The organism is Bradyrhizobium sp. 139 (genome assembly GCF_023074175.1).
Classification (GTDB): domain Bacteria; phylum Pseudomonadota; class Alphaproteobacteria; order Rhizobiales; family Xanthobacteraceae; genus Bradyrhizobium.
In genome coordinates this window covers 1-50,065 of record NZ_JADPKS010000077.1, presented here as the reverse complement: position 1 = coordinate 50,065, position 50,065 = coordinate 1, and the positions used below count along the sequence as shown (strand labels likewise).

The 50,065-nt window shown below is 64.5% G+C and carries 46 protein-coding genes; 23 read left to right on the top strand and 23 right to left on the bottom strand.

Annotated elements, in window-relative coordinates; translation table 11 throughout:
• Window positions 1-245: 245 nt before the first annotated feature.
• Entirely contained in the window at window positions 246-1,130 is an 885-nt protein-coding gene (locus IVA80_RS18730; RefSeq protein ID WP_247433331.1) for a LysR family transcriptional regulator, read from the bottom strand.
• A gap of 112 nt (window positions 1,131-1,242) precedes the next feature.
• Here IVA80_RS18730 and IVA80_RS18725 point away from each other — a divergent pair, with 112 nt between their 5' ends.
• The 4 genes from IVA80_RS18725 to IVA80_RS18710 all read left to right on the top strand — a co-directional run bounded on the left by IVA80_RS18725 (window position 1,243) and on the right by IVA80_RS18710 (window position 5,440).
• Window positions 1,243-2,607, top strand: coding sequence for an FAD-dependent oxidoreductase (locus IVA80_RS18725; RefSeq protein ID WP_247433329.1), 1,365 nt, complete (start codon window positions 1,243-1,245; stop codon window positions 2,605-2,607).
• 49 nt (window positions 2,608-2,656) lie between these two features.
• Entirely contained in the window at window positions 2,657-3,661 is a 1,005-nt protein-coding gene (locus IVA80_RS18720; protein WP_247433326.1) for an ABC transporter substrate-binding protein, read from the top strand.
• Between the two features lie 188 nt (window positions 3,662-3,849).
• Entirely contained in the window at window positions 3,850-4,623 is a 774-nt protein-coding gene (locus tag IVA80_RS18715) for an ABC transporter ATP-binding protein (RefSeq protein WP_247433323.1), read from the top strand.
• Window positions 4,616-5,440: an ABC transporter permease gene (locus IVA80_RS18710; protein WP_247433321.1), complete on the top strand. Its 825-nt coding sequence runs from the start codon at window positions 4,616-4,618 to the stop codon at window positions 5,438-5,440. The genes IVA80_RS18715 and IVA80_RS18710 overlap by 8 nt, the downstream gene beginning before the upstream one ends.
• Before the next feature lie 145 nt (window positions 5,441-5,585).
• On the opposite strand, the gene gtdA is transcribed toward IVA80_RS18710, so the two are convergent.
• Complete coding sequence (gtdA, locus tag IVA80_RS18705) at window positions 5,586-6,626, bottom strand: gentisate 1,2-dioxygenase (protein WP_247433318.1); 1,041 nt, start codon at window positions 6,624-6,626, stop codon at window positions 5,586-5,588.
• 153 nt (window positions 6,627-6,779) lie between these two features.
• On the opposite strand from gtdA, the gene maiA reads away from it, so the two are divergent.
• Together maiA and IVA80_RS18695 are read left to right on the top strand one after the other, a co-directional pair.
• Entirely contained in the window at window positions 6,780-7,412 is a 633-nt protein-coding gene (gene maiA / locus IVA80_RS18700) for a maleylacetoacetate isomerase (RefSeq protein WP_247433315.1), read from the top strand.
• Window positions 7,402-7,914 carry a MarR family transcriptional regulator gene (locus IVA80_RS18695; RefSeq protein ID WP_247433310.1) on the top strand — a complete coding sequence of 171 codons (513 nt, stop codon included), beginning with the start codon at window positions 7,402-7,404 and terminating at the stop codon, window positions 7,912-7,914. The genes maiA and IVA80_RS18695 overlap by 11 nt, the downstream gene beginning before the upstream one ends.
• A gap of 30 nt (window positions 7,915-7,944) precedes the next feature.
• On the opposite strand, the gene IVA80_RS18690 is transcribed toward IVA80_RS18695, so the two are convergent.
• From IVA80_RS18690 to IVA80_RS18670, 5 genes are all read right to left on the bottom strand, one after another.
• A complete protein-coding gene (locus tag IVA80_RS18690; RefSeq protein WP_247433308.1) occupies window positions 7,945-9,558 on the bottom strand; it encodes a benzoate-CoA ligase family protein in 1,614 nt (537 codons plus the stop codon).
• Window positions 9,555-10,694, bottom strand: coding sequence for an FAD-dependent monooxygenase (locus tag IVA80_RS18685; protein ID WP_247433305.1), 1,140 nt, complete (start codon window positions 10,692-10,694; stop codon window positions 9,555-9,557). The genes IVA80_RS18690 and IVA80_RS18685 overlap by 4 nt, the downstream gene beginning before the upstream one ends.
• A 191-nt stretch (window positions 10,695-10,885) precedes the next feature.
• On the bottom strand, window positions 10,886-11,101 hold the full coding sequence (locus IVA80_RS18680) for a hypothetical protein (protein ID WP_247433302.1): 216 nt from the start codon (window positions 11,099-11,101) through the stop codon (window positions 10,886-10,888).
• Between the two features lie 132 nt (window positions 11,102-11,233).
• Window positions 11,234-12,040, bottom strand: coding sequence for a cysteine rich repeat-containing protein (locus tag IVA80_RS18675; protein ID WP_247433342.1), 807 nt, complete (start codon window positions 12,038-12,040; stop codon window positions 11,234-11,236).
• A gap of 162 nt (window positions 12,041-12,202) precedes the next feature.
• Entirely contained in the window at window positions 12,203-13,204 is a 1,002-nt protein-coding gene (locus tag IVA80_RS18670) for an NADP-dependent oxidoreductase (RefSeq protein WP_247433299.1), read from the bottom strand.
• Window positions 13,205-13,413: 209 nt separating this feature from the next.
• Here IVA80_RS18670 and IVA80_RS18665 point away from each other — a divergent pair, with 209 nt between their 5' ends.
• Together IVA80_RS18665 and IVA80_RS18660 are read left to right on the top strand one after the other, a co-directional pair.
• On the top strand, window positions 13,414-14,709 hold the full coding sequence (locus IVA80_RS18665) for a dicarboxylate/amino acid:cation symporter (protein ID WP_247433296.1): 1,296 nt from the start codon (window positions 13,414-13,416) through the stop codon (window positions 14,707-14,709).
• Between the two features lie 12 nt (window positions 14,710-14,721).
• Window positions 14,722-15,642: an amino acid ABC transporter substrate-binding protein gene (locus tag IVA80_RS18660; RefSeq protein ID WP_247433292.1), complete on the top strand. Its 921-nt coding sequence runs from the start codon at window positions 14,722-14,724 to the stop codon at window positions 15,640-15,642.
• A gap of 193 nt (window positions 15,643-15,835) precedes the next feature.
• Here IVA80_RS18660 and IVA80_RS18655 read toward each other — a convergent pair whose 3' ends face one another.
• A complete protein-coding gene (locus IVA80_RS18655; RefSeq protein ID WP_247433289.1) occupies window positions 15,836-16,636 on the bottom strand; it encodes a RimK-like protein in 801 nt (266 codons plus the stop codon).
• A gap of 376 nt (window positions 16,637-17,012) precedes the next feature.
• Here IVA80_RS18655 and IVA80_RS18650 point away from each other — a divergent pair, with 376 nt between their 5' ends.
• The 3 genes from IVA80_RS18650 (at window position 17,013) to IVA80_RS18640 (ending at window position 20,247) form a co-directional block, all read left to right on the top strand.
• Complete coding sequence (locus tag IVA80_RS18650) at window positions 17,013-17,786, top strand: ferredoxin--NADP reductase (RefSeq protein ID WP_247433286.1); 774 nt, start codon at window positions 17,013-17,015, stop codon at window positions 17,784-17,786.
• A gap of 493 nt (window positions 17,787-18,279) precedes the next feature.
• On the top strand, window positions 18,280-19,905 hold the full coding sequence (locus IVA80_RS18645; RefSeq protein WP_247433340.1) for an FMN-binding glutamate synthase family protein: 1,626 nt from the start codon (window positions 18,280-18,282) through the stop codon (window positions 19,903-19,905).
• A gap of 102 nt (window positions 19,906-20,007) precedes the next feature.
• Complete coding sequence (locus IVA80_RS18640; RefSeq protein ID WP_247433283.1) at window positions 20,008-20,247, top strand: PilZ domain-containing protein; 240 nt, start codon at window positions 20,008-20,010, stop codon at window positions 20,245-20,247.
• Window positions 20,248-20,454: 207 nt separating this feature from the next.
• Here the strand turns inward: IVA80_RS18640 and IVA80_RS18635 are convergent, their stop codons facing one another.
• The 4 genes from IVA80_RS18635 to IVA80_RS18620 all read right to left on the bottom strand — a co-directional run bounded on the left by IVA80_RS18635 (window position 20,455) and on the right by IVA80_RS18620 (window position 25,455).
• Window positions 20,455-21,750, bottom strand: a complete 1,296-nt coding sequence (locus tag IVA80_RS18635) for a hemolysin family protein (RefSeq protein WP_247433278.1) — start codon at window positions 21,748-21,750, stop codon at window positions 20,455-20,457.
• A gap of 122 nt (window positions 21,751-21,872) precedes the next feature.
• The gene (locus tag IVA80_RS18630) at window positions 21,873-23,810 is read right to left on the bottom strand and encodes a carbohydrate porin (RefSeq protein ID WP_247433275.1); all 1,938 of its coding nucleotides are present in this window, start codon (window positions 23,808-23,810) and stop codon (window positions 21,873-21,875) included.
• A gap of 429 nt (window positions 23,811-24,239) precedes the next feature.
• Entirely contained in the window at window positions 24,240-24,503 is a 264-nt protein-coding gene (locus IVA80_RS18625) for a hypothetical protein (RefSeq protein WP_247433270.1), read from the bottom strand.
• A gap of 139 nt (window positions 24,504-24,642) precedes the next feature.
• The gene (locus tag IVA80_RS18620; RefSeq protein ID WP_247433267.1) at window positions 24,643-25,455 is read right to left on the bottom strand and encodes a creatininase family protein; all 813 of its coding nucleotides are present in this window, start codon (window positions 25,453-25,455) and stop codon (window positions 24,643-24,645) included.
• A 123-nt stretch (window positions 25,456-25,578) separates the two neighbouring features.
• On the opposite strand from IVA80_RS18620, the gene IVA80_RS18615 reads away from it, so the two are divergent.
• The 5 genes from IVA80_RS18615 to IVA80_RS18595 all read left to right on the top strand — a co-directional run bounded on the left by IVA80_RS18615 (window position 25,579) and on the right by IVA80_RS18595 (window position 30,122).
• Window positions 25,579-26,601: an ABC transporter substrate-binding protein gene (locus IVA80_RS18615; RefSeq protein ID WP_247433264.1), complete on the top strand. Its 1,023-nt coding sequence runs from the start codon at window positions 25,579-25,581 to the stop codon at window positions 26,599-26,601.
• A gap of 209 nt (window positions 26,602-26,810) precedes the next feature.
• Window positions 26,811-27,626 carry an ABC transporter ATP-binding protein gene (locus tag IVA80_RS18610; RefSeq protein WP_247433261.1) on the top strand — a complete coding sequence of 272 codons (816 nt, stop codon included), beginning with the start codon at window positions 26,811-26,813 and terminating at the stop codon, window positions 27,624-27,626.
• Complete coding sequence (locus IVA80_RS18605; protein ID WP_247433259.1) at window positions 27,623-28,441, top strand: ABC transporter permease; 819 nt, start codon at window positions 27,623-27,625, stop codon at window positions 28,439-28,441. Before IVA80_RS18610 ends, IVA80_RS18605 begins: the two co-directional genes overlap by 4 nt.
• Window positions 28,441-29,430, top strand: coding sequence for a 2-hydroxyacid dehydrogenase (locus IVA80_RS18600; RefSeq protein WP_247433256.1), 990 nt, complete (start codon window positions 28,441-28,443; stop codon window positions 29,428-29,430). Before IVA80_RS18605 ends, IVA80_RS18600 begins: the two co-directional genes overlap by 1 nt.
• A complete protein-coding gene (locus IVA80_RS18595; protein WP_247433252.1) occupies window positions 29,430-30,122 on the top strand; it encodes an AprI/Inh family metalloprotease inhibitor in 693 nt (230 codons plus the stop codon). The genes IVA80_RS18600 and IVA80_RS18595 overlap by 1 nt, the downstream gene beginning before the upstream one ends.
• Window positions 30,123-30,265: 143 nt before the next feature.
• Here IVA80_RS18595 and IVA80_RS18590 read toward each other — a convergent pair whose 3' ends face one another.
• Window positions 30,266-31,654: a peptidoglycan-binding protein gene (locus tag IVA80_RS18590; protein ID WP_247433337.1), complete on the bottom strand. Its 1,389-nt coding sequence runs from the start codon at window positions 31,652-31,654 to the stop codon at window positions 30,266-30,268.
• Between the two features lie 263 nt (window positions 31,655-31,917).
• On the opposite strand from IVA80_RS18590, the gene IVA80_RS18585 reads away from it, so the two are divergent.
• Together IVA80_RS18585 and IVA80_RS18580 are read left to right on the top strand one after the other, a co-directional pair.
• Window positions 31,918-32,292 carry a hypothetical protein gene (locus IVA80_RS18585; RefSeq protein WP_247433249.1) on the top strand — a complete coding sequence of 125 codons (375 nt, stop codon included), beginning with the start codon at window positions 31,918-31,920 and terminating at the stop codon, window positions 32,290-32,292.
• 164 nt (window positions 32,293-32,456) lie between these two features.
• Window positions 32,457-32,777, top strand: a complete 321-nt coding sequence (locus IVA80_RS18580; protein WP_247433246.1) for a YMGG-like glycine zipper-containing protein — start codon at window positions 32,457-32,459, stop codon at window positions 32,775-32,777.
• Between the two features lie 19 nt (window positions 32,778-32,796).
• Here the strand turns inward: IVA80_RS18580 and IVA80_RS18575 are convergent, their stop codons facing one another.
• From IVA80_RS18575 to IVA80_RS18565, 3 genes are all read right to left on the bottom strand, one after another.
• Window positions 32,797-33,588 carry a DUF4239 domain-containing protein gene (locus IVA80_RS18575; RefSeq protein WP_247433242.1) on the bottom strand — a complete coding sequence of 264 codons (792 nt, stop codon included), beginning with the start codon at window positions 33,586-33,588 and terminating at the stop codon, window positions 32,797-32,799.
• Window positions 33,589-33,612: 24 nt separating this feature from the next.
• Entirely contained in the window at window positions 33,613-34,326 is a 714-nt protein-coding gene (gene radC, locus IVA80_RS18570; RefSeq protein ID WP_247433239.1) for a DNA repair protein RadC, read from the bottom strand.
• 88 nt (window positions 34,327-34,414) lie between these two features.
• Window positions 34,415-35,356: an EamA family transporter gene (locus tag IVA80_RS18565; RefSeq protein WP_247433236.1), complete on the bottom strand. Its 942-nt coding sequence runs from the start codon at window positions 35,354-35,356 to the stop codon at window positions 34,415-34,417.
• A 131-nt stretch (window positions 35,357-35,487) separates the two neighbouring features.
• On the opposite strand from IVA80_RS18565, the gene IVA80_RS18560 reads away from it, so the two are divergent.
• Window positions 35,488-36,084 (top strand): Ada metal-binding domain-containing protein, encoded by a 597-nt coding sequence (locus IVA80_RS18560; protein ID WP_247433234.1) that lies wholly within the window; start codon window positions 35,488-35,490, stop codon window positions 36,082-36,084.
• Between the two features lie 17 nt (window positions 36,085-36,101).
• Here IVA80_RS18560 and map read toward each other — a convergent pair whose 3' ends face one another.
• Both map and IVA80_RS18550 read right to left on the bottom strand, forming a co-directional pair.
• Complete coding sequence (gene map / locus IVA80_RS18555) at window positions 36,102-36,920, bottom strand: type I methionyl aminopeptidase (RefSeq protein ID WP_247433230.1); 819 nt, start codon at window positions 36,918-36,920, stop codon at window positions 36,102-36,104.
• Between the two features lie 113 nt (window positions 36,921-37,033).
• A complete protein-coding gene (locus tag IVA80_RS18550) occupies window positions 37,034-38,344 on the bottom strand; it encodes a mechanosensitive ion channel domain-containing protein (RefSeq protein WP_247433227.1) in 1,311 nt (436 codons plus the stop codon).
• 216 nt (window positions 38,345-38,560) lie between these two features.
• Between IVA80_RS18550 and IVA80_RS18545 the strand changes: the two genes are divergently transcribed.
• Window positions 38,561-40,354, top strand: a complete 1,794-nt coding sequence (locus IVA80_RS18545) for a potassium/proton antiporter (RefSeq protein WP_247433224.1) — start codon at window positions 38,561-38,563, stop codon at window positions 40,352-40,354.
• A gap of 189 nt (window positions 40,355-40,543) precedes the next feature.
• On the top strand, window positions 40,544-40,804 hold the full coding sequence (locus IVA80_RS18540) for a PepSY domain-containing protein (protein WP_247433221.1): 261 nt from the start codon (window positions 40,544-40,546) through the stop codon (window positions 40,802-40,804).
• Between the two features lie 81 nt (window positions 40,805-40,885).
• On the opposite strand, the gene modC is transcribed toward IVA80_RS18540, so the two are convergent.
• From modC to mepA, 4 genes are all read right to left on the bottom strand, one after another.
• On the bottom strand, window positions 40,886-41,548 hold the full coding sequence (modC, locus tag IVA80_RS18535; protein ID WP_247433218.1) for a molybdenum ABC transporter ATP-binding protein: 663 nt from the start codon (window positions 41,546-41,548) through the stop codon (window positions 40,886-40,888).
• A 2-nt stretch (window positions 41,549-41,550) separates the two neighbouring features.
• On the bottom strand, window positions 41,551-42,246 hold the full coding sequence (gene modB / locus IVA80_RS18530; RefSeq protein WP_247433214.1) for a molybdate ABC transporter permease subunit: 696 nt from the start codon (window positions 42,244-42,246) through the stop codon (window positions 41,551-41,553).
• 13 nt (window positions 42,247-42,259) lie between these two features.
• Window positions 42,260-43,039, bottom strand: a complete 780-nt coding sequence (modA, locus tag IVA80_RS18525; protein WP_247433209.1) for a molybdate ABC transporter substrate-binding protein — start codon at window positions 43,037-43,039, stop codon at window positions 42,260-42,262.
• Between the two features lie 393 nt (window positions 43,040-43,432).
• Complete coding sequence (gene mepA, locus IVA80_RS18520) at window positions 43,433-44,377, bottom strand: penicillin-insensitive murein endopeptidase (RefSeq protein ID WP_247433205.1); 945 nt, start codon at window positions 44,375-44,377, stop codon at window positions 43,433-43,435.
• A gap of 469 nt (window positions 44,378-44,846) precedes the next feature.
• Between mepA and IVA80_RS18515 the strand changes: the two genes are divergently transcribed.
• A complete protein-coding gene (locus tag IVA80_RS18515; RefSeq protein WP_247433202.1) occupies window positions 44,847-47,015 on the top strand; it encodes an EAL domain-containing protein in 2,169 nt (722 codons plus the stop codon).
• A gap of 153 nt (window positions 47,016-47,168) precedes the next feature.
• Here the strand turns inward: IVA80_RS18515 and IVA80_RS18510 are convergent, their stop codons facing one another.
• A complete protein-coding gene (locus IVA80_RS18510) occupies window positions 47,169-48,329 on the bottom strand; it encodes an acyl-CoA dehydrogenase family protein (RefSeq protein WP_247433199.1) in 1,161 nt (386 codons plus the stop codon).
• A 150-nt stretch (window positions 48,330-48,479) separates the two neighbouring features.
• Between IVA80_RS18510 and IVA80_RS18505 the strand changes: the two genes are divergently transcribed.
• A complete protein-coding gene (locus IVA80_RS18505) occupies window positions 48,480-49,889 on the top strand; it encodes a TAXI family TRAP transporter solute-binding subunit (protein ID WP_247433334.1) in 1,410 nt (469 codons plus the stop codon).
• Window positions 49,890-50,065 lie beyond the last annotated feature (176 nt).

The window sequence follows — 50,065 nt, the reverse complement described above, 5'->3', positions numbered from 1 at the left end:
GACGACCATCGCGTTGATCCCGTACAGAAGCAGGTTCCCGGCAAGCGGATGACGCAAAAAGGGATTGACTAACCAAGGCCCGTTACAGAAGCCCGGATGAGCGAAGCGACATCCGGGAATGCCGCGAGTGGCCCCGCATATCGCTTCGCTCATGCGGGCTACGGCCTCCGCGCGCTTGGCACAACTTCTCTCAGGTCCGCCCTGCGAGAGCAACTGCCATCTCAATGACAAGCGCGCGACAAGGCTTACAGCGACGGCGCGAGTGACGTTTTCAGCAGGGTGAGCAGCGCCTGCACCGCGGCGGCGTTGCGCCGCCGCTCGGGGATCGCGGCTTTCACCCACAATTCCGGAATCGGGAAATCCCGCAGCACCGCCTTGAGCGTGCCGTCGCGCAAGGCATCCGCGACGAGATAATGCGACATCAGCGCGATGCCGTTGCCGGCGATCGCGCTACGCGCCAGCACATGTCCTTCGTTGGAGGAGAGCAGCGGGCTGACCTGGATGCTGATGCGGCCGCGCGGCCCCTCAAAGATCCACTCCGGTCCCGTCGGCAGAAAGCTGAGGCAGCGATGCTCGACGAGATCGCGCGGATGCTTTGGCGTGCCGTGCTTCTTCAAATAGGCAGGCGACGCGCAGAGCAACCGCTTCAGCGCGCACAGCGGCTCGTCGACGACACCGCCGAAGGAATGCGGGAAGGCGCCGATAGCGATGTCAAAGCCTTCGGTCACCGGATCGACCGGGCGGTCGATCAGCACGATTTCGAGCTTGAGCCGCGGGTTCTGGGTCTGGAACGCGCTGAAGGCGTCGGCGAGCCGCGCCACTGTCAGCGAGGTCGGCGCCTTGATGCGGAGGTGATCGACGAGGTCGTGGCCCTTCTCGCCCATGCGCGAGAGCAGGTCGGTGGCGTCGGTGACGACGCCGCGGGCGCGATGCACGTAGCGCTGGCCGGCTTCCGTCAGCCGCAATTGTCGGGTCGAGCGGTGAAACAGCGGCGTGCCGATCCGCGCCTCCAGTTGCGTGACGCGCTTGGCGACGACGGAGGTCGAGACATCGAGTTTTCGCGCGGCGGCGGAGAAGCCGGCCGCATCGGCGGTGGCGAGAAACGCCTGAAGGTTCACCAGGATGTCCATCTTGACCTTTCTCGATTCGCGAAAGCTGGTCGCGTATTTTGATGGATTGTAGCCTGGCGCGCGTTAATTCATAGTCCGGTCCAAGCAAGAGAGTTTGGGAGCAGGACGCGCCATGCAAGCCATGACGATCGAAGAACCGGCACGCCAGGTGCCGCTCTACGGCGAATATGAAATCGTCGTGCTCGGCGGCGGCCCGGCCGGCATCGTGGCGGCGGCTTCGGCTGCACGCGCCGGGCGGCGGACGCTGCTGATCGAGCGTTATGGCTTTCTCGGCGGCATGGGCACCGCCGCCGGCGTCACCAATTTCTGCGGCCTCCATGGCAATGTCTACGGCCAGGCCCACCGTCTGGTGCAGGGCATGGCGTCCGAGCTGCTGGCGCGGATCGATCGATTGAACGGCCTCAATGCGCCGCATTTGATCCTCGGCAAGGTCTTCGCCCAGGCCTATGACACCGCCGCCTACAAGATCGCGGCCGACGAACTCCTCGCAAGCCACAAGGTGCACATCCTCTTCCACGCGCTCGGCGCCGGCGTGGTGATGGGCGACGACCGCCGCATCGACGCGCTGATGGTCGAGACCAAGGCCGGCCGGCAGGCGGTACGCGCCGAGATTTTTATCGATTGCTCCGGCGACGGCGATCTTGCGGTCTGGGCCGGGGCGCCGTTCGAATTCGGCGACGAGCACGGTCATCCGATGTATCCCTCGATGATGCTCCGTCTCAACGGCATCGATCCGGACAAAGCGGGCGAGGCCTGGCGGACCATCCCGCAATTGATGGAGAAGGCACTCGCCGCCGGCACCCACAAATTCCCGCGCAAGAGCGCGATCGTGCGGCCGCAGAAATCAGGCATCGAATGGCGGGTCAATTTCACGCAAGTGGCGCGCGAGGATGGCCATGCCATCAACGGCATCGAGCCTGACGATCTCACCCGCGGCGAGATCGAGGGCCGCAAGCAGGCGCTCGCCGCCTTCGAATTTCTCCGCACCGTGCCGGGTTTTGAAAAGTCCTACATCGTCGACCTGCCGCCGCAGCTCGGCATCCGCGAGACCCGCCGCATCAATGGCGGTTATCAGCTCAGCGGCGAGGACGTGCTCGGCTGCGCCTCGTTCGAGGACTCGATCGGCGTCAATGGCTGGCCGATCGAGGCCCATGTTCCCGGCGACGTCGTCTTCACCTTCCCGCCGATCCCGGAATCGCGCGGCTATAACGAGCTGCCCTACCGCATGCTGGTGCCCGAGGGCGTCGACAATCTCCTGGTTGCCGGCCGCTGCGCCTCGATGACCCATGAGGGCCAATCGGCGGCGCGGGTCTCCGGTGCCTGTTTCGTGATGGGCGAGGCGGCCGGTTCCGCCGCGGCGTTGGCGCTCTCCGGAAACCGAATCCCGCGTGACATCCCAGTTGAAAACTTGCAGGAAACATTGAAACAACAGGGCGCCTTCATCGGGCGGGACCAGCCCGTGCCCGACGGACTGTGACGGACTGCAAAACGACGGACTGCAAAACAGCGACGACGGAGGAAACGTGATGATCGGGATTGCGCGGCTCGCGCTAGCTAGCCTGGTGGCGATCACAGCGATGGGCACGGCGCACGCCGAGGACGCGCTGAAGGCCAGGGTCGGCGTGCTCAGGCTTTCGTCCTCCGCGCCGGTCTTCATCGCGCAGGACAAGGGCTATTTCCGCGAGGCCGGCCTCGACGTCGAGCTGAAATTCTTCGACGCGGCGCAGCCGATTGCGGTCGCCACGACCTCGGGCGACATTGATTTCGGCGTCACCGCCTTCACCGCCGGTCTCTACAATCTCGCCGGCAAGGGCGTGCTGAAAGTGATCGGCGGCATGAGCCGCGAAAAGGCCGGCTATCCCCTGATCGGCTATTTCGCCAGCAACAACGCCTATGCCGCCGGGCTGAAGACGCCGAAGGACCTCGTGGGCAAGCGCGTGGCGGTGACGCAGGTCGGATCGTCCTTTCACTATTCGCTGGGGCTGCTCGCCGACAAATACGGGTTCAAGCTCACTGAGGTGAAGATCATCCCGCTGCAATCGCTGTCGAACGCGGCGGCGGCGCTGAAGGGGGAGACCGTCGATGCGGCGCTGCTGCCGATCTCGACCGCACGAAAGCTGATGGACGAGGGCGGCGCGAAATTTTTGGGCTGGGTCGGCGACGAGACGCCCTGGCAGCTGGGCGCGGTGTTCGCCTCGCCGAAGACGCTGACCAACAAGGCGCTGGTGACGAAGCTGCTCGGCGTCCTGGCAAAGGCCGACCGTGAGTATCACGACGTCATCCTCGCCGCGATGAAGGACGGCGTCGCGCCGATCAACGACAAGACAAAGCCGCTGCTCGAGATCATCGCAAAATACACCAATTTGCCGGTCGAGCAGGTGGTCGGCAATTGCGCCTATGTCGATCCGGACGGCAAGCTCGACGTGAAGAACGTCGACAACCAGATCAAATGGCTGCAGGAGCAGGGTTTTGCCGACAAGGGCTTTGATGCGAGCGCGATCATCGCCAAGGATTATGTGAAGGCGGATTGATTGATGCGTGCGCCCCTCCATCTCCGTCATCCTGAGGTGCGAACCCGGCCGTGCGAGAGCACGGCGGGGCGAGCCTCGAAGGATGTACGGCCGAGCTGCATCCGGGCCGGGCATCCTTCGAGGCTCGACTTGCGGCAGGCCGCAAGTCGAGCACCTCAGGATGACGGATTGAGAGTGGGGCAGAATTCATGGACCTGATCGCCAACCACATCTCCCATCGATTCGGCGACCTCGCCGTGCTCGACGATGTCTCGTTCACGGTCAGTGCCGGCGAGGTGGTGGCGATCGTCGGGCCGTCCGGCTGTGGCAAGAGCACGCTGCTGTCGATCCTCGGCGGGCTGTTGCAGCCGACCTCCGGTGCGCCCGAGCTGCGCGGATCGCCGCCGGCGGACAGTCTCAATCCGCTGACCTTCGTGTTCCAGGATTTTGCGCTGCTGCCGTGGGCCAATGTGGAGGAGAACGTCGAATTCCCGCTGCTGCACACACAGCTCTCGGCCGCGCAGCGCCGTGCGCAGGTCGATGATGCCTTGCGCCGCACCGGCCTCACCGATTTCCGCACAACCTATCCAAAGCAGCTCTCCGGCGGCATGCGCCAGCGCGTCGGCATCTCGCGTGCGCTTGCGGTCAGGCCTGCGATCCTGCTGATGGACGAGCCGCTCTCCGCGCTGGACTCGCAGACCCGCGAGCTCCTGATGGAGGATTTCGTCCGCCTGCTTGCCGATGGCGGCATGGGTGCGGTCTACGTCACGCATAATCTCGAAGAAGCAGCGCGGCTCGCCGATCGCATCGTGGTGCTGTCGCGGCGTCCCGGGCGCATCCGCGAGGTCGTGAGCGTTCCGATGACGCGCACTGAGCGCGGCGAAATCGCGGCCCGTGAAAAGCTGCTCGCGCTTCAGAACCAGATATGGTCGCTGATCCGCAACGAGGCGATCGATGCCGAGCGCGAGGTGCAGCATGCTTGATCGTGCTCCGGCGGAAGTGCCTGCGAAGAATGAGCCGGCCCGGCGCGTTCGTTTTCGGGGCGCGGGCTTCGTGCCCGCCAGCAGCCGCTTCGGTGGCTGGATCGCGCTGGCCTTCGTCATCGCGATCTGGCAGGCGGCCGGCAGCGCCGGCCTGGTCAATCCGCTGTTCCTGCCGGCGCCGGCGGCGATCGCCCGCGCGATCTACCAGCTCGCCGTCTCCGGCGCGCTCTGGCAGCACCTCTCGGCCTCGCTGCTGCGCATCGGCGTCGGCTGGCTGCTGGGGACCACGGCCGGCGTGGTCGTGGGCTTTGGCATCGGCCTGTCGCGGCTGGCGCGCAGCGTCGGCATCACCTTTATCTCCGCGCTGTTTCCGATCCCGAAGATCGCGCTGCTGCCGCTGTTGATCCTTTGGCTCGGCATCGGCGAAGAGCCGAAGATCGCGACCATTGCGCTCGGGGTGTTCTTCTCGACCGCGATCTCGGTCTATAGCGGCGTCGATGCGGTGCCGCGCAACCTCATCCGCATGGCGCAGAGTTTCAACGTGCCGTTCGCCACCATCGTGCGCAAGGTGATCTGGCCGGGCGCGCTGCCCGCAATCCTCGCCGGCTTCCGCATCACGGCGTCGGTCGCGCTGCTGCTCGTCGTCAGCGCCGAGATGATCGGCGCGCAATACGGCATCGGGGCGTTCGTGCTCCAGGCCGGAAATCTGATGCAGACGGACCAGCTGCTCGCGGGCGTGGTGATCCTGTCGGTGTTTGGGCTGGCGGTTGGCAGGGTGATCAATTGGCTGGAGACGCGGCTGCTGCACTGGCGATAGCTGCAATCACACCCGCCGTCCCGGGCAAGCGTAAGGCCGTAGGGTGGGCAAAGCGAAAGCGTGCCCACCATCTTTTCGTCAGTCGCGAAGGCATGGTGGGCACGGCGCAAGGGCGCCTTTTGCCCACCCTACGAAGCCGGTGCCCTCACGCATTCCCGCGATCTTCGCGAAACAGATCCAGCTTCTGCTGCACCGGCCGATCGGAGAAGCTGAACAGCACCGCATCCATGTCGGCTTCGTGCGTGACCCACCGCCAGCTCGGCACCACGAACAAATCGCGCGGGCCCCATTCGAAGGTCGCATCGCCGATGCGGGTGCGGCCATGGCCCTCGATCGGACAGAACACGGTGGCATCCGTCGAACGGTAGCGCGCGCTCGTAAAACTCTTCGGCAGCAGCTGGATGAAAGTGCCGATGGTCGGCATGGCGAAATCGCCGGTCTCGGGATTGCTGAATTTCAGCTTCAGCCCGTGGCAGGCATCCCACTCCTCGCGCGTCTTGGCTTTCTCCAGCGCCTCGCGCGTATGGGCATAGGGATAGCTGAAGATGGGCGAGGTCTTCGAGCTTCGCTTTACGTCGACCGGCAGCAGATTGTGGCCGTAGCGCGCAAAACTGTCGCCGGACGGTTTGGTGATCTTCTGCTGGTCCTCGTTCGAGCCCTCCGCAAAGGAGCAGTCGAAGAACTGCACCAGCGGAATATCGAGGCCATCGAGCCAGAACATCGGCTCGCTCGTCTCGTTGGAATGATCGTGCCAGGTCATCGACGGCGTGATGATGAAATCGCCTTGCTCCATCGCGGTGCGCTCGCCGTCGACCGCGGTGTGGGCGCCTTTGCCCTCGAGCACGAAGCGCAGCGCCGACTGGCTGTGGCGATGTGCGGGCGCGACGTCGCCGGGCACCACCATCTGCACGCCGGCATAGAGCGAGGTCGTGATTCTTGACTGGCCGCGCAGGCCGGGATTTTCCAGCACCAGCACGCGCCGCTCGGCTTCCTTGGCCGTGATGAGCTTGCCGGCATCGGTCATGTAGTCGCGGATGATTTCGAACTTCCACAGATGCGGACGGCAGGCGCTCCTCGGCTCCGGCGTGATCAAATCGCCCATCACCGTCCACAGCGCGGTGAGATTTTCGCCGTCGATCTTCTTGTAGAACGCCTCGCGTTCCGGCGTCTTGGTCACGGCTTCCATGGTGCGGCTCCCGTTCGGTTTGTCGATTGACAGTATACTGACGATTTAGGTAGCGTCAATGTGACGGACGGACAGTAGCAATGGCAGTCATTCCGGGCTCGACGCTGGCGCGTCGCCCCGGAATGATGAATAAATTTGACAGGAAGGGTTTCGATGAAGCTGCACGGCTATTTCCGTTCCAGCGCGGCTTACCGCGTGCGGATCGCACTGAACCTGAAGGGCCTCGGCGCCGAGCATCTGCCGTATCATCTGCGCAAGGGCGAGCAATGCGCGCCGGCCTATCTCGCCATCAACCCGCAGGGGCTGGTTCCCGCACTGGAGAACGATGCGGGCGCAGTGCTGACCCAATCGGTCGCCATCATCGAGTGGCTGGACGAAATCCACCCGATCCCGCCGCTGCTGCCGAAGGACCCGCTGCAACGCGCCAAGGTCAGGGCGTTCGCGCTGGCGATCGCCTGCGACACCCATCCGGTTCAGAATTTGAAAGTGCTGGCACGGCTGCGCGAGCTTGGCCTTGCCGAAGAGAAGGTTCAGGACTGGGCGGCCTGGGTCAACCGCGAGGGGCTGTCAGCCTGCGAGACGCTGATCAAGAATGAGTCCGGGCCGTTCTGTTTTGGCGATCGGCCGATGCTCGCCGATCTCTGCCTGGTGCCGCAACTCGCCAATGCCCGCCGCTTCGGTGTCGATGTCTCGGCCTATCCGCGCCTGCTCAAGGCGGAAGCGGCCGCCAAGGCGCTGCCGGCGTTCGCGAACGCCGCGCCGGAGAAGCAGCCCGATGCCGAGTAGGCCTGCTCCTCCGATCACAATCGATGCGGTCTATGCCGCGCCGGGCTATCTGTTCCGGCGCATGCAGCAGATCGCGGTCTCGATCTTCATGGAGGAGTGCAAGGCGTTCGACCTGACGCCGGTGCAATATGCGGCGCTGATCGCGATCCACACCCATCCCGGCATCGACGCGACGCGGTTGTCGGCGGTGATCGCCTTCGACCGCTCCACGCTTGGCAGTGTGATCGAGCGGCTGCAGGCCAAGGATTTCGTCGAGCGCAAGCCGGCGCTGGAAGACAAGCGCATCAAGCTGCTCTATCTGACGAAATCAGGCGCCGCGATCCTGCGCGAGATCATCCCCGCCGTCGAGCGCGCCCAGGCGCGCATGCTGGAGCCGCTCAAGCCCGCCGACCGCAAGGCGCTGCTGACGCTCCTGGTACAGCTCGTCGATCTCAACAACGAGGCCTCACGGGTGCCGCTGAGGGCCGAGGATGCGCTGGAGCATCTGGGGAAGGCGGGGTGAAGGTAGTGTGAATGTGGCCGCGGCCTTGCCTCACATCCGCAACAATGCCTGCCGATCGATCTTCCCCGTGCCCGTCTTCGGCAGCTCGTCGATGAAGATCACCTCGCGCGGATATTTGTAAGGAAGCAGCTTGCCCTTGACGTAATCCTGGAGCCTGCGCGTCGCCTCGCTCTGGTCCACGGCCCGATTGTTCATCACCACCACCGCCTTCAGCGTCATGCGCCGGTCCGGGAGCTCTGCCGCGAACACTGCGCATTCGCGGATGTCGGGGTGGTCGGCGAGGCACAGCTCGACCTCGAGCGGGTAGACCCACTGGCCTGAGATCTTGATGAGATCGTCGGCACGGCCGCGGAAGAAGTGGAAGCCGTCGGCATCGCGGACGAAGCGGTCGCCGGTGTAGATCCAGCCGCCGTCGCGGATGGTCTCGGCGGATTTGTCCGGCCGGTTCCAGTACAGCGGCGTGTTGGAATCGCCGCGCACCCACAAGATGCCTTCCTCATCGTCGCCGACCTCGCGGCCGTCCTTGTCGCGCAGCGCGACCTCGTAGCCGGGCACGCGCAGTCCTGCGGCGCCGAGCTTCTTCTGCCCGGGGCGGTTGGAGAGATAGATGTGCAGCACCTCGGTCGAGCCGAGGCCTTCGACGATCTCGAGGCCGCTGAGCGTCTTCCAGCCGTTGAAGACTTCGGCCGAGAGCACCTCGGCCGCCGAGAGCGACATCCGCACCGACGAGAAATCCGTCTTGTCGGTCCCTTCGGCCTTGGTGAGCGAGGTATAGAGCGTCGGCAGGCCGAAGAAGACCGTCGGCTTGTATTGTCCGATCGCGGCGAAGATCGCCGCGGGCTTGGGCTGTCCCGGCAGCAGCAGCGTCGCCGCACCCGCGGAGAACGGGAAGGTGACGGAGTTGCCGAAACCGTAGGCGAAGAAGATTTTCGGCACCGAGAAGCAGATGTCGCCGGGCGTCAGCTGCAACACGTTCTGCGCAAAAGCGGCATCGCTGTAGGCCATGTCGTGCTGGAGATGCACGATGCCCTTGGGCCGGCCGGTCGAGCCGGAGGAGTACATCCAGAACGCCATCTCGTTGCGATGCGTGGCGGCTTCGGCCAGCTCAGCCGGGAACTGCGCGAGCCAGCTTGGCGCTGCGATCTCCGCAGGCGCGGCGTGGTCGTGCGCTTCGCCGTCGACGACGATCAGCGTGCGCAGGCAGGTCGCCTTGCAGGCCTCTGCATTGAAGCGCGTCGCGAATTCGGCATCCGCCACCGCAACGGCCGCGCCGGAATCGGCCAGATAGAATTGCAGCAGGTCCGGCGGCGTCAGTGTGTTGATCAGGAGCGGCACGAAGCCGGCGCGCACCGCGCCGAAGAATGCTGCCGGATAGGCCGGGGTATCGTCGAGGAACAGCAGCACGCGGTCGCCGCGCTTCAGGCCGAGCGATGCAAAGCCGTTGCCCCAGCGGCAAGCTTCCGCGCAAAGCTCGGCATAGCTGCGCATTCCCGCGGGCCCAATCAGCGCGGGCTTGTCGCCGCGGCCTTTGGCGAGTTGGTCGAACAGAATGCGGCTGGCATTGTAGGTTTGCGGAATGGCAAAGCCGATCTCGTGGGCGCCCGCGCTGTCGGCGGGCACCTGGTCGCGGATCTCGTTGCTCATGCCGCATCTCCGCCGTTCCTGGCGGCCTCCAAGCGCGCCATGAAAGCGGGCGACATCGCCCGCAGCCGGGAATCGTCGATGCGGCCGGAGCGGGTGATGTAGCTATAGGCAAAGTCCATCAGGCCGAGCTGCATGTGCTGGGCAAAGTGCTCGTACCAGAAGGCCGAGGTGCGCGCGGCATCGAGGAGCTTCTGCACCACCGGCTTGCGTGCGGCCTGGTAGCGGTGCAGCGCGGTCGAAAGATGCGCGTCCGATTCCAGCGCCTTGACCAGCGCAATGGCATCCTCGATCGCGAGCCGCGTCCCCGAGCCGATGGAGAAATGCGCCGAGTGCAGGGCGTCGCCGACCAGCACCATGTTCTTGAACGACCAGTGCTCGTTCCAGACCCAGGGAAAATTGCGCCAGACCGATTTGTTGGAGACCAGGCAATGGCCACCCAGCGTGTCGGCAAAGACCTCCTCGCAGACGCCCTTGGACTGCTCGGCATCCTTGTAGGCGAAGCCATAGGCCTGCCATGTCGCGTGGTCGCATTCGACCAGGAAGGTACTCATGGTCGGCGAGTAGCGATAGTGGTGGGCATTGAAGGCGCCGCGGTCGGTCTTCACGAAGGTCTGCGACAGCGTGTCGAAGCGCTTCGAGGTGCCGTACCAGGCGAATTTGTTGGAGGAATAGGATAGCGAGGTGCCGAAATCGCCCTCGAAAGCGCGGCGCACCAGCGAGTTCAATCCGTCGGCGGCGACGATCAGATCGTGACCGTTGAGCTGGTCGATGGCGTGGATCTGTGTGTCGAAGCGCGGCGTGACGCCGGCATCGAACGCACGCTGCTGGAGGAACTGCAAGAGCTCGAGCCGGCCGATCGAGGAGAAGCCGACGCCGTCGATGGCGACGCTGCCGCCATGAAGGTTGAGTGTGATGTTCTGCCAGCTCTCCATATGCGGCGCGATCGCGTCGACCGTTTCCGGGTCGTCGGCGCGCAAAAATTCCAGAGCCTGGTCGGAGAACACGACGCCAAAGCCCCAGGTCGCGTCGGCCGGGTTCTGTTCGAACAGGTCGACCTGATCCTCGGGGTGACGCTTCTTCCAGAGATAGGCAAAGTAGAGCCCACCGGGCCCCCCGCCAATCACGGCGATCCGCAACGTCTGCCTCCCTGATTGACAGTATACTTACTATCTAGGGGTAGACTAATGTGCTCCGACGTCCGGCGCCAGCGGAATTATTGGCATGGCATGGCGCGCCGAAGCTGGCTCCAAACACACGATTTGACGCGTGTCCGAAACCATCAGTTGCGAAGCATAGCCAAACCGCGGCGGCTTGGCCATCCGCACCGTCAGACGCAGCGCTTCACCCAGACCCCGTTGACCAGCACTTTGGTGCAGCGGACCGCCGGAACCGGCTTGCGGACCACGACGGCCGCGTTCGGTCCGGCGCAGCCCGCGCGATAGACGCCGCGGGCGCAGACCACCGCGTTGGCATCGGAGGCCTCGAAGGTCATGGTCGCCGCGAAAGCGAGCAGCGCAGAAGCGATAAGCAGCAATGAACGCATGTCTTCCTCCCGGTCTTGTCGTGATTGAAATCGGATGCTTGCAAAAGGCTTGTCGTTGCAGGCGCGCGAAAATTCATTTCGCGTACGCTGCCAGGCATTGTCGCGCGCTGTGGCGCGCAATCATGCGCCGCCTCACCGCGCCGCGAACGGGGCGAGCACGTCCTTGCACGCAGGCGACAGCGATGCGGCGTTGCTGCTGATGCATTGTACGATGCGGCCGCCGCCGGGCGCGACGCCGGCACAGAGAGTGCGGATGTCGGCGCCGCAGGCGGAGCGGACGATGAACAGCTCTTCGCGCGGCCGCAGTGGACGCAGCACGATCGCGGCTGGTGCGGCTGCCGGTGCCGCTGCCGCTGGAGCCGCGCCCGCAGGCGCTGCCGTTGCCGCTGCGCCGCCACCGGCCGCAGCGGTCACGGCCTTCTCGCAGGCCGGCGAAACCTGTGTCTTGTTCTTCTCCAGGCATTCGAGCGCGGGGGCGCCGCCCGGCGGCACGCTGGCGCACACCTTGGGATAATCGGCGCGGCACGCGCTCTTGACCGCTGCAGCCTGCGCGCTGCTCGGCTGCTTTGTGGCAGCAGCCTTCGGCGCCGGCGCGGCTGCCGGTTTTGCAGCGGGGGCGGATTCAACCTTTGGCGCGGCAGGCGCCGTTTCCGCCTTGGGCGCAGCTTCGGTCTTCGGCGCCGCCGCGGGCTCGACCGCGCGAACCGCGGTCTGGCATCCCGATGAGAGGCTCGAGATGTTCTTCTGAAGACATTGATACGCTTCCACGCCGCCGGGCGTCACGCTCGCGCAGTGCGCCATGAAGTCCGAGCGGCATGCGGACCGGATGGCGCCCTTCTGGGCCTCGGTCGGCGCTTGCGCGAATGCGCCTGTTGCAGTTGCGAAGAGCGCCGCCGCCAGCAACGCGCTACGCGATGCATGTTTCAACGTGTCGAACATTTGAGTGTTGAACATTGAATGAATTCCTGCCCAGTCGGTAACGCCGCCGACTTTCTAAAATTGATGCAAACAATCGTCGTGATACTGCGTGCCGCATCATTGGCCGCCTCGACCTCTACCGCAAGTCAATTATGCTGGTGCGATTGCGACGTAACTACGTCGTCAGAGCCTGACCATGCGCTTGCCGCGGTTCTCTCCCGCAAGCAATCCGATCAGCGCTTTCGGCGTGTTCTCCAGTCCGTCGATGATGTCCTCCTGCACCTTCAGTGTGCCGGATGTGACCCAAGCCTGGAGGTCTGCGAGCGCGCGCTGGCTCTCCTTCATGTAGTCCATCACGATGAAGCCCTGCATGACCAGCCGCTTCACCACGATCAGGCCGGGCACGCCGCGCGGGCCATGCGCCGCGGGCGTGCCGTCATATTGCGAGATCGCGCCGCAGCAGGCGATGCGGCCGTAATTGTTCATCTGCGGCAGGCAGGCTTCGAGAATGTCGCCGCCGACATTGTCGAAATAGACGTCGATGCCTTTGGGCGCGGCCGCGCGCAGTGCCTTGAACACCGCGCCGTCCTTGTAGTCGACGGCGGCATCGAAGCCGAGTTCGGAGGTCAGCCAGTTGCATTTGTCCGCGCCGCCGGCGATGCCGATCACGCGGCATCCCTTGATCTTCGCGATTTGCCCGACGATCGAACCGACGGAGCCCGCCGCCGCGGACACCACCACGGTCTCACCCTCCTTCGGCTTGCTGATTTCCAGCAGTCCGAAATAGGCGGTGAGGCCGGCGATGCCGAACACGCTCAGCAGATGCGTGAGCGGTTCGAGCTTCGGCATCCTGGTGAGATGCTTTGCCGGCACCGCGGCAAACTCCTGCCAGCCGGTGTCGCCGAACACGATGTCGCCGGGCGCAAGCCCCGGCGCCATCGAGCTGATGACTTCGGCGATGGCGCCGCCGGCCATCACGCTGTTGGCCTCGACCGCGGAGCGATAGGTCGCGCCATGCATCCAGGCACGGTTGGCCGCGTCGAGCGAGATGTAACGCACGTGCAGCAAGGCCTCGCCGTCCTTCGGCTCCGGCGTCGCACCCTCGATCATCTTGAAGTGCTCGGGACCGAGCTTGCCGCTGGGCTTTTCCACCAGCAGAATCTGGCGATTGATGTTGCCGCTCATGGCGTTTCCCTCTTCGCTTGTTTGACGATTATTGATGCAGCCGCCGCAACGAAAAGGTGCAACCCGCACTCGTTGTGCGCTGCATGAAGGCTAGATCGCGCGCGCTGATTTCGCAACGGGAACATCGGTATTGCGAATGCACGCAAAGCGTGTTGCGTCGTTGCACTATCTGCGACATCATGAAGCGGCCGGTGTTGTGGGGGTCTTCTATGTCGAACAGGTTTACGCAATACATTCTGGCGGCGATGGTGCTGGGCATCATCATGGGCGCGGCGATCTATAATTTTCTGCCCGATACCCGCGCCGACTGGGCCTCCTCCATCAACCTGATCGCCGTGATCTTCCTGCGCCTGATCAAGATGATCATCGCGCCGCTGGTGTTCGCGACCCTGGTCGGCGGCATCGCCCATATGGGCTCGGGCTCCAAGCTCGGCCGTATCTTCGCCAAGACCATGGGCTGGTTCGTCAGCGCCTCCTTCGTGTCGCTGATGCTCGGCCTCGTGATGGTCAATCTGCTTCAGCCCGGCGCCAACTTCCCCGGCACGCTGCCGGACAGGGCGCAGTCGACGGGCTTGCCGGTTTCCGCCTTCTCGATCGAGAAATTCCTGACCCATCTGATCCCGACCTCGATCGCGGATGCGATGGCGCAGAACGAGATCTTGCAGATCGTGATCTTTGCCGTGTTCTTCTCGGTGGCGATGGGCTCGATGCCCGAGCGCTCCAAGCCGATCCTGGCGCTGATCGACGACATCGGCCACATCATGCTCAAGGTCACGGGCTATGTGATGCTGTTCGCACCGTTCGCGGTGTGGGCCGCCATCACAGCGACGGTCGCCAAGAACGGCCTGCTGGTGCTCTGGAAGCTCATCGTCTTCATGGGCGGCTTCTATCTCTCGCTCGCGCTCCTGTGGGGCATCCTGGTGGTCGTCGGCTTCATCGTGATCGGGCCGCGCTACGCCCACCTGCTGAAGCTGATCCGCGAGCCGCTGATGATCGCGTTCTCCACCGCGAGCTCGGAAGCGGCCTATCCGAAGACGCTGGAGGGCCTCAACCGCTTCGGCGCCTCGTCGCGAATCTCCAGCTTCGTGCTGCCGCTCGGCTACTCCTTCAACCTCGACGGCACGATGATGTACTGCACCTTCGCCAGTGTCTTCATCGCGCAGAGCTATCACATCGACATGCCGCTCGGCACCCAGCTTGCGATGCTGGCGACGCTGATGATCACCTCGAAGGGCGTCGCCGGCGTGCCGCGCGCCTCCCTCGTCGTGATCGCCTCGACGTTGTCGCAATTCGGCATCCCCGAGGCGGGGCTGTTGATGATCATGGGCATCGACACCTTCCTCGATATGGGCCGCAGCGCCACCAACGTGATCGGCAACACGCTCGCGACCTCGGTCGTGGCGAAGTGGGAAGGAGAGCTCGGGCCCGAGCATGCGATGGGGGCGGGCGACGCCGTGCCGGGGGACATGATTCCCGGCGAAATACCCGCGATGGCCGGCCATTGATTGGAGTGCACCATGCGCCCTATCACGGCGATTTCGAGCGGTCTGTTGCTGGCAGCGCTTCTGCTGGCAACGGGTGCCTCCGCCCAGACCGGCGGCAGCGAAGGGCTTAGCCCGACGCTATCAGCCATCAAGAACGCGCACACCGTGCGGCTCGGCTATCGCGAGAGCTCGCCGCCGTTCTCGTTCCTCGACCAGGCGGGCCGCCCGGTCGGCTACAGCCTCGAGCTCTGCGAGGCCATCGTCGAGGAGATCGGCGTCGAGGTCGACGATCCCAACCTGAAGATCGGCTACGTCAAGGTCACCTCGGATGACCGCATCGACGCGGTGCTCCAGAACAAGATCGACCTGGAGTGCGGTTCGACCACCGCCAATGCCGAGCGCGGCAAGCGCGTCGCGTTCTCGCCGTTGATGTTCGTCGCCGGCACCAAGCTGATGGTGCCGAAGGCGTCCAGCGTCCAGTCGCTGGCCGATTTGAAGGGCAAGACCATCGTGGTGACGAAAGGCACCACCAACGAGCAGGCTATCCAGGCGGCCGACAAGAAGTCCTCGTTGGGGCTGAACATCGTCGTCGGTGCCGATCACGAGCAGTCATACCAGATGCTCGTCGACGGCAAGGCCGATGCGTTCGCGACCGACGACATCCTGCTGTCCAGCCTGATCGCGCGCCACAAGGCGCAGGACAAGTTCCGCGTCACCGGCGACTACCTGTCCTACGATCCCTACGGCATCATGTTCAGGAAGGGCGATCCGCAACTGTCGGCGGTGGTCGAGCGCACCTTCCGCAAGCTCGGCTCCAACCACGACCTCGTCCCGCTCTACAACAAATGGTTCATCGCGCGGCTGCCCACCGGCGAACGGCTGAACGTGCCGATCTCGCTGCAACTGGAGGAAGCCTTCAAGGCGATGGACGATTCGGCGAGCGCGAATAATTAGGAGAGCTTCGTCGAGAAGTCGAGGAGCGGGCTACCATTCCGTCATCCTGAGGTGCGCGTGGCGCGATGCAAATGCATCGCGCCGGGAGCCTCGAAGGATGAACGGCCGCGCCGGTGCAGCCGGGCCGTCGCCCTTCGAGGGCCGCTGAAGAAGCGGCCACCTCAGGGTGGCGATAGATCAAGGCTCGCTGCGGCTAATTCTTCCCAAACACCCGATCCAGCGCCGCATCATACGTCGCCTGCACCAATTGCGGATAGAGCTTCGCCAGCGCCTCCATCATCACGCCGGAATTGATCTCGAGCACATGCCATGAACCGTCGACGCACACCACGTCGACCGAGGTGAAGGTGATGCCGATGGCGCTCGCGGCATCGATCGCGAGCTTCACGCAAGCCGTTCGAACCTCGCCGTCCTCCAGCAACACCGGCTTTGCGCCGGCATCGAGATTGTGTCGCCAATCCGTGCCACGCTGCTTGCTGTAGACGACGAGGGGCACATCGTCGAGCAACACCACACGGACCTCGTCCTCGATCGCGACATAAGGCGAGATCACGAGCCCGGCGCTCATCGAAAAAACATCGCCAACCGCGTGGTCGAGTTCCGCCTCCGTCATCACCTTGAACACCGAGCGCCCCGATGTCCCCTCGTTCGGCTTCACCACGACGCCTTGCGGATGGTCGTGAAGCCGCTCAAGCATTGCATCTCGCCAGGTGGGGCCAACAACATTCCTGCCTAGCTTGGGGTTGAGGAAGAGATGATGGGGAATGCAGGGCACGCCCTCGAGCGCCAGCACCTCGGCAGTGGCCGATTTGTCGTTGGCGAGACGGTGCGCGACGGCGCTGTTGAGGCCGATGTCATAGCCGAACGCGAAGTGGCGCTTGCCGCGCCCGCGCATCGCGAGCAGCCAGCCGCCGGAGCGGACATCGAGCGCGATGCCATGGTTCGCGCAATAGCGCCTGATCGCCTGGACGAAGATCCGCTCGCCGCTTGCCATGTGCTTCAGTCGTTCCTGTCGCCAAAGGCCGCAAAAATGCGGGAAACGGCGCCAACTCGGGTGAAAATCAGAGCTATTCTTAATGAAATTCTCGCGAGCGCTACGGAAATTAAGTGCTGCGATCGAGCCTGAAAGGGAAAAGAAATTGCCCTCCGCGCATGCGAGGCAGCAGATTCATTAATGATGTGGCCATTTCCGCCGCAAATGCCGGTTTGACCGGCATCAATTGCATCCGGAACGAGGTTGATTATTGGTCGCAATGGCGTAGATCACACACGCGAAATCCTCCGCCATGACAAATGGTGTCCGCCCCGCTTTCAGGGGCCGGGCAACGCTTTTGTCCTAAAACCCGCAATTATTCGGAATATCGAAAATCATGAGCGCGTTTTACCGAGAGAAGGTTCTTTCCGTCCAGCATTGGACCGACACGCTGTTCAGCTTCCGCGCCACGCGCGATACCGGCTTCCGCTTCCAGAACGGCCAGTTCGCGATGATCGGCCTCGAGATCGAGGGCCGTCCGCTGCTGCGCGCCTACAGCATGGCGAGCGCCAACCACGAGGAAGAGCTCGAGTTCTTCTCGATTAAGGTTCAGGACGGCCCGCTCACCTCGCGCCTCCAGAAGATCAAGGAAGGCGACACCATCCTGGTCGGCCGCAAGGCGACCGGCACGCTGATCACCGACAATCTCATTCCCGGCAAGCGGCTGATGCTGCTCTCGACCGGCACCGGTCTCGCGCCCTTTGCCAGCCTGATCAAGGACCCCGAGGTCTACGACCAGTTCGAGTCGATCGTGCTGGTGCATGGCTGCCGCCAGGTCTCCGAGCTCGCCTATGGCGAGAAGCTCGTCGCCAGCCTGCGCGAGGACGAGCTTTTCGGGGAGTTGCTCGCGGACAAGCTCGTCTACTACCCGACCGTGACCCGCGAGCCGTTCAAAAACCGCGGCCGCATCACCGACCTCATCAGCTCCGAGCAGATCTTCAACGATATCGGACAGGGCCCGCTCGACATCGAAACCGACCGCGTCATGATGTGCGGCAGCCCGGCGATGCTCGAAGAGCTGAAAGTGATGTTCGAAGGCCGCGGCTTCGTCGAGGGCTCCGGCAATAAGCCCGGCCATTTCGTGATCGAGAAGGCGTTCGTCGAGCGCTGATCGCCGCTTGCCGCCACCAATTCCCCTGTCGTCCCGGACAAGCGGAGCGCCTGGCAACGCGCAGCGTTGTCCAGGGCGGACGCTGATCCGGGACCCATAACCACAGGGTTAAATCGTGACGAAGACTGGCAGGCAGCATCTCGCGCTGCGACGCCTGCCTGTGGTTGTGGATCCCGGGCCTGCGCTGACGCTTGCCCGGGACGACAGCCGAGATCGCGGCCGCTCGCCATTGCCCTCCACCGCTCTGCTGCGCTGCAATACCCCCCCATCGAGCTGATTGATTTGCCTCGGCGGAATTGACTAGCCTGAAACAAGCGCTGCGTCATATCCGTATGACAGGCGCGGGCGTATCGTACCGCCTCAAGCTGGCGAGAGGATGGGAATCGTGGCCGACGACAACAAGACGCAGGAATCCCTTAAACAACTATCGCCCAAACAACTATCGCCCAAACACCTCTCGCCCATACGCCTGGCGCTGGCGGAAGAGGGTGTCATGGAAACCCTGCTGCTGCCATTCTCGCCGCGTTTCATTGTGCTGACGATCTGCGCGGTGGTCACCGCGCTCCTGATCGGCATCGGCATCGCCGATCGCAAGATCTTCGACATCCTGCTGATCCCGATCCTGATCTTTGGCGCCCTGACGCTGCTCGGTGTCCGCGACCTCATGCAGAAGGGCCATGCGGTTCTGCGCAACTACCCGATCTCGGCGCATATCCGCTTCCTCCTGGAAGAAATCCGCCCGGAGATGCGGCAGTATTTCTTCGAGAGCGAAAAGGACGGCATGCCGTTCTCGCGCGACATCCGCGCGGTGGTCTATCAGCGCGCCAAGATGGAGCTCGACAAGCGCCCGTTCGGCACCCAGGAGGACGTCTATCGCGAGGGCTATGAATGGATGCATCACTCGGTCTCGCCGAAGACGCATGCCGATGAGAAATTCCGCATCGTCATCGGCGGCCCCGACTGCAAGCAGCCGTATTCGGCCTCCGTTTTCAACATCTCGGCCATGAGTTTTGGCGCGCTCAGCCCGAACGCCGTGCGCGCGCTGAATGCCGGCGCAAAAAAGGGGGGCTTTGCGCATGATACCGGCGAGGGCGGCGTCAGCCCCTATCACTGCGAAATGGGCGGCGACATCATCTGGGAAATCGGTTCGGGCTATTTCGGCTGCCGTCATCTCGACGGCTCGTTCGATCCGGAGGCATTCGCGCGGGTCGCCGGCGCCGACCAGATCAAGATGGTCGAGCTCAAGATCAGCCAGGGCGCCAAGCCCGGCCATGGCGGCGTGCTGCCCGCGGCAAAAGTCTCGGAGGAGATTTCCAAGATCCGCGGCGTCTCGATGGGCGAGGACTGCATCTCGCCGGCCTCGCACCGCGTCTTCTCCACCCCGGTTGGGATGATGCAGTTCATCGCCGAGATGCGCCGCCTCTCCGGCGGCAAGCCGACCGGCTTCAAGCTCTGCATCGGGCACCCCTGGGAGTTTTTGGCGATCTGCAAGGCGATGATCGAGACCGGCATCTATCCGGACTTCATCGTCGTCGACGGCAATGAAGGCGGTACCGGCGCGGCGCCGCTGGAGTTCATGGATCATCTGGGCATGCCGATGCGCGAGGGCGTCAACTTCGTCCACAACGCCCTGATCGGCATCAATGCCCGCGACCGCGTCAAGCTGGGCGCTTCCGGCAAGATCGCGACCGCCTTCGACATGGCGCGCGCGATGGCGATCGGCGCCGACTGGTGCAATTCGGCGCGCGGATTCATGTTCTCACTCGGCTGCATCCAGTCGCTGAGCTGCCACACCGATCGCTGCCCGACCGGGGTGGCGACGCAGGATCCCACGCGGGCCCGCGCGCTCTATGTGCCGCTCAAGATCGATCGCGTGCACAATTATCACCACGCCACGCTGCATTCGTTGGCCGAGCTGATCGCCGCGGCCGGTCTTGAACATCCGCAGCAGCTGCGCCCGATCCACTTCAGCCAGCGCAACTCGACGACGGAGGTGAAGTCCTTCGCGCAGCTCTATCCGGCGCTGCGCCCGGGCGAACTGCTCGAAGGCACCGAAGATCCGCGCTTTCGCGATGCCTGGCGGATGGCGCAGGCAGCGACCTTCCAGCCGGCGCAGTAACGGGCCACCGCATGATACCGCCGGCATCCTGCGGCGGCGTAAATTCACCGCGGGCAGCGTAGAGCGTTATCGTCTGTGTCACTTTTGGGTTTAAATAGCCCCATGGACGAGCGACGCGACAAAGCCAGGCACCGCGTGCTGAAAGCCGGAACCATCGAGTTCGGCGGCGGCGCGATTGACTGCACCGTCCGCAATTTTTCCAACACCGGTGCCGCCCTCGACGTCACCAGTCCGGTCGGTATCCCCGAACACTTCACCCTGTTCATCCAGGCCGACGGAACGCACCTGTCCTGCACGGTAGTCTGGCGCAAGGAAAAGCGGATCGGTGTGAGGTTCGGGTGAGGGCTCACGCCACAACTCAGCCGTCGTCCCGGACAAGCGAGCGAAGCGGAGCGCAGATCCGGGACCCATATCCCCAGGATTGAGTTTGGCGAAGACAGCCAACTCAGATCTCGCGCTACAACTTCTCCCTGTGGCTATGGGTCCCGGATCGGCGCGCGCTTTGGGCGCGCTTGTCCAGGACGTCGAGCGGAGAATTGGGCGCTCAACTCACGCCGCCGCCTGCTCACCCCGCCGGCTCACGAGAATCTTGTCGATCCTCCGTCCGTCGAGATCGACGACCTCGATATGCCAGCCGGCGAAGTCGAAGGCATCGCCGACATTGGGCAGCACGTTGAACTGTTGCAGCACGAGGCCCGCCACCGTGTTGTAGCGGTGCGGCGGCAGTTCGATGCCGAGCAGCTCGCCGAACTCGTCGACCGGCATCCAGCCGGCGATCAGGAGCGACGAGTCGGCGCGTTTGACATAGGCCGGCTCCGGCGGACCTTCTTCGGAATGGAAGGCGCCGACGATCGATTCGAGGATGTCCGCCGCAGTCACCATGCCTTCGAAAGCACCATACTCGTCATAGACGAGGCCGACATGAACCGGAGCAGCTCTCAGGATCGCGACCACGTCGCGGGCATCGGCTGATGCCGGAATGCCCGGCGCCTCGCGAACAAGCGCGCGCAGGTCGGGGGTGCGTTCGTTCATATAGGCGATCAGCAGGTCCTTGGCCTGAAGCACGCCGATCGGCTTGTCGCGATCGCCGTCCGAAACGGGAAAACGCGAATGCGGGCTCTTGGCGATGATCTCGCGAATGGCCTCCGGCGCATCGTTCAGGTCGATCTCGTCGACCTCCGTGCGCGGCGTCATGACGGCGCCGACCGGCCGGTCGCCGAGCCGCATCACGCCGGCGATCATCTCCTTCTCGCCGGGCTCGAGCACGCCGGCGTTTTCGGCCTCGCTGACGAGATGATGGATCTCGTCTTCCGAGACCTTCTCGTCAGCCTTGCCGCCGCGGCCGAGCAGCGTGAGGATCAGTCTGCCGGAGAGATCGAGCAGAAAAACGAGCGGCAGCGAAATCTTTGCCAGCAAGTGCAACGCGGGCGCGACCCTGACCGCAATGCTCTCGGGGTCGCGCAGGGCCACCTGCTTCGGCACCAGCTCGCCGACGATCAGGGTGGCGTAGGTGATGAGCGTGACGACGATGCCGACGCCGACGATGTCGGCAATCCCTGCGGACAGGCCGAGGTCGAGCAGCCATTGCGTCAGCCGCTGCCCGAGCGTGGCGCCGGAGAACGCGCCCGAGAGCACGCCGACCAGCGTGATGCCGATCTGCACCGTCGAGAGGAATTTTCCGGGATCAGCCGCGAGTGCCAGCGCCCGCTCGGCGCCGCGCACACCCTTGGCAGCGAGTAGTGACAGCCGGGCCGGGCGGGACGAGACCACGGCCAGCTCGGACATGGACAAAAGGCCGTTGATGACGATCAGAACGACGACGATGATGAGTTCGACGGACAACATTGTGCGCAAGGAGAAGGGACACTTGACCCGACGGCTGCCGGACCAAGCCCCTATATATCAACTGGATGCGCGGTTTGCCCGGTTCCAACCAAATTGTCGCATCGGAACCGTGCTTGCGAGGCTCAGAACTCGCCGTGCAGCCGTCCCGAGAACACCGACACCGGCCCGCGATCGGCGTTGTAGGCAGGGTTGACGATGAGCTGATAGTCGGCGGTCAGGGTGAGATTCCTGTTCAGCGCGTAAGCGTAATAGGTTTCGAGGATGCGCTCCTTGCGGTAGTTGAGCGCGCCGTCACCAATGAGAACACCGAGGCCGCCAGCGGCCAGGAAGTCGCGATAATCCTGCGAGATGGCATTGATGGCGCCGCCTGTGCCGATCACGTCGTCGGGCCGGCCCCATTTGGTGCCCTTGATCGACAGGCCACCGGACAGGCTGCGGTTGATGTCGGTGAAGGCAATCGTCTCGCTCTTGCCGTCGTTCCAGCTCCAGCGGCCGAACAGCCCGACATCGTCGGTGATCGCCTGTTCGAGATTGACGACATAGCCGACCTTGGTACGGCCGCGCCGGGTTTGCCCGATGTCGAGATTGAGCGCGGGATTGTCCAGCGTCTCGCGGAAGCTGCCCATATTGGCGCTGTCGAGCCAGCCCATGGTCCTGAGCTTGCCGGGTTGGCCAAACAGCGAGAAGCGCGTCTCGAGCTCGACCACGTACTGGCCGCGCTCCCCGACCCTGCTGTCGAAATGATTTGAATTGGGCTCCGCGACCATCAGGAAATAGCCGCCGCGTAGCGCCCATTGCTTCTGGTTGAGCTCGGCGGTGACGCCGTAGGTGAGGCCGACCTTGTCGGCGGAATAATCGAAGGCACCGGGCGCCCATATCGACCAGTTCATGAAATCCCTGCGGGTGTCCTTGGCGTAGGCATTGCCGTCGAACACGTCGACCACCGCGAACTTGCCGGCCTGCACCGTGAGCCTGGACACGTCGACCTTCTGTCCCAGCTGCAACTGGCCGCTCGCAAGCTCCTCCTGCTCGCCGCCGAAGCCGAAGGTCTGGCGCACGAAAAGCCGCGAGGTGTTGTAATGCGGATAGGGGAAGTTGGACTTCTGCGCTTCGCCATTCGGGAAGCCGGCGGCGCCCACGGTGTCGTTCAGCCCAAATCCCTGGAGCAGCTCGGGATTGTAATAGACCTCGCCGCCGTCCCACAGCCGTGCGTTCAGGAACAGGCTGTTGCTCCAGGTCGCCTTGGCCTGTGCTGACGGCGAGAGCGAGTTCGGTCCGCTGTAGAGCGCGGGGAACGACGGATAGCCTTGCGGCAGATAGGTGCTCTGGCCGTGGATCTCCCAGCGATCCGATTCCGTGTCGATCAGCGAACTCTTGGGATTGTAGCTCGGCATGCCCGGCCAATCGACCTTGCGGTTGAGGCCGAGCCTGATCGACTGGAAGTCGAGCGACGAGGAGGTGTATTGGGCCCCCGTGGAGAAGGCGATATTGGCGCTGTCGAAGCGGCTATAGAGATATTCGATCCGCGCGCTCCAGTGCGGCGCAAAGCCGTATTCGATGCCGGCACCCGCAATCCAGCCGGGCCGCGTGTTCAGGATTTTCGGGACTTCGCCGGCGGCCGGCGTGTCGAAATAGCGTTCGCCCATCCACACGAAGCCGCCAGTGGCGTAGACGAGCCACGGACCGCTGGTGTAGCCGACGCGGCCGCGCAGGCTGGCGGTGTAGTCCCATTGCTGGGTGACGGTGTTGGCGGGTGTCGCCAGGAAGGAAACGATCGAGTTCGAGGTGATGTAATTGGGGAACGAAAAATCGCCTTCGACCCCGACCAGCCAACCGGAGGTGAGCCGGTAATTGTAGCCGGCCTGCACGCCGCCGATCATGCCGCTGAAGATGCCGCTGTCCTTGATCGCGGTGCCGTCGTTGAGGGCGAAACTGGACGAGCCGCGGCCATAGCCGGCATGTGCACCGATATAGAGGCCGGTCCAGTCATAGACCGCCTTCAGGGCGGGGCCCTTCAGCGGCAGATCGGCCGCGCGGCCAGCGGCGGGAAAAGCCAGCATGCCCGAGGCAATCGCCGCGGCCGTCCGCAAGTACCGCTGTCGGTGACCTCTCAACGTCAAAACGCACGCCCCCAAACGCAGATGGATTCCACCCGCTGCGATATCCCTGCTGATTCGCGGCGACCCTGTCATCAGGTCTCGGTTTGCACGCGATCGGGCGAGATGATCTCGATCGGGCGCGATTTCTTCCCAAGTTCCTGTGCCTGCTGCGAACCTTATTGCGATTAATTCGCAATAGCAACTGACGCGGATTGCCGCAGATGATGGTTCGCACCGGGATGTGACGGGACTGCAACAATTTCCCCGGGGGCCCGAAATGGATGACCCCGCCCGGGGGGACAGCCGGGCGGGGTCGGGGTGCGACACGGGGTGGATGAGGCGCCCGTGCCGGACGCAGGATCCACGTGAGATCGGCCTCAGATCCTCAAATCAGTAGCAGGTACGAACGCGGCCAATGTACTGGCCGAAGGCGTCGTACTGGGCGACCCAGCCGCAGCGGTGATAGCCGTTGTAATAAGGATCGTTGCTGGCGGCGATCGCGGAGCCGACGACGGCGGCGGTGGCAATGCCGGCGCCCACACCCCAGCCCCAGCCGAGCGGCTTGGCTTCGGCCTGCGAAGTGGTGGACACGATGCTGCCGGTCACGGCGAGTGCTGCGAGAGCGACAGCGGCAATCTTGGTCTTGATCGACATTTGAAACTCCATCCGGGTTGAGACGGTCCGTTGTGGCCCGCGTGCCCAGTTGGACGGAGCCACGTCGAAACCGGTTCGAAAGCGCTCTCGGCGCTCCCGGAATTCGGCTCTTTCCTCAATAATTCCAGAGGGATGACAACTAGCCGAGGGGGCCTTTGGCCAGCCTGTTCACGTCGAAGTTATCGACCTCGGCAAGCAGCTCGCAAAATGCGCGCGCGCCCTGATCGACGAGCTGTTCGCCCTTCGCAGGCACGGCGAGCGTCGCATTGCCGACGGCCCCGCTGGCGTTGAGATCCTGCGCCTGCCAGGCGAACGGCGCGGGCCGCTGCGTCGACAGCCATCGATACCGTTTCTCGATGGCGATGCTGCTCGCGGGAAAATCCGCGATCGCATCCTTGCGCAGCTGGTCGGGATAGCGCGCCAGCATGATCGAGGTCTCGACGGCGCCGCCGTGAATGCCGTGGCGCACTTCATCCGCCGGGAACAGTTTCTCCGCGCCCGACAGCCGCGACCACGACGTCGTCACCACGAACAGCTTGTGATGCGCGCGAAGATCCTGCGCGACCAGCATCATCGCCGCGCTGTTGCCGCCATGGCTGGTGATGATGACGAGCTTCTTCACGCCGCGGCGCGCGACGTCCTCGCCGATCCCTGTCCATCGCTTCAGCGCCACCTCAGTCGGCAGCGTCTGCGTGCCCGGATAGTCGATATGCTCGGTGGAAATCCCGATCGGTTCAACGGGGAGGAATGTCGCCGGGACGTCTTCGGGCAAAAGTTGGCGCACACGCGCGAGATAGGCGTCGGCGATCAGAACGTCGGTCTCGAGCGGCAGATGCGGGCCGTGCTGCTCGGTCGCCGCCAGCGGCAGCACCGCGATCCAGCGCGACGGTTCCGGGGGCGCGATCTCGCTCCAGTCGATGCCGGACCAGTCGCGGGGCAGGGACGAATTCATCAAAGGTTTCTTTGCGCCGATTTGTAACGTAATTTGGGGCTCCTCGGGGGACGCTGCTCGGCCGGCCGCGTCTCCCGAACTTTCTTGGTTATCATGGGCCGGAACGATCGACGGAGTCCAATCATGCGCCCCAACCATCTGCGGCGAGCGTTAACGGGTGCCTTGGTGGCCGCATCTCTCGCGACCCTGCCCGTGCGCGCCGAGACGCTGGACAAGGTCTCCTTCGGCACCAATTGGGTCGCCGAGGCCGAACATGGCGGTTTCTTCCAGGCCGTCGCCGACGGCACCTACAAGCGCTACGGCCTTGACGTCACCATCGTCCCCGGCGGTCCCAACGAGAACAACCGGATGCTCCTGATCGCCGGCAAGATCGATTTCTTCATGGCCGCGAACACGCTGATGTCGTTCGATGCGGTCGCCAACAACGTTCCCGTGGTGACGATCGCCGCGATCTTCCAGAAAGATCCGCAGGTGATGCTGACGCAGCCGGATGTCAAGGTTGCGAAGATCGAGGACCTCAAGCCGTTGACGCTGTTCGTCTCCAAGGAGGGCATGACCAGCTACTTCCAGTGGCTGAAGTCCGAATACGGTTTCAGCGAGAAGAACGTCCGCCCCTACAATTTCAATCCGCAGCCCTTCATCGCCAACCCCAAGAGCGCGATGCAGGGCTACGTCACCTCCGAGCCGTTCGCGGTCGAGAAGGCCGCCGGCTTCAAGCCCAACGTGCTGCTGCTCGCCGATTCCGGCTTCAATACCTATTCGACCCTGATCGAGACCCGCCGCGACATGATCGAGAAGAAACCCGACCTGGTGCAGCGCTTCGTCGATGCCTCCATGGTCGGCTGGTACAATTACATCTACCGCGACAATTCCGCCGGCAATGCCATGATCAAGAAGCTCAATCCGGAGATGACCGACGAGCTGCTCGCCTATTCCGTCGCCAAGATGAAGGAATACGGCATCGTCGATTCCGGCGAGTCGTTGAAGAACGGTATCGGCGCGATGAGTGACGAGCGCTACACCTCCTTCTTCAACAAGATGGTAAAGGCGGGCGTGGTGAAGCCAGACCTCGATTTCCGCAAATCCTATACGCTGCGCTTCGTCAACAAGGGCGTCGGCGTCGAGCTGCGCCCGAGCAAACCGTAACGCATGCCGAGGTCGGAAAAGACCGCGGCGGATTGGTCCACCTCTCCCGAAGGGAGAGGTCGCATCGCATCGTCAGATGCGGTGCGGGTGAGGGGTTACGTTCTCTCGTGGAACCTGAGCCCCCTCACCCGCGCCTTCGGCGCGACCTCTCCCCACAGGGGAGAGGTGAAGGTCGCGGCTCGACCACGCCGCACAGCAGCGCGCCATCAATGGTAGAGGGCAAAACTTCGTCGGGGGTCGAGGCCGGGCTGGCGGCTCTCGCCGTCAGCCTGCGCGGCGTGACGAAGGTCTATGACAACGGCGTCATGGCGCTCGGCCCGCTCGATCTTGCCGTGTGCAAGGGCGAGTTCATCTCACTGCTCGGTCCGTCCGGCTGCGGCAAGTCGACTGCGCTGCGCCTGATCGCGGAGCTCAGCGCGCCGTCGTCCGGGATCGTGCGGGTGGCGCGCCATCAGGGCGCGGCGCAGCCGGGCCATGGCATCGGCTTCGTGTTTCAGGAGCCGACCCTGATGCCCTGGACCAGCGTGCGCGAAAACGTGCGGCTGCCGCTGAAACTCGCGCGCGTGCCGAAAGCTGAAGCCCGCGCGCGTGTCGATGAGGCGCTGGCCAGCGTCGGGCTCGCCGATTTCGCCGATGCATTCCCGCGCGAGCTCTCCGGCGGCATGAAAATGCGCGTGTCGCTGGCGCGCGCGCTCGTCACCGATCCTGATATCCTCCTGATGGATGAGCCGTTCGCGGCGCTCGACGAAATCACGCGCTTCCGCCTCAACAACGATTTGCTCGCGCTGTGGCGCAGCCTTGGCAAGACCGTCATCTTCGTCACCCATTCGGTGTTCGAATCCGTCTATCTGTCGCAGCGCGTGGTGGTCATGACGGCGCGGCCTGGCCGCATTCAGGCCGACATCCGCGTCGAGACGGTCGAGCCGCGCGGCGAGGCGTTTCGCACTTCGGCGGCCTATTCTGATTATTGCCGGAAAGTGTCGGCGGCGCTGGCGCCGTCCTATTCGGGGCAGTCGACGCTATGAGCATGCAACCGGCCGTCACCGCCAAACCATCCGGCGCGCAACGCGCGGTGCGTTTCGTGCTTCCCGTCGTGGTGTTTGCGGCCAGCCTCGTCGCCTGGGAACTCGTGGTCCGCATCAAGGAGATTCCGCCCTACGTGCTGCCGGCGCCTTCCGTCATCTTCCTGACCCTGATCAATGACTGGGCGGTGCTGTCACAATCGCTTGCCGCCACGCTCCTGACCACGCTCGAAGGTTTTGTCGCGGCCAGCATCGGCGGCATCGCCCTCGCGCTGCTGTTCAACCAGTCGAAATGGGTGGAATATTCGCTGTTCCCCTATGCCGTCATTCTCCAGGTCACGCCGGTGATCGCGATCGCACCACTGCTGCTGATCTACCTGGAGCAGCAGACCGCGGTCGTCGTCTGCGCCTTCATCGTCGCCTTTTTCCCGGTGCTGTCCAACACCACGCTCGGGCTGAATTCGGTCGATCGCAACCTTGCCGGCCTGTTCCAGCTCTATGGCGCCTCGCCACAGCAAGCCCTGCGCTTCCTGAAGCTCCCCGCGGCGTTGCCCTATATCCTCGGCGGCCTGCGGATCGCCGGCGGCCTATCGCTGATCGGCGCGGTCGTGGCCGAAATCGCCGCGGGCACCGCCGGCGCGGGCTCCGGGCTCGCCTACAGGATTGCCGAATCCGGCTACCGGTTGAACATACCCCGCATGTTCGCAGCGCTGCTGCTGTTGTCGCTGGCCGGGATTGTCATCTACGGGGTGCTGGCGCTAGTTTCCCACCTCGTTTTACGGCGCTGGCACGAGAGCGCGCTTGGAAAGGACAACTGATGACTGCCGGTTCGATTTCGTCCGAAAAGATCGACCTTCTGATTTATGGGCCGGTGCGGCCGATCCTCGACAACGGTTTTTCCGATCATTTCGTCGTGCACAAGGCTGAGACGCGAGGTGACCTCGAGCGGTTGACGCCGGCGATCCGCGAAAAAATTCGTGGCATGGCGGTGACCTATCACACGGTGCGCGCCGACAGGGGTTCGCTGTCGCAATTGCCCAAGCTCGAGATGGTGGCGAGCTTTGGCGTCGGCTACGACCACGTCGATGCCAAATACGCGGCCGAGCACAACATTATCGTCACCAACACGCCTGACGTGCTGACCGAGGAGGTCGCCGATGTCGCGATGGGTCTTCTGATCTCCACGGTGCGTGAGTTCATCAAGGCCGACCGTTACGTGCGCTCCGGCCTCTGGCAGACGCAAAACTATCCGCTCAGCGTCGGCTCGTTGCGCGACCGCAAGGTCGGCATCGTCGGCATGGGACGGATCGGCCAGGCGATCGCGCGCCGCCTTGAGGCGTCGCTGGTCCCCGTGGTCTATCACTCCCGCAATCCCTCCAAGGACGTCACCTACAAGCACTATCCTGATCTGATCGAGATGGCGAAGGCGGTGGATACGCTGATGGTGATCGTGCCCGGCGGCGCCGCTACCGAAAAGATGATCAATGCCGAAGTGCTGAAGGCGCTCGGCCCGCGCGGCGTGCTGGTCAATGTGGCGCGCGGCTCGGTGATCGACGAGCCGGCGCTGGTCCAGGCGCTCAAGTCCGGCACCATCCTCGCCGCCGGCCTCGACGTGTTCGCGGCCGAGCCGAATGTGCCGGACGAGCTCAAGGCCATGCAGAACGTGGTGCTGCTGCCGCATATCGGCTCGGCGTCGGTGGTGACGCGCAACGCGATGGATCAGCTCGTGGTCGACAATCTCAAGGCCTGGTTCGCCGGCAAGGCGCCGCTGACGCCAGTTGCGGAAACGCCGGTCAAGGGGCGCTGATGAAAGTTCTTCGGGTCGTTGCATTGATGATCGCGGCATGTGTTGCCGCGATCATCCCTGCGCAGGCGCAGGATACGACGACCCTGAAGAAGGAAATGCCCGGACAATGGGAGCTCTCGACCACCGAGCGCAGCAAGACCTGTGTCGTCACGCTCAAGGCTGACGCCGCGGGCCAGGGTTTCAAGCTCGAGCTGGAGCCGGCCTGCAAGACAGCGCTGCCGTTCACCAAGGACATCGTCGCCTGGAGCGTCAGGGGTCTCGACATCGTTCGTTTGCAGAATGCGACCGGTGAAGCCGTGATCGACTTCACCGAGGTCGAGGCCGGCATCTTCGAAGGCCTGCGGCAGGGCGAGGGCGTCTACATCCTGCAGGATCTCGCCGCCGCCCGCTCGATGGCGAAGTCGATGGACCAGATGATCGGGGACTGGTCGATGGTGCGCGGCAACGGCCAGCCGGTGTGCGGGCTGACACTGACCAACACCGAGGCGGGCCCCGACAATTTCCAGGTCTTCCTCAAGCCGAAATGCGATCCGGCGATTGCTCAATTCAATCCGACGCAATGGCGGCTCGAGCGCGGCCAGATCGTCCTGATGTCGAAATCAGCAGAGGTCTGGCAGTTCGAGGCCGACGACAACGCGCAATGGCGGCGCGTGCCAGATACCGCCGATCCCTTGGTCATGCTGCGTCAGTAGACGACGCAGACGTGCTCGGCCTGCATGGTTCGAGACGCCCGCTTTGGCGGGCTCCTCACCATGGGGATCTGATATCTCGCCGCGAAACGCGACCTCATCCTGAGGGCCCGCCGCAGGCGGGCGTCTCGAAGGATGGCCGCAGGTTACGTCGTCGGCTTGGGCGGCGGCGCGGTGCCTTGCGCCCACTTCTCCATCTTGCCGAGCACACCCCAGGCGGTGAGCGCCAGCGATATTGGAAGCGCAAACTGACCAAGGCCCGGCACGGCCGACACGATCGTCCCGAGCAATCCGGCAAGGCCTCCCGCATTCGGGCTCGCGGTCACCGACGAGAGCAGCGCCGTGATCAGCGAGCCGCCGATGCCGAGCGCGGTCTTCTTGCCGTCGAGGAGCTTGCCGATGGTATCGCCGAGTGCGCCGTTGACCTGGCCGAGCACGGGCTTGCCGTCCTTGTTGAGCAGGGTGCTGAGCAGGTCGACGACCTGCTTCAACTGATCGACCGGGGCCGGGCTGGTCGGGGTGACGGGTCCCGGCACGGGCGCCGTCTTGTTGATGAGGGAGAAGAGCCGTTCGAACAGGCTGATCGGATCGTTGGTGGCGGGCAGCGTGTTGCCCGGTGTCGTCGTTGCCGGAGTTACGCCGCCGGATGACGGTCGCAGCAACTGTGCGAGGTGTTCCAGCCGCTTCAGGATATGGGACAGATCGCCGCTCTGCACGGAGCCTCCCGCCTGCGTTGCACGCGTAATGGCTGCGACCGTGGCCCCGTCGAGAAGCCCGGTATCCCTCAGGCCGTTCTGCTGCTGAAACTGCGAGACCGCAGCCCTGGTCTTCGGTCCGCTGATGCCGTCCTCGGCGAGCATGGGATTGGCGCCGAGCTTGTTGAGCGCCTGCTGCATCAGAACGATCGTCGACGCCGCTTCGTCCTCGGGCTCCGTGCGGCTCGCGAATTGCGGGCTGCCGTCGAGGGTGATCGAGGAATCGAGCGACATCATCGCATGCAGGATCACCGCGGTGCCGAGCTGGGAATCGACGTGGTTCGAGTCGAACACGTGATCGCGGACGAATTTGCCGGCCCTCGCCTCCGGCGGCCCGTACAGTGTCGAGCCGCCATAGAGGTAGGGCGAATTGCAGCCCTTGGCGTGATAGCCGAAGCCGTTGAACGCCTCGAGCCGGAACAGAATCCGCGCGACACCCCAGTCGTGAGCGCCGATGAAGTTTTCGATTCTGAACGCGTCCACGGCGCCGTCCACGAACGTGGCAAAGGGACCGCGCCCTTTCGGAACGATGCTCGTCACGCGATGAAGCGACTCGCCGTTGCCGAGATAAGTGTCAAAATCGAAGTTGGATTCGCGGTAGTGGCAGACGGCAGCAAAATACCAGGGGAGTCCGGTCAACCGCTCGATCTGCTGATAGGTCGCCTTGCCGTTGATCGCCTTGCGTGCGACTCCATTCGCGTCGGCGAGGCGCGCAGGCCGGATCTCGAGATTGGCCCAATTCCGCTCGTATTCGCTCTTCAGACTCTCGAATGAGACGATTTCCCGCTCCCGAAAATTGATGAATTATCGAAATTTCGTGCAAGTCAGATATGGGCCGGACGCCGTGCTCAGGGCGTGATCTCCCGCAAATGTGGCAGGTTGCCGGCTCGGTGCATGTGAAATGGCTTACAGCTTCAGCGGGAAAATGCGCGGCAGGACCGGATCAAGGCCGAGGTCTTCGCCGGCAGCGCGAACCGTCACTGAGGGAACCGGCATGGTCGTCCGTCCGTTAGCGACGCAGACGGTCCGGCAAGGAGCCCTGCATGGCCAAGCGCATCCTCGCGATCGGCATCGAACCCGGCAATGCAGACTACAGCGCGTTCCCGCAGCTCACGCCGGAGCTCGTGCGCGGCTACATCGAGGCGCAATTGCTGCGCCTGCGCGATCTCGGCTATGAGGTCACGAGCTGCCTGATCGATCTCGACGCCACCGCGGAAGCCGGCGTCACGGCGGCGCTGCGCGACGAAAGCTTCGACTGCATCGTGATCGGGGCGGGCCTGCGCGAGCCGAGGGAGCGCCTGCTGCTGTTCGAGAAGGTGCTCAACCTCGTCCATCGGCTGGCACCGAATGCCGCGATCTGCTTCAACACCACGCCCGCCGATACCGCCGAGGCCGTGCAGCGCTGGGTCGATCCCTGACGTTCCGATCGGACGACCTGTCATCGCGCGCGGCATGGTTTGAGCCCTCTTCGCGCTGCGCCTCCGACGTCATTGCGTGAAGCGCCAGGTCCCGGCGTGGTGATTTTTCTGGTCCGAATCCGGCTGCGGCGCTATGACTCGCCTGACCACAGGGGAGGGCGAGCATGCTTCGAGGTCTTCGCATTGGAAGTCTTGCTATCGCGGCATGTCTGACGGTTGTGATGGCGATGCCGGTCCGTGAGGCGGTCGCCCAGGATGCCGTCGGCGGCGCGATCATCGGCGGTGTCGGCGGGGCGATCCTGGGCGGCGCGCTCGGCGGAGGCCGTGGAGCCGCAATCGGCGCCGTCGTCGGTGCCGGCACAGGTGCCGCAATCGCGTCCGAGGGCGAGCGCCGCCGCTCCGGCTATTATGCCTATCAGCGCGGCTGCTACATGCAGCGCCGGGACGGCTCCTACGTCCCGGTCGATCCGCGGTATTGCTACTGACCGGACGAGCCATCGCGCCTTAGCTCTTCGCCGCTGCCTCCGGCATGATCTGGAGCAGCGGCTCAGGCTTGATCGAGACCTGGCCGGTGAATGGCCGGTCATGCGCGGCGATCAGCAGGACCGAGGTGGCGACGCCGGTCGCGAACAGGCCCATCGCGATCGCCGATCCCAGCCGGTTGTCGCAATGAACGAGGCCGATCACCAGCAGCGCGCAGGCGGCCTGGAGGTAAAGGCACCACCATTTGACAGCGTTCACCGCGGCGAGGCTGACGATGATCCGCTGCCGCCGCGCATCCAGCGCCTGCTCCAGCGCGGCGATGAGCTCGCGCTGCACGTTCGCCTGACCCGTGCCTTGCGGCATCATCACGACGACGAGCTGCAAGGCCTCGGCGAGCGCGGGCGGCGTGGCCTTCAGCGACAATTCCTGATGCGCCATCATCGGCCATTCCACCGCCACGGCCTGCCCGACATAGTCGCGCACCAGGCCGCGCAGCTTTACCTCCTGCTCCGCGGGCAGGCCGGCGGCCAGCAGCACGGCGCTTCGAAGCGCGCTGGCCTCACGGCTCACCGCAGCGCCGGCGCGGTCGCTGTCGCCCCAGACCTGCGCCGCGGTGAAGGCGACGAACAGGCCGAAGATGATGCCGAGCACCGGCAGCATGCCCGGCGAGATCGCCTTCAGCGATTTCGCGCGCTCTCCCGTCGCGACAAGCGCGACGCCTGCGAATATGGCCGCGGTCAGAAGATAGGTGAATGCGAAGATCACCAGCGCCATCCACGGCACCGGCAGATTGTGTAGCCAGTCGCTCATCATGTCCTTGTCATCTGGTTTGAAGCCCTAGATCAACCGCATCCCGCGCAGGCTTGCATGCCCGCTCTTGCCGACGATGATGTGGTCGTGCACGGAGATCCCGAGCGGTTTTGCGATGTCGATGATCGCCTTGGTCATATGGATGTCGGCCTGCGAGGGCGAGGGATCGCCGGAGGGGTGGTTGTGCACCAGGATCAGCGCGGTTGCCGACAATTCCAGCGCGCGCTTGATCACCTCGCGCGGATAGACCGGGGTGTGATCGACGGTGCCGGTCTGCTGCACCTCGTCGGCGATGAGCTGGTTGCGTTTGTCGAGGAACAGCAGGCGGAATTGCTCCTTGTCGGCAAACGCCATGCTGGTGCGACAATAGTCGATCACCTCGTTCCAGGACGACAGCGCGTTGCGGCTGTTGACCCCGCCCTTGGCGACGCGGTGCGCCGCCGCCGCGATCAGCTTGAGCTGGTTGATTGCGGGCTCGCCGACGCCCTCGATCTCCCGCAGCCGCGCCACCGGGGCATGGACGACTTCGGCGAACGAACCAAACGTCTTGATCAGAATCTTCGCCAGCGGCTTGGTGTCGCGCCGGGGCAGCGCTGGAAACAGTGCCATCTCCAACAGTTCGTAGTCGCTGAGCGCATCCGCGCCGGCGCTGTAGAAGCGCTCGCGCAGCCGCTCGCGATGGCCGTGATAGTGCGGCGCTTCGTCCGGCTTGCTCTTGTCGTGGTCGGTCTTGGCGGGCATCGGCCGCCAGCATTGCCGCAGACCAGCGTTTTTGCAACCGTCAATTGCGGAACGGCGCGCTGGTCTCGGCATCAGACTTTGGTGACAATCAGGCCGCCGGCTTCCTGGCGCTTTGCGCCCGCAGGGGCATCGTAACGGCAACGACGCCGGCGAGAATGAGCGCCATTCCAGCGGCAATCGACCAGGTAAAGCGCTCACCCAGCAGTACGGTGCCGAGCACCACCGCAAAGCCCGCGCGCAGGTAACTTCCGCTTGTGGTCCCAAGCGGGCCGAGCGTGCGGATCAGGCGGAAATAGATCACCATGGCAAGCGCGGTGCAGACGACCGCGAGGCCGAGGACCGCCGCGACCGCCTGCGCTGTTGGCGCCAGCGTCGAGGGCCGTTCGACGATGGCGGCCACTGGGGGCATGAGGAACGCAGCGCAACTCATGGCCCCGGCTGCCGTGACGATCGCGGGAAGTTTCGAGAACCGCTGCCCCCATATCGGAGCGAGCGCGTAGCAGAGGCTGGCGCCGAGCACTGCCGCTTGTGCTGCCGGCTCCGCCGTACCGATTCCGGAGAGAGCATCGATGCCCATCGTCACGGCCACGCCGGCAAGCCCAAGACCGATGCCGGCGATCTTCCGGCCGCTGATCGTTTGACGCCCGCGCCCGGTCATCAGTGCGATCGCAAGAACGAACATCGGCGGGGTCGCATTGAGCACACCGGCGAGCCCGCTCGGGATATGCATCTCGCCCCAACTGATCAGAGTGAAGGGCAGCGCGCTTTGCAGCAGCCCTTGCACGAAGAAAGCTGCCCAGGCCGATCCTTGGCGGGGAAGGGCGTGCCCCTGCGCGAGAGCGATCAGGATCAGGAGAATGCCCGCGATCGTCACCCGCGCGGCGACCATCGTGAACGGCGGTATCGTCGGGATCGCGATCTTGATGAGCGTGAACGAACCGCCCCAGATCAGGGAGAGAAGCAACAGGAGCCCGATCTCGAATGCGAGAGTGGTGTGCCCTGACGTTGTTTGTTGCGCTTGCGTGATCATGCAATTTGCTCCGGGATCTGCCGGCACCATGATCCGGAGCGGCGACGCACGCTGGCTGAATTCGGACCTCATCGCCCGGTCGAGTCCGATTTCAGCTACTCGGCCGGCCGCGTTGAAACTATGATTTCGCCATGACGACAGGCTCGGCGCATCGGCAGACGCTGCCACCGCATCTCGACTGGGAAACCTGCGATCGGGCGCGGCTGGCGCGTGCGCGGGCTTTCGATGGCCTGTTCTTCTCCGGTGTTCGCTCGACGCGCATCTATTGCCGGCCGGTCTGTCCCGTTCGCCCGGCCCGCTCCGAAAACGTCACCTTTTACGCGACCGCGGCCGCCGCCGAGCGGGCCGGCTTTCGGCCATGCCTGCGTTGCCGGCCGGAAACGGCGCCGGGATCTCCGGCCTGGATGGGAACGGCCACCACCGTGGCGCGCGGGATGCGCCTGATCAACGACGGCTTTCTGGACCGCGCGTCCATGGCGGAGCTCGCGGAAGCTCTTGGAGTCGGACCGCGCCATCTGCTCCGTCTGTTCATGCGCCATGCCGGCGCGAGCCCGAGCGAGATCGCCGCGACGCGGCGTGTGCAGGAAGCCAAACGCTTGATTGACCAGACCGGCATGAGCCTCGCTGAGATCGCCTTCGCCGCCGGTTTCGGCAGCGTTCGCAGATTCAACGATGCATTTGTCGCGACCTACAAGCGGCCGCCGTCGTCATTCCGGCGCCGCCACTAGGGCGCAGTGCCAAACGATCACCCGATCTGCTTCTCGCCGTGCCGCTCCGACAGCGTAAAAATCTCGACGCCCGTCGCGGTGACGCCGACGGAGTGCTCGAACTGCGCCGACAGCGAGCGGTCGCGGGTCACCGCGGTCCAGCCGTCGGAGAGGATTTTTACATGCGGCTTGCCGAGATTGATCATCGGCTCGATGGTGAAGAACATGCCGGGCTTGAGCTGAACGCCTTCGCCGGGCCGGCCGATATGGATGATGTTCGGCTCGTCGTGGAACATGCGGCCGAGGCCATGGCCGCAGAAATCGCGCACCACGCTCATGCCTTGCGGCTCGACAAAACTCTGGATGGCGTGGCCGATGTCGCCGGTGGTGGCGCCGGGCTTCACCGCGGCGATGCCGCGCATCATGGCCTCATACGTCACCTCGATCAGCCGCTCGGCCTTGCGCGCGATCGGGCCGACCGCATACATGCGGCTGGAATCGCCGTACCAGCCGTCGAGGATGAAGGTGACATCGATATTGACGATGTCGCCCTCTTTCAGCGGACGGTCGCCGGGCATGCCGTGGCAGACCACGTGATTGAGCGAGGTGCAGGTCGAGTAGCGGTAGCCGCGATACATCAGCGTGGCCGGATAGGCATTGTGGCTAAAGGCGAAGTCGCGGACGAATTGGTCGATGCGCTCGGTCGGCACGCCGGGCCCGACGATGTCGGTGAGTTCGTCGAGGCACTTGGCCACCAGCGCGCCCGCCTTGCGCATGCCGGCAAAGGCGCTCGGCCCGTGCAGCTTGATCTGTCCGGTCTTGCGCAGGGAGGTATCTGAGGCTTCAACGTAGCTCATGCGTGTCAGGTCTTTGCGGGCTCGATATCGGGAAAGGCTTGATTTCAGGCCCTAATCTAATGATCGCGGGCCCTCATGCAAGCAAGGCGTGCCTCTTGCGCCCGAAAGGCGGCCTAATTCGGGACTTCTACGGTGGTTTCCACCGGCAGGGCGCCGCCGCGGATGCGGATTTCGCGGACAGGATAGGGAACCCGGATGCCCTCGCGCTTGAAGGCCTCCCACAGCGCCAGCATCACGTCGCTCTTGACGCCATCCATGCCGTCGGGGTCCGCGATCCAGAAGGTCAGCGAGAACTTCATCCCGGCTTCCGCGAACTCCGTCAAAATGCTGTTCGGCGGCTTGCCCTTCTGCGCGCGAGGATGGGCGGCCGCGGTCTCGGCGGCTAGCTTGCAGACCAGCCTGGGGTCGGCGTCGTAATTGGTGCCGAAGGCGATCTTCACCAGCGTGTTCTTGTCGGTATAGGTCCAGTTGACGACCTTCTGCGTCACCAGATCCTCGTTCGGCACCAGGAATTCGCGGCCGTCGCCGGCGGCGACGGAAATATAGCGCGTCTTCATCGCGCTGATCCGGCCGGTATTGTCGCCGATGGTGACGAGATCGCCGGGCTTCACCGACTTGTCGGCAAGCAGGATGATCCCCGAGATGAAGTTGGCAACGATCTTCTGCAGACCGATACCGATGCCGACGCCGACCGCGCCGGAGAACACCGCGAGTGCCGAGAGGTCGATGCCGACCGCGCCGAGCGCAATGACAATTGCGATGGCCAGAAGTCCGATGCGGATGATCTTGACCAGCAGCACCTGCACCGACGGCGTCAAATCGGCGGTCGAGTTGATCCGGCTCTCGGCGAAATTGCTCGCGATGTTGGTGAGCCACAGCGCGATGATCAGCAGCGCGCCGGCCTTGATCGCCAAGAGCGGCGTCAGCCGCAAGCCGCCGAGCACGATCGCAAAGGAATCGAGCAGGTCCACCGTGGTATCGAGCTGTCCGATGATGGACAGCGCGGCGACGAACCAGGCCGTGATCGACACCAGCTTGACGATGAAGGCGTTGCGCAGCATCGAGGTCAGGAGCCGGATCGCGAGCCAGGCCAGGCCCAGCTTGGCGGCGACCATCAAGAGATAGCTGCGGCTCGGCCAGGTCGCGTGATACATCACCACGCGGGAGATGATGACCAGCAGGGTGAACGCCGCCGTCGAGGCGCTGCTCACCATGACGCGGGCGAAGTGCCGGAGCGGCAGCGGCCAGTGCAGCGCCAGCGATGTCATGTCGACGCGGTGGCGAACCCCGGCTTCCGCGGCATAGGCGATGCCGGCCGCGGCCAGGATGAGGCCGAATTGCAGGTAGAACCAGGGTGAGGAGATTTCCGCCCCGACGCTGCGTGCGGTGGTCTGCACGAACTCCATGAAGTCTTTGAGGTCCATCGGGGAAGTCTCGTCAGGAAGCGGTGGGGAGGATTTGATTCGAGGGAGCCGCAGAATCCCACAAAGGGAGCAGCCCGGCCATCGATACACCGGCATGTGATGCGAGTTAAAGTCGCAAAATACGGGTAGATTGCCGCGAGCGGGAGAAAATGGGTTGGCGCGGGAGTGTGCCGACGATAAGGATGCCATTCCAGCGAATTCGTACCCGGAAGGTGGATGGCTTCCCTCGACTCTGTCAGCCTCGCCATATTGCTCGGCGCCGTCCTGGTGTTGGCCGGCATCCTGTCGAGCCTGCTTGCACTGCGCTTCGGCGCGCCCTTGCTGCTCGTCTTCCTTGCCATCGGCATGCTCGCGGGCGATTCCGGCCCCGGGCAGCTTCAGTTCGACGACGTCCGCACCACCTATCTGGTCGGCTCGGTGGCGCTTGCCCTGATCCTGTTCGACGGCGGCTTGAAGACGCGCTTTGCCAGCATCCGCACCGTGCTCGCGCCCTCCGTCGTGCTCGCGACCGTCGGCGTGCTTCTGACCGCATTGATCACGGCGCCGTTCGCCAAATACGCGCTCGATCTCAACTGGACGGAGTCGCTGCTGGTCGGTGCCGTGGTGGCCTCGACTGATGCCGCTGCCGTGTTCCTGCTGGTGCATACCCAGGGCCTGCGCCTGCGCCCGCGCGTCGGCGCGACGCTGGAAGTGGAATCCGGCACCAATGATCCCTTCGCGATCTTCCTCACCTTGATGCTGGTCGAATACATCTCGCTCGGAACGGGCACGGCCGCGCATGTGGTGATGGAGTTCTTGCTGGAGGCGGTGCTGGGCGCCGTCGTCGGCTTCTTCGGCGGACGTCTCGTCGTCGTCGCGCTCAATCAGGTTGCGCTGCCGCAGGGCCTGCATGCGCCGTTCGTGACCACGGGCGCGCTCGTGATCTTCGGCGGCTCGCAGATCATGCACGCTTCAGGATTCCTCGCGGTCTATCTCGCCGGCATCATCATCGGTAACCGCCCGACGCGCGCGCATAATTCGGTGGTGGCGTTCCTGGACGCCGCGACCTGGCTGGCGCAGATCGTGATGTTCGTGCTGCTGGGCCTGCTGGTCTCGCCGAGCCGGCTTGGCGCCAGCGTGCTGCCTGCGGTCGGTATCGCCTTCGTGCTGATGCTGGTGGCGCGACCGATTGCGGTGTTCGTGTGCCTGGCGCCGTTTCGCTTCAACTGGCGCGAGAAGATCTTCATCGCCTGGACCGGCCTGCGCGGCGCGGTCGCGATCTTCCTGGCGTCGATCCCGATGCTGGTGGGCCTGTCCAAGGCCTATCTCTATTTCGACGTCGCCTTCGTCGTCGTCATCATCTCGCTGCTGCTGCAAGGCTGGACGCTGGCGCCGGCCGCGCGCAAGCTGCATGTCGCGCTGCCGCGGGCCGAGCGTGGTCCGCGCCGGGTCGAGCTGGATCTGCCCGGCCAGCTCGAGCAGCAACTCGTCGGCTATCCGGTGCGGCCCAAGAGCCTGTATTTCCGCCGCGGTCTGATTCCGTCATGGTCCAAGCCGACGCTGGTGATCCGCAACGAGAACATCCTGACCCCGACGGAAGCCGACCCGGTCGCGCCAGGCGACTACATCTATCTGCTGGCCCCGCCGGAGAAGGCCGAATCGCTCGACCGCTTCTTCGTGGACATGCAGCCGAGCTCGACGCCCGATCCGCATCTGCTCGGCGACTTCATGGTCTCGGCCGAGCACACGCTCGCCGAACTTGCCGAGATCTACGGCGTGAAGGTCAGTGAGGACGAGGGCAAGCTGACCCTGGCCGACTATTTCGACGTCCATCTCGACCGCGCGCCAAAAGAGGGTGCCGAGCTCGCGCTCGACACGATCGTGCTCGTCGCCCGCAGCATCTCCGGCGGCCGCGTCAACGTCGTCGGCCTGCGCCTGCCGGAAGACGACGAAACGCCCGAACCGTTGACACGCGCACAGGCGCTGCGGCGCAAGCTTGCGGATGTGTGGACCTCGGTGGCGGGGGTTTAGTCTCTCTATCCTCCCGGTATAGAGGTTGTTGAAGCGGAATATCGCCCCAACCGGGCGCCGGGGAACCGCCACCAAATCGCCGCAACCGCCGAAGATTTGCGCGGCTTCGTGACCTCCGCACCCGGAACGCTCCGCGACGTCGCTCGTTCTTAGCCGCGTAACGGTCAACGCAATTGACAGGAGCAGTCCATGCGAAAGCTCATCTTGGCGGCCATCGTCGCAATCGGTCTCGGCTCGGCGGCGCCGGCGATGGCCTATGACACGGGCGATCAGATCTCGATGCAGGCCGCGCTTGACGTCGCGACCGGCATCGGCGTCATGACCATTTCGCATACCGAGTTCCTAGGCGACGAATGGCAGATCGAAGGCCGCGACCGCGCCGGCCGCTGGATGGAGGTCGACGTGGATGCCCGAACCGGCGAGGTGCGCAACGTCGATCGCGGCTGGTAGCGGCGGTTCGCCAACAGCAATATCCGGCGAGGATCACGTCTTCGCCGGCATCACTCCATCCAGTGTCGCGCGATCGCCGCGCTACGCCAATACCTTCACCCCGCCGAACGACGTCACGCGGCCCTGCTTCAGCATCACGATTTGCGTCGCGAGCTGGCGCAGCTCGGCGACGTCGTGGCTGACATAGACCATGGGGACATTGGCTTCGTCGCGCAGCCGCACCAGATAGGGCAGGATCTCGAGCTTGCGGCCCTCGTCGAGCGCGCCGAGCGGCTCGTCAAGCAGCAGCAGGCGCGGCCTCGACAACAGCGCGCGGCCGAGCGCGACGCGCTGGCGTTCGCCGCCGGAGAGCTTTCCGGGGCGGCGGCCCTGCAGGGCGCCGATGTCGAGCAGGTCGATGATGCGCTTGTGCTGGGCAGGATCGGCAGCGAGGCGGTTCATCCGCCGGCCGTAGTCGAGATTCTGCGCGACACTGAGATGCGGAAACAGCCGCGCGTCCTGGAACACATAGCCGATGCGGCGGCGCCAGGTCGGGACATGAATGCCGGCCGTCGTGTCGTCGACGGTCTCGCCGTCGATCACGATGGTGCCGCGGTCGGGCCGCAGCAGGCCTGCGATCATGTTGACCAGCGAGCTCTTGCCGGCGCCCGACGCGCCGAACAGGCCGATGACGCGGCCTTCGCTGGTGAAGGATGCGGAAAGCGAGAATTCGCCGAGCTGCTTTTCGACATCGACCTGCAGCATGATCAGTTCCCGTGCAATCGCGCGATGGCGCGGCGGGCGAACCATTCTGCAGCAATCAACGCGCCGAGCGCGAGCACGATCGAGACGATCACGAGTCGTCCCGCAGCCGCATCACCGTCGGGCGTCTGGATCAGCGAATAGATCGCGGAGGAAATCGTCTGCGTCTCGCCGGGAATATTGGAGACGAAGGTGATGGTTGCGCCGAACTCGCCGATCGCCTTGGCAAAGCCGAGCACCATGCCGGCGAGCACGCCCGGTAGCGCCAGCGGCAGCGTCACCGTGAAGAACACCTTCCAGGGGGCGGCGCCGAGCGTTTCGGCGGCCTGCTCGAGCCGGCGGTCGATCGCCTCGATCGACAGCCGGATCGGGCGCACCAGGAGTGGGAACGACATCAGGCCACAGGCGAGCGCAGCGCCGGTCCAGCGAAAAGCAAAGACGATGCCGAGATGATCGGCAAGGAAGCTGCCGACGAGGCCGCGTCGGCCGAAGGTGAGGAGCAGGAGATAGCCGGTGACGACCGGCGGCAGCACCAGCGGCAGATGCACCAGCGCGTCGAGCACCGGCTTGCCCCAAAAATCCTTGCGGGCGAGCAGCCATGCCAGCGCAATGCCGAACGGCGTTGCGACCAGCGTGGCCATGACGGCGACCCTGAGCGAGAGCAGGATCGCCGTCCACTCGGCGGGAGAAATGTCGAGCATCAAGGGGCAAGCATCAAGTGGTTGGGCTGATCAGGAATCTGAAGCCGTATTTTTCCAAAATGGTCTTGGCGGCGGTCGTGCGCAGGAAAGCGAGATAGCCATTGGTCTCCGGCTTCGCCGCGGTGGTCGCCGCGACCGGATAGATGATCGCAGGATGCGAATCCGCTGGGAAGGTGCCGACGATCTTCACGCCGGGCTCGACCTTGGCGTCGGTGGAATAGACGATGCCGAAATTGGCCTCGCCGCGGGCGACCAGCGTCAGCGCGGCGCGCACGCTCTCGGCCATCGCTAATTTCGGCTCGGCCGCCTGCCAGGCCCCCAGCTTCTCCAGCGCCGCCTTGGCATATTTTCCTGCCGGCACCGACCTGACGTCGCCGGTCGCGATCCTGCCGTCGCCGGCGAGCTTTGCGAGATCGAAGCCCTGCGCGATGGTGACGTTGTCAATCTTGGAGTCCTTCGGCGCGATCAGCACGATGCTGTTGCCGAGCAAATTGACGCGGGTCGGCTCGTTGATGGTCTTCTTGGAGATCGCATAGTCCATCCAGTCGGTGTCGGCCGAGACGAACACGTCGGCCGGCGCGCCCTGCTCGATCTGCCTGGCCAGCACCGAACTCGCGGCATAGCTGACGCTGAACTTGATGCCGGTCTTGGCGGTGTAGGCGGCATCGACCTCGTCGAGCGCGTTCTTCATCGAGGCGGCGGCGAACACGGTGATGGTCTTGTCCTCGGCGGCCGCAGGCGAGAGCGCCGCGAGGATCACGAAGGCGGTGAAAAGCCCGGCAATACGAAACATGGGGTGCGCTCCGTGCGAGCCCAGCGCGCGCTGGTGCACGCGCAAATCTGGCGTTGGGTGGGTCAGGTGCGACGGGCGGAAGCGCTGTTCCACGGGGCCCGGCAGCGGCTTACGGCCGGCAGGGATATCGCGACGCGCGAAGATAGCAGGCCGGGGCCTCAGGTCAAAGGGCGGCGCATGAGCCTGGTGCCGGCCAATCACCTGGTTCGTCATCCCGGATAAGCCAACAGCACGATCTCTCTCCGCTCGTCATCCCGGACAAGCGTGTGTTTGGCGAAGACTCGGAGTTACTAGCTCGTGCCGCGACGTCTCCCTGGGGGTATGGTCCCGGATCTGCGCTGACGCTTGTCCGGGACTTCAGTGGTGGGGGCACGCAATGTGCACACACGTGCGTTACGGCTTCGCATCCTTCGCGTTCAGCACCGCCTTGCAGGCCGCCGGCATCTGCGCCAGCGTCATTGGCGGTTTCGGCTTTGGCGGCTCCGGCGGCGGCTTCGGGTGCAGCACTGCGTCCGAAAACCAATAAGCGAGATCGGAGTCCTTGCAGCCTTCGTCCTCGGATTGCGACGGCTGGCTCTCGCATTCGCCGGCGCCCGGCGGGCAGCGCATGCGGATGTGGAAATGATAGTCGTGGCCCCACCACGGCCGGATCTTCGACAGCCAGGAGCGGTCGTCCCTGGCTTCGCGGCACAGCGCCTTCTTGATCGCGGCATTGACGAAGATGCGCTGCACCGCCGGCTCCTGCGCGGCATCGCGCAGCACCAGCACATGGCCTGATGTGAACACCTTCGGATCGATGTCGAGCCGGTCCTGGCGCACCATCATCACCGCCGACATGTCCTCGCGCTCTTCGCGGGAGAGGCGATGGTCCGGCATCGGCGTCAGCCAGATGTCGGCATCGAGACCGATCTGATGGCTGGCGTGGCCGGACAGCGCAGGGCCCCCGCGCGGCTGAGCGATGTCGCCGACCAGGATGCCGGGCCAGCCGGCGTCCTTGCGCGCCCTGGCCGCGAGTCGCTTGATCAGCGCGATCATCTCGGGATGACCATAGCTGCGGTTGCGCGACAGCCGCATCACCTGCCAATTGTCGCCGTTGAGCGGCATCGGCATGGCGCCGCCGATACAGCCCTTGACGTAGGAGCCGATGACATGTGCCGGCCCCCTCGACGGCAACAGTTTTCGCGCGAACAGCTCCTTGGCGCCGATCTTGGGATCGTTCGGGTTGGCGAGCGGCGGCAGCGCTTTCGGATTGACGCTACCCTTGTCCTGGCCCAGCGCGGCGCCGGCGGTCAGGACTGTCATGAAAAGCAGGAGAGGAATGATGCGGCGGGAACTCATGCTGCGTCTTTATAGCCCAAACGCCGCCTCAGGGATAAGAAACAGCCCTTCGGCTGAAAGATCGTCCAAAACTCGCAGTTCCTTGCGCGGGGCCGGTCGATTTTTAACGGCGCGATAACCCTCTCATGCATTGACCAAAATTCGTGCGTGGGGACGCGGACTCACTCCCCCCGGCATGCAATCGCGCGCGATCCCGGAAATTGTTCAAGGCAGCGCGCAATTTTGCGCCATCACGCTCTCCGATAACGACGATGCGATGGGCTTGGCGCGCCTGCCGGCGCTGCCGCGCCTCGCAAACGGGCAAGAGGGGCTGCTTTCTCGCTGCCGCCAGGCCGTGCATCCAACCGTCAAGCCACCGAAGATTACTTTTCCTTCAGACACTTGCTCCAAGACTTGCAGCCGCTGGGCGCGACTGGGACGTAGTGAGTTGAGTTTGGGGTCTCGAAGAACAAAGAAACGAAAGCAAAGCGTGCTTGCCAGGACCGGCCGACAGCCGCGCAAGCCGCGCTTTGCGCGCGCGCCGCATCCGCCTGCCGAACGCGACGCGCTGCTGCGCAGCCGCGCCGAGGCGGAAGCTGCAATCGCCGAGGCGCGTAAATCCCATGAGCGTCTGCGCCAGGCCATCGATATGCTGCCGCAGGGCATCGTGTTTCTCGATGCCGAAGGCCGCTATGTGCTCTGGAACAGGAAATACGCCGAGATCTACAGCAAGACGGCGGATCTGTTCGCAGAAGGCGCGCGCCTCGAAGACACGCTGCGCATCGGCGTCGCCCGCGGCGACTATCCCGAGGCGGCCGGCCACGAGGACGAGTGGATCGCCGAGCGGCTGCAAAAGCTCTATCAGCCCGGCGCGCGCCACGAGCAGAAGCTCGCGGACGGCCGCGTCATCCTGATCGACGAGCGGCTGACTGAGGACGGCGGCGTGGTCGGCCTGCGCGTCGACATCACCGAATTGAAGCAGCGCGAGGCCTCGTTCCGCCTGCTGTTCGACGGCAATCCCGTCCCCATGATCGTCTGTGCGCTCGACGACGAGCGCATCCTCGGCGTCAACGATGCCGCGATTGCGCATTACGGCTATAGCCGCCCCGAGTTCGAGAAGCTGACGATCCGCTCCATTCAGGCCTTCGACAGCGAGCCGCCCTGGACTGCCGATCCGACCGGCGAGGAGCAGGCCGGGCGCACCTGGAAGCACGTCAAGGCCGACGGCGCGCTGATCGACCTTGCGATCTATTCGCGCGAACTGACCTATGCCGAGCGGCCCGCGGTGCTGGTCGCGCTGATGGACATCACCGAACGCAAGCGCGCCGAGGCGCGGCTCGCCTTCATGGCCCAGCATGACGGGCTGACCGGGCTGCCCAACCGCAGCCTGCTGCGCCAGCAGGTGGACGAGATGTTGCTGCATACGCGGCGCAGCACCGACAAGGTCGCGCTGCTGATGCTGGGGCTCGACAATTTCAAGGCAGTCAACGACACGTTGGGACACGCGATCGGCGACAAGCTCCTGCGCGGCGTCGCCAAGCGGCTGCGCTCCACCTTGCGCGAGGAAGACGCGCTGGCCCGGCTCAATTCCGACGAGTTCGCGATCGTGCAGAGCGGGCTGGCGCGTCCCGAGGATGCGGTGATGCTGGCCAAGCGTCTCTTGGAAGCCATCGCCGATCCCTATCTGCTCGATGGGCATTCCGTGGTGATCGGCGCCTCCATCGGCATCGCGATGGCGCCCGGCGACGGCGACGATTCCGAAAAGCTGCTCAAGAGCGCCGGCATGGCGCTGTCGCGCGCCAAGCTGGACGCCCGCGGCACGTTTGCGTTCTTCGAGGCCGCGCTCGACGCCAAAGCGCAGAGCCGCCGCAAGATCGAAGTCGAGCTGCGCGACGCGATCCAGAACGACGGGCTGCGCCCGTACTACCAGCCGTTGATCGACCTCCAGAGCGGGCGCATCACCGGCTTCGAGGCACTGGTGCGCTGGCCGCATGCCGAGCGCGGCATGGTCTCGCCGGCCGAGTTCATTCCGGTCGCCGAGGAAACCGGCCTGATCAATCCGCTCGGCGGCTTGATGCTGCGCCGGGCCTGCCTCGATGCCGCGACCTGGCCCGACGACGTTCGCGTCGCCGTGAACCTGTCGCCGCTTCAGTTCCGCAGCGGCAATCTGCTCTCGATCGTCACCGACGCGCTGAAGCATTCCGGCCTGCCGCCGCGGCGGCTCGAGCTCGAGATCACCGAGACGCTGCTCTTGGAGAAGAGCGCCCAGGTGCTGGCGACGTTGCATGCGCTGCGCGCGCTCGGCGTGCGCATCTCCATGGACGATTTCGGCACCGGCTATTCCAGCCTCAGCTATTTGCGCAGCTTCCCGTTCGACAAGATCAAGATCGACCAGTCCTTCGTGCGCGACCTCGGGGCCAACCGCGAGGCCCAGGCGATCATCCGTTCCATCGTCAGCCTCGGCAAGGGCTTAGGGGTCACCATCACCGCCGAGGGCGTCGAGACCGAAGCCGAGCTGAGCTGCCTGCGGGCCGAAGGCTGCGACGAAGGCCAGGGCTTTCTGTTCAGCAAGGCCCGGCCGAATGCGGAGATCATCAGCCTGCTCGCCGCGCAACGCGGAATCGACGCCGACGATGAGGATGCCGCGCTGGTGGCGTGATGCTCGTCGCTCCCGACAGGGCGATCGCATATGCAAACGCAGAGGGCCGTCGATGCTTTGGTTGCACCAAACGTGGTGCGCGGACGCTCGGCGCGGCGCTCCCTTCACCTCTCCCGCTGGGGAGAGGTGAAGGAAATCCGCCCTCGTCGAGCATCACGCGGGCCCCGCGCCCCACAAAATCATCTTGCCCACATCCTCGTAATGCGTGTCGCGCGCCTGGATCTGCTGGGTGATGGCGTGCATATCGCGAAAGCGCCGCTCGAACGGGTTGCTGCGGAACACGGCCGTGGCGCCGGCCATGTGATAGGCAGCGTCGACCACATTGGCCGATTGATGGATGGTCCAGGTCGCGGCGAGGCGAACTGCGCTCCGATGCGCTGGACTGAATTCGCCGGTCGTGCTGAGGTCGCGCCACATCGCGTTTGCGGTTGCATAGAGATAGGCGCGGGCGGCGCGCAGGTCGCCCTCGGTGCGGCCGATCAATCCCTGGACAGCCTGGTTGTCGCGCATCGTGCTGGCCGCGAGCGACTGGTGCTTGCTGCGCGCCAACGCGATCGCGGCGTCCAGCGTGGCGCGCGCGATGCCGAGCGACACCGCGGCAAAGCCGAGGCTGAAGGTCGAGCCGGTGCCGATCCTGTAAAGCGGGCCTTTCTCGTGCAGCGCCGACGGCACGTCGCGGAACGCCGTGAAGCGCTCGGGCACGAAGAGGTCGCTCACCTCATATGAGTCCGTGCCGGTGCCGGCAAGCCCGATCGCCTGCCAGACGTCGTGCAGTACGGCGCTCGCAACAGGAAACAAAATGGTGCGCAGCTCCGGTGAGCCGTCGGCATTTTTTCGCGGCGTGCCGTCGGCGCCGATGATGCGCACATGCGCTCCCAGCCAGCTCGCCTGCCGCGAGCCCGAGGCAAAATCCCAGCGCGCCGTGGCGCGATAGCCGCCCTCGACCGCGCGCGCCTCATGCGCCACCGCGCCCCAGGCAAGGATGCCGGGCGCCGTATTGAAGATCTCCCGCGCGGTGTCGTGATCAAGCGAGGCCGCGATCATCGCGCAGACGCTGCACTGGCCGAGGCACCAGGCTGTGGAGGCGTCCGCCTTCGCGATCTCCTCCAGCATCTGCATGAACGCTTCCGGCGAGGCTTCCGCGCCACCAAGACTCTGCGGCAGCAGCGCGCGATAGAGTCCGTTCTCGATCAGCGCGTTGACGACGTCCGGCGTCAGCCGCCGCATCCGCTCGATCTCGTCAGCCTCGCCCGCAATCAGCGGCGCGAGTGCGCGGGCACGTTCGACCAAGTCGACGCCGGGGGGTGCGTTCATTGGCGTTCCTCGCTCCTCCTGCCGAGAGCGGTTAGAGGCGCGATGGTGATCTATTTGATGGGGTGGATCAAGGTGGTGCACCGTCATCCAGAAGAACATGATATCCTGCCAAAGCAGGCAGCGATTTTGACCTCCGACCGGCAGCGGCAAATGTCCTCGTCTGATGCCCCGATGAAACGTACTGACGCAGCCCGCCGAGGTCGGAGAAGGGGCAAGACCCTGCTGCTGATTTTGGCCATTGGATTTCTTATTTTCGGAGCCGCTGCGGGCACATTGTATTATGCGCTGCGGCCGATCACTCTCCGCATTGCCGTCGGACCGCCGGGAAGCAACGATCACAAAGTGATTGAGGCGATGACCGAGGCCTTTGCCAATGAAAGCAGGACCGTGAAACTGTCTCCGATCGCGACTGCCGGGGCGGCCGAAGCTCTCGCTCTGCTCGGCGCCGGCAAGGCCGACCTTGCCGTCGGTCGTGGCGATCTGGAGATGCCGGCGGACGCGCAAACAGTCGTCATCTTGCGCAAGAATTTCGTCGTGCTGTGGGCTTCTTCGGGACCTGCGGGCAAGGGCTCCAAGGGAGCCAAGCGAAAGCCGGGGCCGAAAATCAAGGAGGTCGCCGATCTCGCAGGGCGCAGGGTGGGAGTGATCGGCGGGACCCCGGCGAACGCCGCGTTGCTGAGGGTCATCCTGAGCGCCGCCGGCGTGGAGGCGGACAAGGTCGCGGTTACGCAGTTCGGCACGGGTCAAATCGAGGAAATGGCGCGTGACCCGAGCCTCGACGCATTCATGGCGGTCGGTCCGCTCGACAGCAAGATAACCGCCGACGCTATCGCCGCGACCGCCCGGGCGCGTGGCGAGCCGAAATTTCTCGCGATCGACGCAGCGGAAGCCATCGCCTTGAAGCATCCGCGTTATGAATCGGAGGAAATTCCACCAAGCATTTTCAATGCGAATCCAGCCTGGCCGGATGACAAGGTGGAGACGGTCAGTGTCAGTCATTTGATCGTCGCACGGAAAGCCTTGTCCGAAACGACAGTTGCGGCGTTTTACCGCCAGCAATTCGCCCTCCGGCAGGCGATTGCCAGGCAAGTGCCTGGCGCTGCGCAAATCACCAAGCCGGACACGGAGAAAGAAGGCGAGCTGCCGGTACATCGGGGAGCGGCGGCCGTCATCGACGGGACTGAACGCACCTTCCTCGACAGATACGGCGACTACTTCTGGTTTGCGCTCCTGCTTCTCTCCGGCATTGGTTCGGCCGGCGCTTGGCTGCGTCAGTATCTAAATCGGGACGAAAGGGACGAGAATACCAGCCATCGCCACAGAATTCTGGCCATGGTTTCCAAGGTGCGCACCGCGGAATTCGACCACGAACTGCTGGCCATGCAGCAGGAGGTCGACGCCCTCATTGAGGAAACGCTCGGCTGCTACGACGACGGTGCCATCGAGGAGGAGGAACTGGCAGCCTTTGGCTTGGTGCTCGAACTGTTCAATCATGCCCTCGTCGAGAGGCGCGCAGCGTTGCAAGCGGCTCCTTCGAACGTGCTCGCCGCGCGGCGGTAGCCGATACTGGCTTTGGTATCTAGCTTCGCGCTGTCCGCAGCTTCGATCGGGCTAGCCCGTAGGCTGGGTAGAGCGAAGAGACTGGGCAAGATTCTTATAGCGAAGGAAGGTACGATTCGGCATGACGAATCGTACCTTCAAGACCGGTGTCAGCCGGGATCAGCCGAGCTTTCTGC

Coding starts and splice junctions, on each gene's coding strand:
- IVA80_RS18720 (WP_247433326.1), top strand. CDS start 2,657: ATGATCGGGATTGCGCGGCTCGCGCTAGCTAGCCTGGTGGCGATCACA.
- IVA80_RS18565 (WP_247433236.1), bottom strand. CDS start 35,356: ATGATCACGCAAGCGCAACAAACAACGTCAGGGCACACCACTCTCGCA.
- IVA80_RS18510 (WP_247433199.1), bottom strand. CDS start 48,329: ATGAACGCACCCCCCGGCGTCGACTTGGTCGAACGTGCCCGCGCACTC.
- IVA80_RS18710 (WP_247433321.1), top strand. CDS start 4,616: ATGCTTGATCGTGCTCCGGCGGAAGTGCCTGCGAAGAATGAGCCGGCC.
- IVA80_RS18670 (WP_247433299.1), bottom strand. CDS start 13,204: ATGAGCGGCAACATCAATCGCCAGATTCTGCTGGTGGAAAAGCCCAGC.
- map (WP_247433230.1), bottom strand. CDS start 36,920: ATGAGCTACGTTGAAGCCTCAGATACCTCCCTGCGCAAGACCGGACAG.
- radC (WP_247433239.1), bottom strand. CDS start 34,326: ATGCCCGCCAAGACCGACCACGACAAGAGCAAGCCGGACGAAGCGCCG.
- IVA80_RS18650 (WP_247433286.1), top strand. CDS start 17,013: ATGAGCGCGTTTTACCGAGAGAAGGTTCTTTCCGTCCAGCATTGGACC.
- IVA80_RS18630 (WP_247433275.1), bottom strand. CDS start 23,810: ATGCTGGCTTTTCCCGCCGCTGGCCGCGCGGCCGATCTGCCGCTGAAG.
- IVA80_RS18645 (WP_247433340.1), top strand. CDS start 18,280: ATGGAAACCCTGCTGCTGCCATTCTCGCCGCGTTTCATTGTGCTGACG.
- IVA80_RS18730 (WP_247433331.1), bottom strand. CDS start 1,130: ATGGACATCCTGGTGAACCTTCAGGCGTTTCTCGCCACCGCCGATGCG.
- IVA80_RS18655 (WP_247433289.1), bottom strand. CDS start 16,636: ATGGCAAGCGGCGAGCGGATCTTCGTCCAGGCGATCAGGCGCTATTGC.
- IVA80_RS18690 (WP_247433308.1), bottom strand. CDS start 9,558: ATGAGCAACGAGATCCGCGACCAGGTGCCCGCCGACAGCGCGGGCGCC.
- IVA80_RS18665 (WP_247433296.1), top strand. CDS start 13,414: ATGTCGAACAGGTTTACGCAATACATTCTGGCGGCGATGGTGCTGGGC.
- IVA80_RS18660 (WP_247433292.1), top strand. CDS start 14,722: ATGCGCCCTATCACGGCGATTTCGAGCGGTCTGTTGCTGGCAGCGCTT.
- IVA80_RS18550 (WP_247433227.1), bottom strand. CDS start 38,344: ATGGACCTCAAAGACTTCATGGAGTTCGTGCAGACCACCGCACGCAGC.
- IVA80_RS18725 (WP_247433329.1), top strand. CDS start 1,243: ATGCAAGCCATGACGATCGAAGAACCGGCACGCCAGGTGCCGCTCTAC.
- IVA80_RS18505 (WP_247433334.1), top strand. CDS start 48,480: ATGTCCTCGTCTGATGCCCCGATGAAACGTACTGACGCAGCCCGCCGA.
- IVA80_RS18615 (WP_247433264.1), top strand. CDS start 25,579: ATGCGCCCCAACCATCTGCGGCGAGCGTTAACGGGTGCCTTGGTGGCC.
- IVA80_RS18625 (WP_247433270.1), bottom strand. CDS start 24,503: ATGTCGATCAAGACCAAGATTGCCGCTGTCGCTCTCGCAGCACTCGCC.
- maiA (WP_247433315.1), top strand. CDS start 6,780: ATGAAGCTGCACGGCTATTTCCGTTCCAGCGCGGCTTACCGCGTGCGG.
- modC (WP_247433218.1), bottom strand. CDS start 41,548: ATGCTGCAGGTCGATGTCGAAAAGCAGCTCGGCGAATTCTCGCTTTCC.
- IVA80_RS18640 (WP_247433283.1), top strand. CDS start 20,008: ATGGACGAGCGACGCGACAAAGCCAGGCACCGCGTGCTGAAAGCCGGA.
- IVA80_RS18560 (WP_247433234.1), top strand. CDS start 35,488: ATGACGACAGGCTCGGCGCATCGGCAGACGCTGCCACCGCATCTCGAC.
- IVA80_RS18575 (WP_247433242.1), bottom strand. CDS start 33,588: ATGATGAGCGACTGGCTACACAATCTGCCGGTGCCGTGGATGGCGCTG.
- IVA80_RS18635 (WP_247433278.1), bottom strand. CDS start 21,750: ATGTTGTCCGTCGAACTCATCATCGTCGTCGTTCTGATCGTCATCAAC.
- IVA80_RS18620 (WP_247433267.1), bottom strand. CDS start 25,455: ATGAATTCGTCCCTGCCCCGCGACTGGTCCGGCATCGACTGGAGCGAG.
- modA (WP_247433209.1), bottom strand. CDS start 43,039: ATGTTTCGTATTGCCGGGCTTTTCACCGCCTTCGTGATCCTCGCGGCG.
- mepA (WP_247433205.1), bottom strand. CDS start 44,377: ATGAGTTCCCGCCGCATCATTCCTCTCCTGCTTTTCATGACAGTCCTG.
- IVA80_RS18580 (WP_247433246.1), top strand. CDS start 32,457: ATGCTTCGAGGTCTTCGCATTGGAAGTCTTGCTATCGCGGCATGTCTG.
- IVA80_RS18680 (WP_247433302.1), bottom strand. CDS start 11,101: ATGCGTTCATTGCTGCTTATCGCTTCTGCGCTGCTCGCTTTCGCGGCG.
- IVA80_RS18545 (WP_247433224.1), top strand. CDS start 38,561: ATGGCTTCCCTCGACTCTGTCAGCCTCGCCATATTGCTCGGCGCCGTC.
- IVA80_RS18675 (WP_247433342.1), bottom strand. CDS start 12,040: ATGTTCGACACGTTGAAACATGCATCGCGTAGCGCGTTGCTGGCGGCG.
- modB (WP_247433214.1), bottom strand. CDS start 42,246: ATGCTCGACATTTCTCCCGCCGAGTGGACGGCGATCCTGCTCTCGCTC.
- IVA80_RS18605 (WP_247433259.1), top strand. CDS start 27,623: ATGAGCATGCAACCGGCCGTCACCGCCAAACCATCCGGCGCGCAACGC.
- IVA80_RS18600 (WP_247433256.1), top strand. CDS start 28,441: ATGACTGCCGGTTCGATTTCGTCCGAAAAGATCGACCTTCTGATTTAT.
- IVA80_RS18610 (WP_247433261.1), top strand. CDS start 26,811: ATGGTAGAGGGCAAAACTTCGTCGGGGGTCGAGGCCGGGCTGGCGGCT.
- IVA80_RS18595 (WP_247433252.1), top strand. CDS start 29,430: ATGAAAGTTCTTCGGGTCGTTGCATTGATGATCGCGGCATGTGTTGCC.
- IVA80_RS18715 (WP_247433323.1), top strand. CDS start 3,850: ATGGACCTGATCGCCAACCACATCTCCCATCGATTCGGCGACCTCGCC.
- IVA80_RS18695 (WP_247433310.1), top strand. CDS start 7,402: ATGCCGAGTAGGCCTGCTCCTCCGATCACAATCGATGCGGTCTATGCC.
- IVA80_RS18585 (WP_247433249.1), top strand. CDS start 31,918: ATGGCCAAGCGCATCCTCGCGATCGGCATCGAACCCGGCAATGCAGAC.
- IVA80_RS18540 (WP_247433221.1), top strand. CDS start 40,544: ATGCGAAAGCTCATCTTGGCGGCCATCGTCGCAATCGGTCTCGGCTCG.
- gtdA (WP_247433318.1), bottom strand. CDS start 6,626: ATGGAAGCCGTGACCAAGACGCCGGAACGCGAGGCGTTCTACAAGAAG.